The sequence below is a fragment of the Arthrobacter sp. 05L417 genome (assembly GCF_056397865.1).
This window is the reverse complement of record NZ_JBFTOG010000035.1, coordinates 1-53,895: the sequence shown is the minus strand read 5'-3', so window position 1 is coordinate 53,895 and position 53,895 is coordinate 1. Positions and strand designations below refer to the sequence as shown.

Annotated in this window: 59 protein-coding genes (1 of these 59 only partly in view); 28 read left to right on the top strand and 31 right to left on the bottom strand. The window is 64.6% G+C overall.

The window, feature by feature from the left end; genetic code table 11:
- The 6 genes from AC1DJW_RS20605 to AC1DJW_RS20580 all read right to left on the bottom strand — a co-directional run.
- Positions 1 to 54: the 5' end (the start) of a carbohydrate ABC transporter permease gene (locus tag AC1DJW_RS20605; RefSeq protein ID WP_284754488.1), read on the bottom strand. 828 nt of this gene lie to the left of the window's left edge; only the first 54 of its 882 coding nucleotides appear in the window; the start codon lies at positions 52 to 54; its stop codon lies beyond the left edge, outside the window.
- Positions 55 to 100: 46 nt separating this feature from the next.
- A complete protein-coding gene (locus AC1DJW_RS20600) occupies positions 101 to 1,435 on the bottom strand; it encodes an ABC transporter substrate-binding protein (RefSeq protein WP_284754487.1) in 1,335 nt (444 codons plus the stop codon).
- A 47-nt stretch (positions 1,436 to 1,482) separates the two neighbouring features.
- On the bottom strand, positions 1,483 to 2,919 hold the full coding sequence (locus AC1DJW_RS20595) for a glycoside hydrolase (RefSeq protein ID WP_476902359.1): 1,437 nt from the start codon (positions 2,917 to 2,919) through the stop codon (positions 1,483 to 1,485).
- Positions 2,920 to 3,072: 153 nt separating this feature from the next.
- The gene (locus AC1DJW_RS20590) at positions 3,073 to 4,215 is read right to left on the bottom strand and encodes a GGDEF domain-containing protein (protein ID WP_284754485.1); all 1,143 of its coding nucleotides are present in this window, start codon (positions 4,213 to 4,215) and stop codon (positions 3,073 to 3,075) included.
- A 46-nt stretch (positions 4,216 to 4,261) separates the two neighbouring features.
- Complete coding sequence (locus AC1DJW_RS20585; protein WP_284754483.1) at positions 4,262 to 5,005, bottom strand: 3-hydroxybutyrate dehydrogenase; 744 nt, start codon at positions 5,003 to 5,005, stop codon at positions 4,262 to 4,264.
- Complete coding sequence (locus AC1DJW_RS20580) at positions 5,002 to 6,378, bottom strand: MFS transporter (protein WP_390282663.1); 1,377 nt, start codon at positions 6,376 to 6,378, stop codon at positions 5,002 to 5,004. The genes AC1DJW_RS20585 and AC1DJW_RS20580 overlap by 4 nt, the downstream gene beginning before the upstream one ends.
- Before the next feature lie 129 nt (positions 6,379 to 6,507).
- Here AC1DJW_RS20580 and AC1DJW_RS20575 point away from each other — a divergent pair, with 129 nt between their 5' ends.
- Positions 6,508 to 7,404, top strand: a complete 897-nt coding sequence (locus tag AC1DJW_RS20575; RefSeq protein ID WP_476902358.1) for a LysR family transcriptional regulator — start codon at positions 6,508 to 6,510, stop codon at positions 7,402 to 7,404.
- Positions 7,405 to 7,500: 96 nt separating this feature from the next.
- Here AC1DJW_RS20575 and AC1DJW_RS20570 read toward each other — a convergent pair whose 3' ends face one another.
- The 4 genes from AC1DJW_RS20570 to AC1DJW_RS20555 form a co-directional block, all read right to left on the bottom strand.
- Complete coding sequence (locus AC1DJW_RS20570; RefSeq protein WP_476902357.1) at positions 7,501 to 8,391, bottom strand: spermidine synthase; 891 nt, start codon at positions 8,389 to 8,391, stop codon at positions 7,501 to 7,503.
- 90 nt (positions 8,392 to 8,481) lie between these two features.
- Positions 8,482 to 8,985, bottom strand: a complete 504-nt coding sequence (locus AC1DJW_RS20565) for an N-acetyltransferase family protein (protein WP_476902356.1) — start codon at positions 8,983 to 8,985, stop codon at positions 8,482 to 8,484.
- A 15-nt stretch (positions 8,986 to 9,000) separates the two neighbouring features.
- Positions 9,001 to 9,684, bottom strand: a complete 684-nt coding sequence (locus AC1DJW_RS20560) for an O-methyltransferase (protein WP_459340886.1) — start codon at positions 9,682 to 9,684, stop codon at positions 9,001 to 9,003.
- Positions 9,685 to 9,727: 43 nt separating this feature from the next.
- Positions 9,728 to 10,051: a thiamine-binding protein gene (locus AC1DJW_RS20555; protein ID WP_269994142.1), complete on the bottom strand. Its 324-nt coding sequence runs from the start codon at positions 10,049 to 10,051 to the stop codon at positions 9,728 to 9,730.
- Between the two features lie 70 nt (positions 10,052 to 10,121).
- Between AC1DJW_RS20555 and AC1DJW_RS20550 the strand changes: the two genes are divergently transcribed.
- A complete protein-coding gene (locus tag AC1DJW_RS20550; protein ID WP_476902363.1) occupies positions 10,122 to 10,742 on the top strand; it encodes a TetR/AcrR family transcriptional regulator in 621 nt (206 codons plus the stop codon).
- A 55-nt stretch (positions 10,743 to 10,797) separates the two neighbouring features.
- Here the strand turns inward: AC1DJW_RS20550 and AC1DJW_RS20545 are convergent, their stop codons facing one another.
- From AC1DJW_RS20545 to AC1DJW_RS20535, 3 genes are read right to left on the bottom strand one after another with little or no spacing between them, the layout of a single operon-like run.
- Positions 10,798 to 11,109 (bottom strand): AzlD domain-containing protein, encoded by a 312-nt coding sequence (locus AC1DJW_RS20545; protein ID WP_284754472.1) that lies wholly within the window; start codon positions 11,107 to 11,109, stop codon positions 10,798 to 10,800.
- The gene (locus AC1DJW_RS20540; protein WP_476902355.1) at positions 11,106 to 11,858 is read right to left on the bottom strand and encodes an AzlC family ABC transporter permease; all 753 of its coding nucleotides are present in this window, start codon (positions 11,856 to 11,858) and stop codon (positions 11,106 to 11,108) included. The genes AC1DJW_RS20545 and AC1DJW_RS20540 overlap by 4 nt, the downstream gene beginning before the upstream one ends.
- Positions 11,855 to 12,349: a DoxX family protein gene (locus AC1DJW_RS20535; RefSeq protein WP_476902354.1), complete on the bottom strand. Its 495-nt coding sequence runs from the start codon at positions 12,347 to 12,349 to the stop codon at positions 11,855 to 11,857. The genes AC1DJW_RS20540 and AC1DJW_RS20535 overlap by 4 nt, the downstream gene beginning before the upstream one ends.
- Positions 12,350 to 12,534: 185 nt before the next feature.
- Here AC1DJW_RS20535 and AC1DJW_RS20530 point away from each other — a divergent pair, with 185 nt between their 5' ends.
- Positions 12,535 to 13,272: a fumarylacetoacetate hydrolase family protein gene (locus tag AC1DJW_RS20530; protein WP_476902353.1), complete on the top strand. Its 738-nt coding sequence runs from the start codon at positions 12,535 to 12,537 to the stop codon at positions 13,270 to 13,272.
- A 183-nt stretch (positions 13,273 to 13,455) separates the two neighbouring features.
- Here the strand turns inward: AC1DJW_RS20530 and AC1DJW_RS20525 are convergent, their stop codons facing one another.
- Positions 13,456 to 14,355: a glycerophosphodiester phosphodiesterase gene (locus AC1DJW_RS20525; protein ID WP_284754468.1), complete on the bottom strand. Its 900-nt coding sequence runs from the start codon at positions 14,353 to 14,355 to the stop codon at positions 13,456 to 13,458.
- Between the two features lie 50 nt (positions 14,356 to 14,405).
- On the opposite strand from AC1DJW_RS20525, the gene AC1DJW_RS20520 reads away from it, so the two are divergent.
- Entirely contained in the window at positions 14,406 to 15,767 is a 1,362-nt protein-coding gene (locus AC1DJW_RS20520; RefSeq protein ID WP_476902352.1) for a DUF445 domain-containing protein, read from the top strand.
- 22 nt (positions 15,768 to 15,789) lie between these two features.
- Here AC1DJW_RS20520 and AC1DJW_RS20515 read toward each other — a convergent pair whose 3' ends face one another.
- The 4 genes from AC1DJW_RS20515 to AC1DJW_RS20500 all read right to left on the bottom strand — a co-directional run bounded on the left by AC1DJW_RS20515 (position 15,790) and on the right by AC1DJW_RS20500 (position 18,988).
- Entirely contained in the window at positions 15,790 to 16,755 is a 966-nt protein-coding gene (locus AC1DJW_RS20515; protein ID WP_476902351.1) for a 5-oxoprolinase subunit C family protein, read from the bottom strand.
- On the bottom strand, positions 16,755 to 17,351 hold the full coding sequence (gene pxpB / locus AC1DJW_RS20510) for a 5-oxoprolinase subunit PxpB (RefSeq protein ID WP_476902350.1): 597 nt from the start codon (positions 17,349 to 17,351) through the stop codon (positions 16,755 to 16,757). The genes AC1DJW_RS20515 and pxpB overlap by 1 nt, the downstream gene beginning before the upstream one ends.
- A 100-nt stretch (positions 17,352 to 17,451) precedes the next feature.
- Complete coding sequence (locus tag AC1DJW_RS20505; RefSeq protein WP_284754464.1) at positions 17,452 to 18,201, bottom strand: LamB/YcsF family protein; 750 nt, start codon at positions 18,199 to 18,201, stop codon at positions 17,452 to 17,454.
- Positions 18,185 to 18,988, bottom strand: a complete 804-nt coding sequence (locus AC1DJW_RS20500) for a hypothetical protein (RefSeq protein ID WP_284754462.1) — start codon at positions 18,986 to 18,988, stop codon at positions 18,185 to 18,187. The genes AC1DJW_RS20505 and AC1DJW_RS20500 overlap by 17 nt, the downstream gene beginning before the upstream one ends.
- 133 nt (positions 18,989 to 19,121) lie before the next feature.
- Between AC1DJW_RS20500 and AC1DJW_RS20495 the strand changes: the two genes are divergently transcribed.
- The 5 genes from AC1DJW_RS20495 to AC1DJW_RS20475 all read left to right on the top strand — a co-directional run bounded on the left by AC1DJW_RS20495 (position 19,122) and on the right by AC1DJW_RS20475 (position 23,098).
- Positions 19,122 to 19,268 carry a hypothetical protein gene (locus AC1DJW_RS20495; protein WP_234754026.1) on the top strand — a complete coding sequence of 49 codons (147 nt, stop codon included), beginning with the start codon at positions 19,122 to 19,124 and terminating at the stop codon, positions 19,266 to 19,268.
- A gap of 33 nt (positions 19,269 to 19,301) precedes the next feature.
- Positions 19,302 to 20,015 carry a DNA alkylation repair protein gene (locus AC1DJW_RS20490; RefSeq protein WP_284754460.1) on the top strand — a complete coding sequence of 238 codons (714 nt, stop codon included), beginning with the start codon at positions 19,302 to 19,304 and terminating at the stop codon, positions 20,013 to 20,015.
- 37 nt (positions 20,016 to 20,052) lie between these two features.
- Complete coding sequence (locus tag AC1DJW_RS20485) at positions 20,053 to 21,327, top strand: macrolide family glycosyltransferase (protein WP_476902349.1); 1,275 nt, start codon at positions 20,053 to 20,055, stop codon at positions 21,325 to 21,327.
- Positions 21,328 to 21,416: 89 nt separating this feature from the next.
- Positions 21,417 to 22,658 (top strand): UPF0158 family protein, encoded by a 1,242-nt coding sequence (locus AC1DJW_RS20480; RefSeq protein WP_476902348.1) that lies wholly within the window; start codon positions 21,417 to 21,419, stop codon positions 22,656 to 22,658.
- 29 nt (positions 22,659 to 22,687) lie between these two features.
- Positions 22,688 to 23,098, top strand: coding sequence for a DUF6855 family protein (locus AC1DJW_RS20475; protein ID WP_284754456.1), 411 nt, complete (start codon positions 22,688 to 22,690; stop codon positions 23,096 to 23,098).
- Between the two features lie 8 nt (positions 23,099 to 23,106).
- Here the strand turns inward: AC1DJW_RS20475 and AC1DJW_RS20470 are convergent, their stop codons facing one another.
- Positions 23,107 to 23,640, bottom strand: a complete 534-nt coding sequence (locus AC1DJW_RS20470; protein ID WP_284754455.1) for a MarR family transcriptional regulator — start codon at positions 23,638 to 23,640, stop codon at positions 23,107 to 23,109.
- A gap of 107 nt (positions 23,641 to 23,747) precedes the next feature.
- Between AC1DJW_RS20470 and AC1DJW_RS20465 the strand changes: the two genes are divergently transcribed.
- Positions 23,748 to 24,971: an FAD-dependent oxidoreductase gene (locus AC1DJW_RS20465; protein ID WP_476902347.1), complete on the top strand. Its 1,224-nt coding sequence runs from the start codon at positions 23,748 to 23,750 to the stop codon at positions 24,969 to 24,971.
- Positions 24,972 to 25,010: 39 nt separating this feature from the next.
- Here the strand turns inward: AC1DJW_RS20465 and AC1DJW_RS20460 are convergent, their stop codons facing one another.
- From AC1DJW_RS20460 to AC1DJW_RS20440, 5 genes are all read right to left on the bottom strand, one after another.
- Positions 25,011 to 25,784 (bottom strand): hypothetical protein, encoded by a 774-nt coding sequence (locus tag AC1DJW_RS20460; protein ID WP_284754453.1) that lies wholly within the window; start codon positions 25,782 to 25,784, stop codon positions 25,011 to 25,013.
- Between the two features lie 205 nt (positions 25,785 to 25,989).
- Entirely contained in the window at positions 25,990 to 28,380 is a 2,391-nt protein-coding gene (locus tag AC1DJW_RS20455) for a glycoside hydrolase family 65 protein (RefSeq protein WP_476902346.1), read from the bottom strand.
- Positions 28,381 to 28,420: 40 nt separating this feature from the next.
- Entirely contained in the window at positions 28,421 to 29,158 is a 738-nt protein-coding gene (locus AC1DJW_RS20450; RefSeq protein WP_284754451.1) for an HAD family hydrolase, read from the bottom strand.
- Positions 29,159 to 29,174: 16 nt separating this feature from the next.
- Positions 29,175 to 30,185: a LacI family DNA-binding transcriptional regulator gene (locus AC1DJW_RS20445; protein ID WP_476902345.1), complete on the bottom strand. Its 1,011-nt coding sequence runs from the start codon at positions 30,183 to 30,185 to the stop codon at positions 29,175 to 29,177.
- Positions 30,186 to 30,339: 154 nt separating this feature from the next.
- The gene (locus AC1DJW_RS20440) at positions 30,340 to 30,957 is read right to left on the bottom strand and encodes an alpha/beta hydrolase (RefSeq protein ID WP_476902344.1); all 618 of its coding nucleotides are present in this window, start codon (positions 30,955 to 30,957) and stop codon (positions 30,340 to 30,342) included.
- Positions 30,958 to 31,035: 78 nt separating this feature from the next.
- Between AC1DJW_RS20440 and AC1DJW_RS20435 the strand changes: the two genes are divergently transcribed.
- Positions 31,036 to 31,467 (top strand): SRPBCC domain-containing protein, encoded by a 432-nt coding sequence (locus tag AC1DJW_RS20435; RefSeq protein ID WP_390282635.1) that lies wholly within the window; start codon positions 31,036 to 31,038, stop codon positions 31,465 to 31,467.
- Between the two features lie 9 nt (positions 31,468 to 31,476).
- Here the strand turns inward: AC1DJW_RS20435 and AC1DJW_RS20430 are convergent, their stop codons facing one another.
- Positions 31,477 to 32,214 (bottom strand): GAF and ANTAR domain-containing protein, encoded by a 738-nt coding sequence (locus AC1DJW_RS20430; RefSeq protein WP_284754446.1) that lies wholly within the window; start codon positions 32,212 to 32,214, stop codon positions 31,477 to 31,479.
- 714 nt (positions 32,215 to 32,928) lie between these two features.
- Between AC1DJW_RS20430 and AC1DJW_RS20425 the strand changes: the two genes are divergently transcribed.
- The 6 genes from AC1DJW_RS20425 to AC1DJW_RS20400 all read left to right on the top strand — a co-directional run bounded on the left by AC1DJW_RS20425 (position 32,929) and on the right by AC1DJW_RS20400 (position 39,219).
- A complete protein-coding gene (locus AC1DJW_RS20425; RefSeq protein WP_476902343.1) occupies positions 32,929 to 33,120 on the top strand; it encodes a hypothetical protein in 192 nt (63 codons plus the stop codon).
- A gap of 186 nt (positions 33,121 to 33,306) precedes the next feature.
- Entirely contained in the window at positions 33,307 to 34,119 is an 813-nt protein-coding gene (locus AC1DJW_RS20420) for a DeoR/GlpR family DNA-binding transcription regulator (protein WP_476902362.1), read from the top strand.
- Positions 34,116 to 35,123, top strand: coding sequence for a 1-phosphofructokinase family hexose kinase (locus AC1DJW_RS20415; RefSeq protein ID WP_284754443.1), 1,008 nt, complete (start codon positions 34,116 to 34,118; stop codon positions 35,121 to 35,123). Before AC1DJW_RS20420 ends, AC1DJW_RS20415 begins: the two co-directional genes overlap by 4 nt.
- Positions 35,124 to 35,125: 2 nt before the next feature.
- Complete coding sequence (locus AC1DJW_RS20410; RefSeq protein WP_390282633.1) at positions 35,126 to 37,162, top strand: PTS fructose transporter subunit IIABC; 2,037 nt, start codon at positions 35,126 to 35,128, stop codon at positions 37,160 to 37,162.
- A gap of 35 nt (positions 37,163 to 37,197) precedes the next feature.
- On the top strand, positions 37,198 to 38,907 hold the full coding sequence (ptsP, locus tag AC1DJW_RS20405) for a phosphoenolpyruvate--protein phosphotransferase (protein ID WP_476902342.1): 1,710 nt from the start codon (positions 37,198 to 37,200) through the stop codon (positions 38,905 to 38,907).
- 33 nt (positions 38,908 to 38,940) lie between these two features.
- Entirely contained in the window at positions 38,941 to 39,219 is a 279-nt protein-coding gene (locus tag AC1DJW_RS20400) for an HPr family phosphocarrier protein (protein ID WP_059388405.1), read from the top strand.
- 126 nt (positions 39,220 to 39,345) lie between these two features.
- Here AC1DJW_RS20400 and AC1DJW_RS20395 read toward each other — a convergent pair whose 3' ends face one another.
- A complete protein-coding gene (locus tag AC1DJW_RS20395; protein WP_476902341.1) occupies positions 39,346 to 40,299 on the bottom strand; it encodes a DNA topoisomerase IB in 954 nt (317 codons plus the stop codon).
- Positions 40,300 to 40,333: 34 nt separating this feature from the next.
- A complete protein-coding gene (locus tag AC1DJW_RS20390) occupies positions 40,334 to 40,813 on the bottom strand; it encodes a Dps family protein (protein ID WP_284754436.1) in 480 nt (159 codons plus the stop codon).
- A 329-nt stretch (positions 40,814 to 41,142) separates the two neighbouring features.
- Here AC1DJW_RS20390 and AC1DJW_RS20385 point away from each other — a divergent pair, with 329 nt between their 5' ends.
- The 4 genes from AC1DJW_RS20385 to AC1DJW_RS20370 all read left to right on the top strand — a co-directional run bounded on the left by AC1DJW_RS20385 (position 41,143) and on the right by AC1DJW_RS20370 (position 42,374).
- On the top strand, positions 41,143 to 41,313 hold the full coding sequence (locus AC1DJW_RS20385) for a DUF2207 domain-containing protein (RefSeq protein WP_139359614.1): 171 nt from the start codon (positions 41,143 to 41,145) through the stop codon (positions 41,311 to 41,313).
- Positions 41,314 to 41,408: 95 nt separating this feature from the next.
- Positions 41,409 to 41,585, top strand: coding sequence for a CsbD family protein (locus tag AC1DJW_RS20380; protein ID WP_234754057.1), 177 nt, complete (start codon positions 41,409 to 41,411; stop codon positions 41,583 to 41,585).
- 66 nt (positions 41,586 to 41,651) lie between these two features.
- A complete protein-coding gene (locus AC1DJW_RS20375; protein WP_459340904.1) occupies positions 41,652 to 42,080 on the top strand; it encodes a hypothetical protein in 429 nt (142 codons plus the stop codon).
- Between the two features lie 27 nt (positions 42,081 to 42,107).
- Positions 42,108 to 42,374, top strand: a complete 267-nt coding sequence (locus AC1DJW_RS20370; RefSeq protein WP_476902340.1) for a DUF7218 family protein — start codon at positions 42,108 to 42,110, stop codon at positions 42,372 to 42,374.
- Between the two features lie 51 nt (positions 42,375 to 42,425).
- Here the strand turns inward: AC1DJW_RS20370 and ku are convergent, their stop codons facing one another.
- The gene (gene ku / locus AC1DJW_RS20365; RefSeq protein WP_476902339.1) at positions 42,426 to 43,316 is read right to left on the bottom strand and encodes a non-homologous end joining protein Ku; all 891 of its coding nucleotides are present in this window, start codon (positions 43,314 to 43,316) and stop codon (positions 42,426 to 42,428) included.
- Positions 43,317 to 43,354: 38 nt separating this feature from the next.
- Here ku and AC1DJW_RS20360 point away from each other — a divergent pair, with 38 nt between their 5' ends.
- Positions 43,355 to 45,898: an ATP-dependent DNA ligase gene (locus tag AC1DJW_RS20360; protein ID WP_476902338.1), complete on the top strand. Its 2,544-nt coding sequence runs from the start codon at positions 43,355 to 43,357 to the stop codon at positions 45,896 to 45,898.
- Between the two features lie 86 nt (positions 45,899 to 45,984).
- On the opposite strand, the gene AC1DJW_RS20355 is transcribed toward AC1DJW_RS20360, so the two are convergent.
- Positions 45,985 to 46,245 carry a hypothetical protein gene (locus AC1DJW_RS20355; RefSeq protein WP_390282629.1) on the bottom strand — a complete coding sequence of 87 codons (261 nt, stop codon included), beginning with the start codon at positions 46,243 to 46,245 and terminating at the stop codon, positions 45,985 to 45,987.
- A gap of 72 nt (positions 46,246 to 46,317) precedes the next feature.
- Positions 46,318 to 46,545 (bottom strand): hypothetical protein, encoded by a 228-nt coding sequence (locus AC1DJW_RS20350; RefSeq protein WP_284754430.1) that lies wholly within the window; start codon positions 46,543 to 46,545, stop codon positions 46,318 to 46,320.
- A 367-nt stretch (positions 46,546 to 46,912) separates the two neighbouring features.
- Here AC1DJW_RS20350 and AC1DJW_RS20345 point away from each other — a divergent pair, with 367 nt between their 5' ends.
- Together AC1DJW_RS20345 and AC1DJW_RS20340 are read left to right on the top strand one after the other, a co-directional pair.
- Complete coding sequence (locus AC1DJW_RS20345; RefSeq protein ID WP_476902337.1) at positions 46,913 to 47,701, top strand: putative protein N(5)-glutamine methyltransferase; 789 nt, start codon at positions 46,913 to 46,915, stop codon at positions 47,699 to 47,701.
- A gap of 270 nt (positions 47,702 to 47,971) precedes the next feature.
- Entirely contained in the window at positions 47,972 to 49,558 is a 1,587-nt protein-coding gene (locus tag AC1DJW_RS20340) for an MFS transporter (protein WP_476902336.1), read from the top strand.
- 10 nt (positions 49,559 to 49,568) lie between these two features.
- Here the strand turns inward: AC1DJW_RS20340 and AC1DJW_RS20335 are convergent, their stop codons facing one another.
- On the bottom strand, positions 49,569 to 50,093 hold the full coding sequence (locus AC1DJW_RS20335) for a hypothetical protein (RefSeq protein ID WP_476902335.1): 525 nt from the start codon (positions 50,091 to 50,093) through the stop codon (positions 49,569 to 49,571).
- A gap of 168 nt (positions 50,094 to 50,261) precedes the next feature.
- Between AC1DJW_RS20335 and AC1DJW_RS20330 the strand changes: the two genes are divergently transcribed.
- The 4 genes from AC1DJW_RS20330 to AC1DJW_RS20315 form a co-directional block, all read left to right on the top strand.
- A complete protein-coding gene (locus AC1DJW_RS20330; protein ID WP_284754426.1) occupies positions 50,262 to 50,981 on the top strand; it encodes a response regulator transcription factor in 720 nt (239 codons plus the stop codon).
- Positions 50,978 to 52,345 carry a sensor histidine kinase gene (locus AC1DJW_RS20325; RefSeq protein ID WP_476902334.1) on the top strand — a complete coding sequence of 456 codons (1,368 nt, stop codon included), beginning with the start codon at positions 50,978 to 50,980 and terminating at the stop codon, positions 52,343 to 52,345. The genes AC1DJW_RS20330 and AC1DJW_RS20325 overlap by 4 nt, the downstream gene beginning before the upstream one ends.
- A 9-nt stretch (positions 52,346 to 52,354) precedes the next feature.
- On the top strand, positions 52,355 to 52,756 hold the full coding sequence (locus AC1DJW_RS20320; protein ID WP_390282621.1) for a VOC family protein: 402 nt from the start codon (positions 52,355 to 52,357) through the stop codon (positions 52,754 to 52,756).
- A gap of 105 nt (positions 52,757 to 52,861) precedes the next feature.
- Positions 52,862 to 53,895: DUF222 domain-containing protein (locus AC1DJW_RS20315; RefSeq protein WP_476902333.1), on the top strand; the 1,034-nt coding region annotated here is incomplete at its 3' end.

Below are 53,895 nucleotides of genomic sequence, written 5' to 3'. Positions count from 1 at the left end.
CAGCGGCGGGAGCAGGAAGACCAGGACTGAGAGTCGTGATCGATTGGGAAGCATGGGAGGGCCTTTCGGGTGGGGGGCCTGAGCCCCCCACCGCTGCGTGTTATTTGAAGAACTTAGGAGCGTTCTGTGCGATGGTGCTATCCATCGTGCTGGTGAACTCGGCCGGCTTGACGTTGCCCTGGGCCAAGAGCACGAGCTCTTGCTGCAGCCTGCTGTTGGTGGTCGGATCAAGCTGCGTGTCCCAAGGCATCGCGAGCTTCGATCCGAGATCCTTCGCCTGGTCGATTGCCTTCTTGTACAGCGGCGTGGCGTTGGCAGGAATCGTCGTCTGGACATTCGTGGTCGGCGAGAGGGCGCCCGTGGCCGCATATTCCGAGGGGTACTTGGCAAGTGCGAACTTCAGGAAGTCGCTCACGAGCGGGTCGAAGGTCTTCGAGTTGACCGCCATGCCGATCCCGGAGGTTGCCACGTACTCATTTGCGGCCGTGGCGGAGCTCGGCGTGGCCGGAAGCGTGAAGTAGTCGACGTCGTTACGCACCGTTGGGTTCAGCTTGTCGGTCGCGAGGCTGGACAGTTCCCAGGTGCCGATGTTGTACATGGCGGCCTTGCCGGAGGTGAACAGGTTCTGGGCGTCGGAGTAACCCTGGGACGAGAAGCCGTCCTGGAAGCAACCGGCTCCTCCGAGCTGGCTTATCCAGTTGACTGTCTTCTGGCCGGTGGCGTCGCTGAACTTCGCGTCACCCTTCTTGAGCTTCTGCACGAAGTCGGGTCCGGCGTCGCGGAAGGGCTGGTAGGAGACATAGCGCTCAAGCGGCCACTGGTCCTGGCCGTCAAGGGCGAGGGGCGTGATCCCGGCCTTGCGCAGGGCGGTGCACATCGCGGGGATGTCGTCGAGTGACTTCGGCACTGATACTCCAGCCTGCTGGAAGAGAGCCTTGTTGTACCAAAAGTACTCGAGCTCGAACTGGAACGGGATCATGTAGAGGGATCCGTCGTCGAAGCGTTGGTAATTCAGTGCGTTCGTCCGGTACGTGTCGTAGACACCGAGGTCCTTGAGCAGCTTCTCGGCATCGACCATCTTGCCTTGCTTGGCGAGTTGCTGGGCGAAGGGGGTCGCGTCCGTGTCGAACAGCTCGGGAAGCTTGTTCGCGGCGGCGAGGGTTTCGTACTTCTGGATGTACGAGGGCCGGTCGGGGGTCGTGATCAGGTTGAGGGAAAAGCCGGGATGGTTCTGGGCGTATTCATCAGCGATCTTTTTCATGATGTTGATGACCGCCCCGTCAGCCGGCCGGGACAGAAGCCACGAGATTTGCCGTGGTTTGATGTCTCCAGTTGGGTTGACGTTGGAGGCGCTGCCGGCACCTCCACCGCCGCAGGCGGAGAGGGCGAGGGCTGCGGCCGCTGCTACAGCGGCCGTTCGCATGAGTTTCTTCATGGGGGGACAATCTCCTTTGATTTGAACGGAGGCCTGGCGCTGGGTATTTAGTTGTCTGTGCGCTTACGTATCTCAAGTTCAGTGAGAGTGGTGGTGCCTTCACCGGCGAAAACGCCGATCCGGCCGTCCGGTAGCCCGTAGATCCGGGCGCTTAGGGCGACCTGCCGGTCGACGACGGCGACGCAAAGGTCCCCGTCAACGACAAGTTCGAGGATGTGCTCTCCGGGGACGAGCTCGCAGGGGCGTTCCAGCTCGATCTCGAAGGGGACATCCCCCGAGACGTGCCATTGTGCGTCGCCGGTTATTTCGCGGGGCCATCGGTCAAACACCATGCGTCCGCGCTTCGGTTCCAGGCGGATGATGTAGGACTCATCCCCGTCCGCGCTTGAGCGGAGCAGCAAGCCGCATTCGGTGGTATCGGGTTCTATCTGCAGCACCGCCCGGGCGTAGAACTGCTGCGGGAGGACCTCGTCGGACACAATCGCCGTGTACCCGTCGGGAGAATGCAGCGCCGCAGGAAGATCGCTGCCGAGGCTTACCGGGATGTCGTCCCAGAAGCTATCGACAAGTTCGTCGGCGAGGGAAAAGGCGAGGGTGCCGTCGTCGTTCTGCCGGGCCTCGAGGACGGACATCGTTCCCGCCCACTGCCAGGCGCCGTCGTCGTGGTTTTCCGCTTTGCTGGCGATCCAGCCGAAGAAGAACCGGCGGCCATCCCGCTCGGCCGTCTTCGAGGCATAGAAGGCGCGGCCGTCAACGGTGTCCCGCGCCGGCACGATCCAGGGCCCGTCGGGACTCTTCGCCATGCGGTAGCGGGTGGTGAACGACTCGGAGAATTCCGAATAGACCAGGTACCACCAGTCGCCCCAAGCGAAAACGTCGGGGCATTCGTGCGTGATGTAGCGGCGCGGATCCCAGAACGGCTCAGTGTGCTCCCAGCTCATCAAGTCCGCGGACACGCATTGGGCGATCACTCCGCGACGGCGGTCCGGACCGTCCACGTGCCGTGCGGCCAGCAGCATCCGCCACAAACCGCTTGCCTCGTCCTTGAAGACGAACGGATCGCGCCAGTCGCCGGATTCGTAGCCGACCGGGGCGCCGAAGGTCAGTTCCGGATGCTTGACCCACGTCAGCATTCCGTCCGTGCTCGTGGCGTGCATGACGAGTTGCAGCGGGGCCCCGTCGGAGCCGAGGTGCCGGGGATTCTGTCCCGTATAGAACAGGTGGTGAATTCCGGACTCGTCGCACACCACACTGCCGGTGTAGGCATTGAAGTCTGCCTCGACCTCCCTGCCATGATGCAGCGACACTCCATGGTCCTCGAACCGCGTGAGGTCCTTGGTGGTCACGAGGTTCCAGGATGTTCCCGGCTTCGGGTCGTTCCGCACCTCGTGCAGATAGAAAAGCCAAAACTCCCCGTCTTTCTGGAACGGGATCACGTCTCCGACCCATCCATCGGTGGGTTGGAAGAAGACTGAGTAAGTCATCGGCGTTGATGTCCATTTCTGCTAAAGCGTTTGATCACTGCAAGCGTAACCGAGGTCACACTTTTGATCAAGCGTTTAAGCAGATTGTTTTAAGGGCTTATCCCAGGGGTGCAGGATCGGCTCAGCGCTGCGCGAGTCAGCGCGCGACGGCGGTCAGGAAGTTGCGCAGACCGCGCGGTTCCGTCCAAGGGACTTGGCCTGGTAGAGGGCTTTGTCGGCGGCCGCGATCATGGGGGCCACCTCAGCGTTGGCGAGGGTGCTCGGGGCGATCCCATAACTCACCGTGGGGAAGGTGACGCCGTCCGGTGGTTCTGCCGAGGCCAAACGGCGGCTGATTTCGTTGGCAATGATTTCTGCGCTCTCCAGGTCGGCCCCTGGAAGCAGGATGGTGAATTCCTCTCCGCCATACCTCCCGACAAGGTCTGTGTGGCGGACTGAAGCCTGGCACGCGGCGGCGAAGGCCTGGATGGCGGTGTCGCCCGCCGCGTGGCCATGGCTGTCGTTGAGGGCCTTGAAATGGTCAAGGTCGGCGAGGATCAAGGTGGAGATCGACCCCGCAGAGTGCAGCCTGCTGATTTCCTGGGTTGCCAGCTCCATGAAGGCGGTGCGGTTGAGGAGCCCCGTCAGGCCGTCCCGGGTGGCGCGTTCGTTGAGCCCGTTGATGAGCTGCTCGTTGCTCAGCGCAGTCATGCTGAAGGACACGGTGACCAGAAGCACGATAGTGACCACGCTGGTGGTTGCGGAGCTGAGATAGGTGCCAAAGTCCGGGCCGTCGGGGCCTTCCAGAACGTAGGCGATCCCCCGGCAGAGGAAGAAGGACGCCAGTACCCCTGCGGCGAGCGCCAAGGAGCGGTGGGCGTGTGAAACGCTGGGCTTCAACCGCCAGAGTTCGACTGTTGCCAGACCCATGCCCAAGGACATCATGGCCAAATACACCAGGCCACCGGACCAAGCGTTGGTGGCTGGGTTCTCCAGCGAGGCGGCCACAGCGGTGGCAGCGGGCCCGGTGAGGAGCTGCCATCGCGGCGTCGGAAGCAAGCGCAGGGAACGCGAGCCTGCCCACACACTGAACGCCCCTGCCACCAGCAAAGCGTTGCCGAGGGGACCCGCCCAGATTTGCTGGGAAGTCCCGGTGAGCAGGTACGCCATGTTGCCTGAGAGCAAGAAAACGAGGGCGAGGCACCACCAGCCGCTGTACGCGGAGCGGGTCCGGCGGAACGATCCGAAAAACAGCAGGCAGAGCGTAGACGCGACAATGCCCAGAGCTATCTTCAAGCTGACCGGATCGAGACCCATATTCGCTCCCCTCGTGCGCACCAGCCTACGACATCGAGGGGGTAAGTTAGCGGGCGGACCAGCCCCCGTCCATCGTGTAGCTGGCCCCGGTGACCATGCCGGCGTCGTCGGACGCTATCCACGCTGCCAGCGACGCGACTTCCTCGGGCTCCACGAGGCGCTTCACCGCGGACTCCGTCAGCATGACCTTCGCCAGGACCTCGGATTCAGGGATGCCGTGCAGCAGCGCCTGGTCCGCGATCTGCTTCTCGACGAGGGGCGTGCGCACGTACCCCGGATTGATGCAGTTGGAGGTGACACCGCGCTGGCCGCCTTCAAGGGCCGTTACTTTGCTGAGCCCCTCGAGCCCGTGCTTGGCCGAGACGTACGCGCTCTTGAACGCCGACGCCCGCAGCCCGTGGACCGAAGAAATGTTGATGATCCGGCCGAATCCGTTGGCGTACATGTGCGGGAGTGCGGCCCGGATGAGCAGGAAAGGGGCCTCGAGCATGAGGGCCAGGATGCGGCGGAAGTCTGCCGGCTCGAACTCCTCGATGGGAGCGACCTTCTGGATGCCGGCATTGTTGACGAGGATGTCGCAATCCAGGCTGAGTCCGGCGAGCGCCTCGGTGTCGAGCAAGTCGACGGCCCAGGCGGTACCGCCCAGCTTGTCGGCGAGCGCCGCAGCTCCGGCGGCATCGACGTCGGCCACTACAACCTTCGCGCCCCGCGCGGCGAGGGCCGTGGCACATGCCGCCCCGATGCCGCCCGCCCCGCCGGTGACCAGGGCCTTGCGGCCCTCCAGGCTCATGCGCGGGCACCCATGGGGAGGCCGTGGCGAACGGCGTCGGCGTTGTCAACGTCTTCCAGCGCCACCCCGCGGGTCTCCTTGAGCGTCAAGACGACGACGGCGGTAATCGCGCAGGAGATCACCAGGTAGATTGCCGTGGGCATCCAGGATCCGGTGTCCTTGAGCCATTGGGTCGCCAGGAGCGGGGCCAGCGAACCGGCGAAGATCGAGGTGACCTGCGAGCCAAGGGAGACGCCCGAGTAGCGCATCCGGGTGGGGAAGAGCTCGGTCATGATGGCCGGCTGCCCTGCGTACATGAAGGCGTGCAGGCAGAGGCCGATAGTCACGGCGGCAACGATCACCACGGGATTCCTGGTGTCGAACATGGGGAAGGCGAAGAACGGCCAGGTGGCACCGCTTATGGCACCGATCAGGTAAACCGGCTTGCGCCCCCAAGTGTCTGCCAGCCGGCCGATCTGCGGGATGACGACGAAGTGGACAACGTGTGCGATCAGCAGGGCGAGCAGCAAGGACGAGGTGTCGTACTTGTCCACGCTCTTGAGGTACACGATGGAGAAGCTCACCACAAGGTAGTACATGATGTTCTCGGCGAGCCTCAGTCCCATGGCCTGCAAGATGCCCTTGGGGTACTTGCGGATGACTTCGCCGACGCCGTAGCTGATGGCTTGTTCCTTCTCCACCTGGGCCTTCGCCTCAAGGAAGATCGGGGCCTCGGTCACGTGGGTGCGGATGTAGTAGCCCACGAAGACGATCACGGCAGAGAGCCAGAAGGCCACACGCCATCCCCAGCCGAGGAAGGCCGCGCTGCTGAGGGTGGTGGACATGATGAACAGGACCAGCGTGGCGAGGAGGTTGCCGACGGGAACGGCGGCCTGCGGCCAGCTTGACCAGAATCCGCGGGATTCCTTGGGGCTGTGTTCCGCCACCAGCAGTACTGCGCCACCCCATTCGCCGCCCAGCGCGAAGCCCTGGATGAAGCGGAGTGCCACGAGCATGGCCGGCGCCCAGTAACCGAGGTCCGCGAAGCCGGGGAGGCAGCCCATGAGGAAGGTGGACACGCCGACAATCACGATGGTGAGCTGCAGGGTGGGTTTGCGGCCGAGCTTGTCGCCGATCTGGCCGAAGACGATCCCGCCCAGGGGCCGGGCCACGAAGCCCACCGCGTACGTCAGGAACGCCTGGATGATGCCATCAAGGTCGTTGCCCGTGGGAGGGAAGAAGTACTTGCCGAAAACCAGCGTTGCGGCGGTGGCGTAGAGGAAGAATTCGTACCATTCCACCACGGTGCCCACCATCGAGGCGGCAACGATCTTCTTGAGGCCTGCGCCTTTTCCGGTGGCGGCGCCTGCTGCGGAGCGTTGTCCTACGCTCATGTCCATCTCCTTAGTGTCCACACTGACACGTGCTGTGATCCACAACACGAAATGCTCCAATGAGTATTGCCGCACATTACGGGTGCATCAATGGCCAAAATGGCACCAAGTGTGTGCAGAATTGCAGATATGAATCCGAATCCCGACGACCTCCTGGTCCTCCTCGCGGTATCGCGCTCAGGAAAGTTCACGACGGCGGCCCAAGCCTTGGGGCTGAACCACACCACCGTTTCCCGCAGGATCGCCGCGCTTGAGAAGGCGCTCGGCGGCAGGGTCCTCGCGCGGGCGGCAGGTGGCTGGGAAGTCACGGAGCTCGGCGCCGAAGCCGTGGGCGTGGCAGAGCGGATCGAAGCGGCGGTGGGCACGCTGGGACCGGAAGACCACACGCCGGACCCCATTGCCGGCGTCGTGCGCATGACCGCAACTGACGGTTTCAGCGCATACATTGCAGCGCCCGCCGTGGCGCGCTTGCGGCGATCGCATCCGGGCCTCACCGTGGAGATCATCACCGTGACCCGCCGTGCGCTCCAGCAGCGTTCCGGCCTGGATCTGGAGGTGGTGGTGGGCGAACCCCAGGTGCACCGGGCCGAGGCCGTGCGGCTGGGCGAGTACATGCTGGGAATGTATGCCTCGCGCGAGTACTTGGCTTTCCACGGAGTACAGGGCACCGTGGAAGAGCTGACGCGGCATCAGTTGGTCTATTTCGTGGACTCCATGCTGCAAGTGGACGATCTCGACGCCCCTCGCCGGCTGGTCCCGTCCATGCGCGACGGATTGAGCTCCACTAACGTGTTCGTCCACGTGGAGGCCACCCGCGCCGGGGCCGGTATCGGCTTCCTGCCGTGCTTCATGGCGGACCGGCACCCGGACCTGGTGCGGCTGCTGCCCGCCGATTTCGCGGAGCTGCTCCCCTATTGGATGGTCCTACGGCCCGACTCGATGCGCCGCCCCGCCGTTGCCGCCGTCGTGCATGCGCTGCAAGAGGAGACGGCCGCCCACCGCGAGCTGCTGCTGGCACGCCGCTAAGGTTCCGACGCTCGCTCACATACAGACCCTCCCCGGCCCACGCTCGCTCACATACAAGCCCTCCCCGGCCCACGCTCGCTCACATACAAGTGATGGTCAGGCGGCTGGACGCGGGTCGTGCCGGATCTGGGCGCCGACGGCGAATGCCCGGACCTTGGCATCGTTCCAGATATGCGCGGGAACCGCCCCGCCGAGGAGCTTCCGGGCCAGTTGAGGGTCGTCGCCGAACGGCTCGTGGCTGCCGGCCATGATCATGTTTCCGTATCGCCTGCCCTTGAGCATCGCGGGGTCGGCGATGATCATGGTGTGCGCGAAAGTGTCTGCGATCGTCGCGGCGTCTTCGCGGGCGTTCTTGAGGTCCGGAGCGTCTCCGGAATTCACCACATAGAGCCCGCCCGAGGCCAGCACTTTCGACGCGTGATCGTTGAATTCTCGGGTTGTGAGCGCCCTCGGAGTGAAAGCCCCGGCAAAGACATCCCGGATGATGAGGTCCCGGGTGTCCGGAGTGAGGCTTTCCGTGACTTCCCTCGCTTCGCCCACCCGGATTCGCAGCAACGGAGCCTTCGGTAGATCGAACCAGCCGCGCACGTATTCGGCCAGCTTGCCGTCCAGCTCCACTACCACTTGGCGCGCGTCCGGGTAGGCGGCATGGAAGTACCGGGCCAGGGAACATGCTCCGCCGCCAAGATGCAAGGCACGAAGCTTCGGCCTGGACCCGGGGGGCCATTTGGATTCCACCAGCGCCGCAATCCAGCGCATGTACTCGAAGTCCAGGAACAACGGCTCTGCAACATCGATGTGCGAGCTCATGACGCCGTTGATCTTCAGGAGCCAGCCGTTGGAATTGTCGGGGTCGGCAACGAGTTCGCAGTCGCCGGTGTCGATGTAGTAAACGCCCTCCACGGGACCGTTCGGCTTCGTGCCCGCGGGCACCTCAATGACCCCGGCGGATTGCCCGGAGCCCCTGCCCTTGCCACGCTTCGCCACTACGGCCGCTCTCTTCCGGTCATGCTTCAACCCTAATTGACGCCGCAGCCTAGCGGTCAGCCCCCGACGGCGGCACGCACCATCCGGCGGTCAGCCCCCGACGGCGGCACGCACCATCCGAATCTCCGGCAGTTCGTGCCATTCGGGCGGCAAGAGCTGGCGCGTACCATCGGCCCGGAAGCCGTTCTTGCGGTAGAAAGCCTGGGCCCGGGGGTTGTCTTCAAGCACCCAAAGAAAGGCGGCAGAGTTGCCGATCACGGCGTCGACCAATGCCTGCCCCACGCCCAAACCGTGCACGCGACGCAAGGTATAGATCACCTGCAGTTGCAGCTCGCAAGGCCGGTCCTCCTCCGGGGCCTCGCGAGCGAAGGCGATGCCCACCAAGGCGCCGTCGGAATCATGGGCGAGCATCGGCTTGTACGAACCAGCCAAAGCTTCCCGCTGCCTCTCGATCCGCGTGTTGATGGTGGCCTCACGGAAGGCGAAGAACTCCGCGGGCAAGAGGTGCCCGTAGCTTTCCCGCCAGGCGGCCAAGTGCATCCGTGTCAGGGGTTCAGCGTCGTCCACCGTTGCCGGGCGGAGGGTAAATTCCATCCGCCCAGCCTAGCGTCACACCACCCGGGCTATCGCGAAGCCGTCCCATCCCTTGGATCCAACTGTTTGGATTGCCGTTGCGTCGAGGCGCGGATCCTTGCCCATCATCTCAAGCGCCCCCACGATGCCAGGAGCGTTCACCTCGTCCATGGAAGGATCCAGGATTGCTCCCTCCCAGATGACGTTGTCCATCACGATCACAGTGCCCGGCCTCCCGAGCCTGATCGCCCAGTCCAGGTAGTTGGAATCGTTCTCCTTGTCGGCATCGATGAAGACAAAGTCGAATGGACCGTCCCGCGTGGGATCTTCGGCCAGCGCCGCAAGGGTCTCCAGCGCCGGGCCGATCCGGATGTCTACTTTGTGGCCGATGCCGGCCATGTCCACGTTCGCCCGGGCGATTTCAGCGTGTTTCTGGAGGTATTCGCACGTGACCAGGCGGCCGTCGTCGGGCAGTCCCTGGGCCATCCAGATCGCGCTGAAGCCAGCCAAGGTACCGATTTCCAGCACGCGCCGCGCCCCGGACAGCTGCACCAGCATCTTGAGCAGCTTGCCGGCGTTGGGCGCCACCTCGATGGGCGGCATCCCGGCGTCGAGGGCGGACTGCACCGCGTGTTTGAGCGCGGCGTTCGGGCGGACGACGGCGGTGGACAGGTATTCCTCGACGGCCACCCAGCCGGGCTGGGCCTTGTGTTCAAACATGGCCCCAGTCTGGCACCGGGCACGGGGCGGAGGGAAGGACCGGCTACTCGCCTTGGACGATCGCCTTTTCGAGCCGCTCGACCTTGCCCGTGAGTTCCCCCGTGTAACCCGGCCGGATATCCGCCTTGATCACCAGGGAAACCCGGTTTCCATACTTGCCCACGGCCTCCGTGGCGCGCTTGACGACGTCGAACACCTCATCCCACTCCCCCTCGATCGTGGTGAACATCGAGTCCGTCTGGTTGGGGAGCCCGGACTCGCGGACGATCTTCACGGCCTCGGCAACGGCGTCGTGCACCGAGCCATCAACGGATACGGCGCCAGCAGCGGGCTGGCCGGACGGGGCAACTGAGAAGGCAAGCAACATGAATCCAGTCTTTCATGGGCAAGAATGTCACAAAAGTGATTGGAGGCCCTCCGTTGCTACTGTGAGCAGCATGGACCGGCCCTTGGAACGCAAGCCACTTAGAGCTGACGCTGCGCGTAATGTCGACAAAATCATCACGGCAGCGCGCCAGTGCTTCCGCGAACTGGGCCCTGAGGTACCCCTGCAGACGATCGCCGCCACTGCAGGTGTTGGCCCCGCTACCTTGTTCCGCAACTTCGCCGACAAGGAACAACTCGTCTTGGCCGCCCTGTCGCGGCAACTCAGGCTTCATGTGGACCCGGTCGTGGAAAATGCGCTCGCTGGCATGGATGCCGCCGACGGGCTCATCAACGTGATCGACGCTGTAGTGCAGGTCGCCAGCGAAGACGCGAACCTGCTGGGCGCTGTCGCCGGCCGCCGCGGACTCCTGGTGGGCATCACGGGCAGCTTGATCGATTCCATGGCTGAACTACTCACCCGCGGTCAGGGCCAGGGTTCGTTGCGTCGGGACATTTCCATTGAGGACATGGTGCGTCTCGTTGCCATGCTGATCGGCGCTGTGGACACCATGGAGCCGGGTTCCCGCGCCTGGGAACGGCCGGTTGCCTTGCTGGAGGACGCCATCCGCACCGAACGCCCGTCCCGCCCGCTGCCACAGCAGACCCCCATCCCCGGGATGACTTTTCAGTAACCAGCGCACGACGGCGTTGCGCGCCGCGGCGACGGGTCGAACCGCGCGCCGCGGTTCAGCGCCAGCCGAGCAGCCGCAGGCCGGCGGCTGCCGCTGATCCGACGATCACCACCACAAGGAACGGGGCACGGAGCCACAGCGCGATCGCCCCCGCAGCCAGCGCACCGAGCCGGGCATCGAAGGCGAGGGACTGTCCGGATGCCACCGCGTTGACGACGGTCAGGGACGCCAGGAGGCCGATGGTCATGGTGCCGGCCACGCGCATCATCCGGGGACTCCGCAGTAGCTTCGCCGGCACAAAATAGCCCGAAAGTTTCGTGAGGTACGCCAGTCCGCAGGCGATGAGGATCCAGGGCCAGAGGTTCATTCGGCGTTCCTTTCGCGGCTGGTAGCGTCGGCGCTTGAATGACCGTGCCGGTAGGGATCGACGTCGGGCTCCATGCCTTCGTCGCTGCGTCCATGGCTGAACCAGCCGATGGCGCCGGCCACGACGGCGGCCACGAGGATGGGCACGCCGGGCGGCACGAAAGGGACGGCAACGATGGTCGCCAGGGCAGCTGCTGCCGCAATCGCCCAGGGCTCACGGCCCTTGAGCCGCGGCCACAGCAGGCCCAGGAACGCCGCCACGGCGGCGCCGTCGAGCCCCCACTGTTTGGGGTCGCCCAAGGCATCGCCGGCCAAGGCGCCGACAGCCGTGAAGATGTTCCACAGCACGAAAATGCCGAGTCCGGCGGTCCAGAAGCCACGGCGCTGTTCGTCGGAATCGCTTTGTCCCGAGGCAGTGGCCGTGGATTCGTCGATGGTGATGTGGGCTTGCGGGTACTTGAGCCACCCGACGGGGCGCAGCAGCGCGTTCATCTGCATCCCGTAGATGCCATTGCGCAAGCCCAGCAGCGCGGCCGCCGTCATGGCCGCAATGCCGGAACCGCCGCCAGCCACGACGCCGATGAAGGCGAACTGCGAGCCGCCACTGAACATGAGCAGGCTGAACGCCATGGTCTGCCAGAAACTGAACCCGGAGGCCGAGGCCAATGCCCCGAACGAGATGCCGTAGAGGCCCGTTGCGATGCTGATGGAGACGCCCACCTTCACCGCCGGGGATTCGAGGAGTTTCATACGCCCCGTTTCGCTCCAGCCAAGCTCCATGCCCACAGGATCAAGGGAAGCTGCAAGGGCAGGCGCACGGTGTGAATCCGCCGCGAGGATCCGTTTCCGGCGGGAGAGTATGCACGGCGGAGCGCGTCCACGTGGCCAGCCAGGAATGCGGTGAACATCAGCGTGGTGCCGCGGGCCGCGGCCTTGCGCGTGCCGGGAACGAGGAGCCCGACGGCGGCAACCACCTCAAGGAGTCCGCTCACCGCGATCCATTCCTCCCGGGACATGACCGCCAAGGCGCCGTTCCGAGGCGCGCTTGGCTTGGCCTTGTCCTGGCCGACTTCGAGTTCGGCGTACCCGACCGCATCGTCATCGCGGCAGAGATAGTCCGGGACAACCGGAGCGAAGAACGTCGGTTGCTGGAAGTGCTTCCTGGCGCTCACGAGCAACAGTGCACTCATGGCCGCCGCGGAGATTGTCTGGGTTGTCCGGGCGGACCACGAAAAAGGCATGTATTCATGCAACCACAGCCCTGCCCGGCGCGGTAACCGGAGGGGTAGCCGGGCAGGGCGCACGCAATTCTTCATTGTTCAGAATGCTGTACTTAGTTCAGCATGATGTATGTTCTTCTTGAGACTGTGCCTGGCACCGTCCATCGCCCCCGTCCACTGCCCCAAGAAATTCAACGAGGAGTTCCATGCGCATCGCCCGACTACAGACGCCTTCCGGCCCGAAGCACGCAGTCCTGCGCAGCGGAAGCTGGGACCACATCGAGGACCCCTTTGCCGAGGTCCTTTCCTTCACCGGAGAATCCAGTTCCGCAGACGACGCCGCATTCCTCGCCCCGGTCCGGCCTTCCGTGGTGCTCGGAATCGGGCACAACCTGGGCAACAACAACCACGTGCTGCCCATCCAGGCCTGGCACAAGTCGGTCCACAGCATCGCCGGCCCTGGTGACGACATCGTGGCCGTGCGCAACGCAGGCACCGTGAACGTGGAAGGCGAGCTTGCCGCCGTCATCGGAAAACGGGCGGAGAAGCTCACCGCCGAGAACGCCCTGAGCCACGTCCTGGGCTACACCGTGGTCAACGACGTCACCAATGTGGACCAAAACCAGATCGACGAAAAGCTTTTCCAGGGCAAGTCCGGCACCAACTACACGCCGCTGGGACCGTGGATCGAAACGGAGGTCGAGGATCCGGACAACGTCAGCACCGAAGTAGCAGTCAACGGCCAGGTCAAGGCCCGGTCCGGTTCCTTCAACCTGCCATCCTCCATCGCGGATTGCCTTGTCTACGTCACCGAGTGGCTGACCCTGGAGCCGGGAGACATCATCATGACGGGAGCTCCCAATACCTTCGTTGCTGTCCGGCCTGGCGATCGCGTGGACATCACGCTGGGCGGCATCGGAACCCTCAGCAACACGGTCATCTGACTCGCAGTTGTTGTCGTTTTGGAGCCTCTAAACGACAACAACTGCGTGGGCCCACGCCGCCAGGGTTCCCTGGCCGTGGGGCCACACCGGCGAGGGCCCCGGCCTGAGCTTGCGAAGGCTGGGAGCCGGTGGGGACTTGCGAGGCGAGGGTGGCGGTGGGGACTAGTTGGGATGCCCGGGAGCCTAAAGCTGGGCGAGGACCTGCGCCGGCTTGTTCGTGGTGATCTCGTGAATGCCAAGGCCTTGGCACAAGGCAACATCGTTCTCCGAGTCAACGGTCCACACCCGGAAGCGGCGGCCTGATTCCAACCAGCGCTGGACGGTGCGAGCGTGCTTGCGGACGTAGTCGATGCCCGGCCCGGCTAGTCCAACCTCACAGTCGTCCAGGATCCGTTCGCCCTCTTGCTGGGCTGCCTTCATCACGTTGGCTACGGCTCCCCCGGTGATGGCACCCAGGCCAAGTTCATCGCGGATTTCTTCCACGGTGACGTCGTCCACGAGTTGGCAAATGTGCTCCGCGGGAACGAACTGGAGCAGGTGCTTGACGGAATCCGGGCTGAAACTCATGAAGGAAACCTGGATGTTGTCCAGCATGGACGTCTCCGCGTTCCACCCTTCGCTGCCCAGAAGCTCAAGCACGCGGTCTTCAAGCTTGAGCTGGTACGGGCTAGGGTGCTTGAGCTCAATGGCTAGGCCGATTGCCCTGCCGGCACCGCGCAGGATGTCCAGCAACTCCGGGAGGGTCAGGAGCTGGTCCGACTTTGCGCCGTACTGGTCCGGAATCCGCGCGCCCTTCCAGGAGGAGAAATCCAGCTGCCGCAGCTCCTCGAGCGTCTTCTCGGCGACCGGACCGGTGCCGTCCGAGGTACGGTCCAAGTTTGCGTCATGAAGCAGGACAACGTGCTGGTCCCGGGTCAGGTGGACATCGCACTCGACGCCGTCGGCGCCGTCGGCGATTGCCTTCAGGTATGCGGCACGCGTGTGCTCCGCAAAGGCGGCACTGGCTCCACGGTGGGCGTAGACCATGGGCCGCGTGTTCTGCTCCGTGCTTTGGTCTGGGCGACCGGGCTCGTCATTCGTCATGGGGACACGGTAGCCCACGCCCATGACAGCGACGGGGCTACGCTGGGCACATGCAGGTGAACTCTGAACAAATCCCGGTGACGGACAGCGATAGTGACCCGACGGCGGAAGCGACCCGGCACGCAGGTGCCCGGAACAGCTCCTCGGTTGCGGCCGGCGTCGGGCAACGAAACGGTGACGCCGAAAAGGCCGCTGCCCTGCGTCGGATGAAGTCGGTGGCGCTGGCGCTCCTGATTGTCATGGCGGTGGTTTTCACCGCCGCTTTCGCCCTGCAGAAACAGTATCCATGGCTGGAATACGTGCGGGCCGCTGCCGAGGGCGGGATGGTGGGAGCGCTGGCCGACTGGTTCGCCGTCACTGCCTTGTTCAAATACCCCATGGGCCTGAAGATCCCGCACACCGCCATCATTCCGCGGCGCAAGGACCAGATCGGCGCTTCGCTTGGGGAATTCGTGGAGACCAACTTCCTGTCCGAGCAGGTGGTCCAGGAGAAGCTCGCGAGCGTGGACATCGCCCGGAAAGCCGGCACGTGGCTCGCATCCCCCGGCGGCCCGGAGCGTATTGCAAAGGAAGGTTCAGCACTGATCCGCGGAGCGTTCACGGTCCTGAACGACGACGACGTCCAGGCAGTGATCGAGGGCATGGTCCGCAAGCACCTGCTCACTCCGCCGTGGGGGCCGCCTGTGGGCCGGATGGCCGAGCGGATCTTTGCCGAGGGCCACCACCACAAGCTCGTCGATCTGCTGGTTGACCGAGCGGCGGATTGGGTGGAAGCGAACCACTCCACGGTCAACCGGCTCGTGTCCGACCGTTCGCCCCTCTGGGTTCCGTCCTTCGTGGACGACATCGTGGGCGACAGGGTCTACAACGAAATCGCCAAGTTCGTCCGGGCTGTGCAACAGGATCCCGATCATCAAGTGCGCCAATCGATCGATACATATCTCGGTGATCTTGCCCAGGATCTTCAGCACGATCCTGCAATGATTGCCCGGGCCGAGGCAATCAAGACCCAGGTCCTCGGTGATCCCGAGGTCCGCGAACTCGCCTCCCGCACGTGGGGCACAATCAAGGACGCGCTGCTCACCGCCGTCGACGATCCCGGCAGCGAACTGACACAGCGTTTCAAGAGCGCCGTCCGGGACTTCGGTTCGCGGCTTGTCAGCGATGACGAGCTGGCGGGCAAGGTCAATGCCTGGATCGGAGACGCTGCCGGCTACCTCGTCAAAACGTACCGCTCCGACATCGCGGGGGTCATCACGGACACCGTGGCGCGTTGGGATGCCGAGGAAACCTCGCAAAAGATCGAGCTCCAGGTCGGTAAGGACCTGCAGTACATCCGCATCAACGGCACCGTGGTGGGATCGTTGGCCGGGCTCGCGATCTTCACCGTTGCGCACCTGCTGTTCGGCTGACGCAGTCCGGTGGAGGGGAACTTCAGCCGAGGAAACGGATCCGTTGGCCGGGGCGGGCTTGGCCCAACAAGTCCAGGTCCGTGCGACGCACCACCGCGATGACGGGGTAGCCACCCGTCACGGGATGATCCGCCAGGAATACCGTCGGAAGGCCCGACGGCGGCACTTGCAGCGCGCCGAGCACCATGCCTTCGCTGGGCAGTTCCTCGAGCCGGGTCTGGGTGAGCGGGCGGCCCACCAACCGGGCACCGATCCTGTTGGAATCGGGCGACAGGGTCCATTCCTGGCTGATAAGGCGGCGCCAGGAATCCTCGTCGAACCAGTCTGCACGGGGGCCGCGGTCCACTCGGGCTGTGATTGCGCGGCCAGGATCAGGAGCGCGGCGGATAGCAGGGAGGACATGCGCGTTGTTGAGGATCCCAATGCCCGCACCGGCCCCAGATCCGGCCCCATGCCCGGCCCCGTGCGTGGGAACAGAATCCGTTCCCGGAACCGAGCCTTTTCCGGGAACCAGGCCGTTGCCCGCGGAAACACGTCCGATTCCCAGCTGTTCACCCGATGTCAACGGCGCGGGACCCTCACCGGAGAGCATGTCCGTGCTGCTTGAACCGAGGAGCTTGGGCGCATCGACGCCGCCCTGCACCGCCAGGTAGTACCGGAGTCCGAACAGCGGAGCACCGAAGTCGAGCACCGCGCCCGGAGCCACCCGTACGGCTTGGTTGAGCGGAATCTCGGCACCATTGAGTGTCACGATTCCCTCGGCGCCCGCCACCGCGACGGTCGACGCCGTGACGAATCGCAGGCGAAGCCCGCCCAGCAATATCTCCAGCCCGGCCACCCCCGCGGGATTCCCGACCAGCAAATTGGCAAGCCGGAGCGATTGCCGGTCCAGGGCGCCGGAAGGACTGAGCCCCAAGGAAGCCCAGCCCTGCCTGCCAAGATCCTCCACCAAGGTGAGGGCGCCGGGGTTCACCACTACAATCCCCATCAGGCCTCCACGAACCGGACCAGGTCACCCGGCCGGATCAGCGCGGGCTCGGCTTTTGACGCGTCCCACAGTGCCGCCGTCGTGGTTCCGATCAATTGCCAACCGCCTGGTGAGGATCGCGGGTAGACGCCGCTGAACTCGCCTGCGAGGCCAACTGAACCAGCCGGCACGGCCGTGCGTGGGGTGTTCCGACGCGGAACGCGGAGCCGCTCATGGGTCGTGACCAGATACACGAAGCCGGGCGCAAAGCCGGAAAACGCGGCAGTCCACTCCGAGCTCGTGTGAAGCTTGACCAATTCGGTCTCGGTCATGCCGAGGAACTGTGCCGTTTCGGCAAGGTCGGGGCCACCGTAGGAGACCTCGATAATCACTTCGCGGCCCGAACTGGCAACGTCGAATGCCGGCTCCGCGGACTCCAGCCAGTGGCGGACCTCGGAGGGACTGATCGTCTCGGGATCGAAGGTGACAAGGACGGTTCGGGCGGCGGGCACGACGTCGATGATCCCCTCGGGCACTGAAACACCCGCCGAAGCGCCGGCCCCGGTCAGCCCGCGGTAGTACGCGACGACGGCGGTAAGTTCGGGCAGTTCAACCAAGAATGCGCTGTCGCCGCACGGCAAAAGGATCCGGGTGCCCGCGTCGCGCGGAGCCGGGCCGCCCGCGCCAGGAAAACCCGCGCCGCCCGAACCACGAACCTCAGGCGAAGGATTCAATCTCCACACCAGCTTCCTCAAGGCCAGCGCGCACCGCCGCAGCCAGCTCGACAGCACCCGGGGTGTCGCCATGGATGCACAAGGAGTCGGGCTTCACCCGCACCACCGTGCCGTCCACAGCCAGTACCTCGCCCCGCACGGCAAAGCGCACGGCCCGCTCGACTACCGCGGCGGCGTCGTGCACCACCGCACCCTCCTGCGAGCGCGGAACCAACGTGCCGTCCGGCATGTAGCCGCGGTCCACGAACGCCTCCCGGAATACCGGGTGTCCGGATTCTTCGGCGAGGCGCAGCAGCGCCGAGCCCGGCAGGCCAAGGACAGGTAGCCCGGGATCGTAGGCGTGAATGGCTGCCACCACGGCTTCGGCCTGCTCCACGTCGTGGACGATCCTGTTGTACAGGGCACCGTGGGGTTTGACGTAGTCCACGGAGGCGCCCACCGCATGGGCCATGCCATCCAGGGCACCGAGCTGGTAGAGGACGTCGCCGAAGAGCTCATCGAAGGACATATCCATCGATCGGCGCCCGAAGCCGTGCAGGTCCCGGTAGCCCACGTGGGCGCCCACCCGGACGTCGAGCTCGAAGGCGGCACGGCAGCTGTCCAGCATGGTCACCGGATCCCCGGCGTGGAAGCCGCACGCGACGTTTGCGCTGCTGACAATCCGGAACATTGAAGCGTCGTTCCCCATGGTCCAGGAGCCGAACGACTCCCCCGAATCAGCGTTGAGATCCACTATTTCCGCCTTCCAGCGCGTTCTGGTGGGCGGCTGGGAGCAGCTCGCCCGGGATGGTGTCCGGCATAGGACCGAATGCTTCTCTTGCCGAGGCCGCTACGGCACGTCCCATAACTCGGTTTCCGACTCCGCCCACCACGGCCCCCACGCCGAAAGGCAGGGCACGGCCGAGGAACGCGGCGCCTTGGCGCTTGACGAGCCGCTTGAGGAAGGCTCGCTGGATGGCATCGCGAATGACCCCGAATCCTCCGCCGGGCAGCTTTTTGGTGAGGGTCTTGCCCCAGGCCTGCGTGATTCCTTTGCCTTTGCCAAGCGATTGTCCACTCAGCGCACCCAGCAGGGCGGTGCCTTCCTCGCCGAGCATGATGGCCATGACCATGGTTCGCGCACGGTCCGGATCGGTGAGGCGGATGCCGTGGAGTTCGGCCAGGGAAGCGGCGTAAAGTGCGGTTCCCTCCAGGAACCCGATGGTGGCAAGCGCGGATAGGCCCAGCGACGCTGCGGTGCCGATGCCGGGCACGACGGCGGTTGCCCCGACGGCGGCACCCCCGCCTGTGACTGCGGCGAGGTAGTCCCGCTCCAGTTTGGCGGCCAGCTGCGCCGCCGTGGCCTGGGGATGTTTGCGCTGCAGGCGGCGCAGGTTTGCCAAGACAAGGGGACGTTGGACCTCGACGGCCCGAAGCAGCACATTGTGGACACCGGGCTTGGCTTTGCCGCTGGCGTCGAACATGGCATTGTGGGCGGTTTCCTGCGCAATCTTTACTGCCGGGTTGGGTCGCTTCGCCATTCTTCACCTCTGCATTCGGCCGTTGGATTCGTGCGGTAGTTCCTTGGCCTAGCCTAGGCCACACACCCCCTCCCCGGCGTAGACTTGAGTGCGTTCACGGGAACAGTCCAACGAAGGACAGGAAGTATCCGGAATGGAAAAAGCAGCAGAGTCCAACGACGTCCGGCACCACAGTGACGCCCCTGCCGAAGGGGAAACGGAGGGCTGGGTGTCCCACGATACCGGCCTTCATAGCCAGGAACCTGCCGAAGGGCCGGATACCGACGACGCCCCCGCATAGTAGCGTTCAGCCTGCGAAATCGGGGGCCCGAAAGTGGCTTCGCACGGGGTGCTCGTCCCTCCGGGGGACACTCAACCGGGGCAATTGTTGGCGCGCGTCCTCGACGAACTGCGCGCTTTGGAGAAGCACGACGCCGCGAGCTTCCGCACCGTCCGACGCAGGGTTTCCGCGGAAATCGCCACGATGGACGCCGCCGTCGTCTTCAGTCTCGCCGAAGGGCTTGTACAGGCTGGCTTTGACTGGGAGGGCTGGGAGTTCATCAATGCCCATCGGGCGGCTTTCGCTGAACTCACGCCAGCCCGGCTTGAACACTTGGGAGAAGGCATCGCTACTTGGGGCCAGGCCGATGCCTTCGCCACCGTCTTGGTGGGATCCGCGTGGCGCGAAGGGCTCATCTCGGACGCCGATGTCGACCGCTGGGCTCGGAACCCGGACCATTGGTGGCGGCGCATAGCGCTTGTCTCCACTACCGTGCTCAACACGAGATCACGATGGGGAACCGGCGATACGCAACGGACGCTCGCCGTCGTCGGCATCTTGATCAATGATCGCGACGACAGCGTGGTCAAGGCAGTCAGCTGGGCGTTGCGGTCCTTGGTGCCGTGGGATCCGCGCGCGGTCCGGACCTTCCTTGAAACGCATGAGACTGAGCTTGCCGCCCGAGTGAAGCGCGAGGTGCGGACCAAGTTGGAGACCGGGCTGAAATCGCGCCGACGCAGCGTTCATGGCACCGAACTTTCCAAATGACGCCTCCACTGTTCCGTGACCGATTCGGAGTGGCGCCATGCACGTAGCCTTTATCTGTCTGCCCGCAGCGGGCCATGTGAACCCGACGTTGCCCGTGGTCGCAGAGCTGGTTCGCCGGGGCCACCGGGTCACGTATGCGACGTCGGCGAAGTACGCAAAGGCCGTTGAGTCTGCCGGTGCCGTGTTCTTTCCCAGTGGAGAGGATCTAGCGACCTTCCTGCCACGCGAGCGGTCGGCGGAGGGCGGCGCGGGAGGCGGCGCCGCGGCTAATGGCGGCCCGGCACCGTCACCGATGGCGGGGATGTTCGCCGGAATGGCGTCCGGAATGATGGCCGGATTGCTTGAGCGGATTCTCAAAGGCGCAAGGGAGGAATTCCCGGCGTTGCTGGCCCGGCTAACCGAGGACCCGCCGGACGGGCTGGCCTACGACGCCATGACGCTCTCGGGGAAGATGGCTGCCGCGAAGCTGGCCTTGCCGGACATTGCGTTGCTTCCGAGCTATGCCACCAATGAACATTTCTCGATGCGGGATCTCATGCCCGGCCCGCCGCCGCCAGGCATGATCGAGGCCTGGAAACAGATCGGACAACGGATCCATGATTTCGCCGCCGAGCAGGGCGTGGGCCATCTGCAATTCATGGGAGGCCCACCCGCGTCGTTGAACATCTCCTTCATCCCGAGGGAATTCCAGCCCTCGGGGGAAACATTCGATGCCAGGTTCCACTTCGTGGGCCCATGCCTCGGCCTGCGGGGCAACGAGGAGGCCTGGCGGCCCCGGGCGAAGGACAGGCCGCTGTTGTTCGTCTCGCTGGGCACCACCCCGTTGAATGACCGGCCGGATTTCTTCAGGATGTGCTTGGAAGGATTTGCGGGCACCCACTGGCAGGTTGCCATGGCAATCGGAGAGCGCGTCGAGGAGTCCGAGCTGGGAGACATCCCGGAGAACTTTGAGGTACGGCCCTTCTTTCCGCAGCTCGAAGTCCTACCGCACGCCGACGCTTTCCTCTCCCACACCGGGATGAACTCGACCATGGAGGCGCTCTATTTCGGAGTGCCGCTGGTAGCTTTCCCGCTGCAACCCGAACAGGGAGCCAATGCACGCCGGGTGGAAGACCTGGGACTCGGGCGCCGTCTCCCCTTGGAGGGGCTCTCCCCCGAGCTGATCCGGGAAACTGTCATTGAAGTCAGCGGCGACAAGGCGATCCGGGGCAACCTCGAGGCGATGAGCGCCCGGGTGCGATCAGCGGGCGGGGCACCCGCAGCCGCCGACGCCATCGAGGAGTTTCTGGCTCGCCGATCGAGTGCTGTGTAGGCGGGCGAGCTTGCTCCTGGGTCGATCAGGTGCGCAGTAGCTTTAGCCATTGGCCGACTCCACGGCGCGGTTCGTGCCATCCTTGGGGCATGGCACGAACCTGGTTATCGGTGACGGTGGAACTGCTCGGCGGTCGTGGGGAGGAGCTCTGGCCGTGGCCCGGGCGCGTCTTCGCGGTCGGACCGTCGCATACCTTCATGGATCTCGCCAATGCCATCAATGATGCCTTCGCCCGGTGGGACCGCTCGCACCTGTCACTGTTTACCCTGGCCGATGGCCGGGTTATTACTGATGAAGAGACGGGAGCTGAGATGGCCGGATCGATCAGCGGCCCGATCATCGCGCCGATGGACATTGCTGCTCTCAAGGTCATCCGGACGCTGGAGCCGGGGGCTGAGTTTCAGTTTACGTTTGACCTCGGTGACGCTTGGATACACCGGTGCGTGGTCGGGGAGGTGAAGGTGGACCCGCTGGAAGTGTTGGGTGTCCGCCCTGGGGTCCCCTTGCCGTACTGGGGTTGGGGCAGTATCCCGGACCAGTACGGGCGCCGGTGGGCTAATGACGATGGGGAAAGTCGGGCGCCGGGGAAACCGAGCCAGCCGCACCCTATGTTGCTGCATGCGTGGCCCTTACAGGTGCAGGCGCCCCGGCTCGACCTGCCCGAACTGCGGGGAGCCATCGCCGCGGGAAATGCGTCTCGTTTCCTCGCAGTGGTGATGGGACACGATATCGATGACGTTCTGCAGCAGGTGGGGGCCGGGATACCAATGGCCCTGGAGCAGCGACGCCGGGAGGCCGAGTCGGTGGCACTGTCGGTTATCAACCGGCTGAGGTGGCGCGACGGCGCTGGTGACCAGCTATTGGCCGAGGACCTGCTGGCGTATCTGCGCGGTGTGCCGCCGACAGGCAGGGCCGTGCCTGTCGACCTCGACATGCTCAGTGTCGTGTTGGAAGGAGATCCCGGACTGTCAACCGGCGGTTACCTCGACCTGTCTACCGGGCAGGTGTACGACGACGCCGCCACCGACCCGATGATCGTCGGGGAGGACGCCGCCATCGATGTAGAGGAAGAACCGGAGCGTTGGCTTCGAATCGACCGCAGCGATTCCCGGGACGGCTGGCGCGACATGGCGGCCTTCGCGGAACGGCAGCACGATAAGGCCCTCCGGGAGCGTCTTGAGCACGCGATCGAGGGCAAAGGTGCCTTCGCCCGGTTCCGCGACATCGTCCACGGCGAGAACCTCAGCGAAGACTGGTACGCCTTCTCCACCGACCGCCAGATGGGCCGCTCCCGCGAGTTCCTCGCTGACAATGACATCCGCGTGGGCTGACGCGCCGCACGACTGGAAGGACACCGTACATGGCCGCTGGATCCAAGGAAGACCCCTGGAAGCTCACCACCCCGCCCGGCTCCTCCGACTACACGATGTACCGGGATGAAGCGGGTGACCCTCCCGCGATCGTTTGCCAAGTGGGTTCCACAACCCTCAAATACCATTTGAGCGCCATCGAGGATCTGCACGCGTGGCTACTCCAGCAGGGCGATTGGGTGCCGCTCGGGGCTGCCGACGAGAACAAACCGGCCGCCGAAGGCACTGTTGAGGCCTGGGGGCGCGACGACGGCAATCCGGTGGGCGGTTGGTACGGCCTGCGCAAGGGATACCGCGGCCGTTTCGGCATGTACATGCCGCCGCTCCTGGAAGCCCTTGGCCTCGCGGAACTCACCCACGAGAAACGAAACAACAGTATGCGGGGCATAGCGCCTAAGTAGCGAGCAGCTCAGGCGGGGTTCGACGACGGCGCGCGGCCGCCGTCGTCGTGCATGTCCCCGCCCGATGCAGCACCCAGCCGCCCCGCCGCGTCCTGCTGGATCCGCGCGGCTTTCGACGAATAGTCCGCGATGACCCGGAGTTCTTCGTCGCTGTAGCCCTCCAACAGGGTCGCAAGCCCGCCCATGAAGTCGATGAAATGGGGCATCGCGGCACTAACTTGGTCCCCTACCAGCTCGATCAGGACCTTCCGTTTGTCCCCTTCGTGCCGGACCCTGCGGGCCACGCCCTTGCTCTCAAGCCGTTGCATCAATCCCGTGACCGAGGCCGGAGCGAGCCCGGAATGTTCGCCGAATTCCCCCGCCGTCATGGGCCCGAAGCGCAGCAGGATATCGATCGCTTTGCCCTCCGTCGCAGACAGTCCGCGCAGCTCGGACAGCTTGGTGTGGAACATGACGGCCGCCGTCGAAAGCTCCCGTCCCGAGGCAAAGACCGCCTCAAGCAAGTCTTGGCGCCGCGCACTGACGCCCGGTTGGATCTCCATCCTACGAGGCTAGCAAATTATTTCGCCTCACCGAAAGGATTGACGGCCTCCAGCGCGAGTCATATATTTCTTTCAACCGAACGAAATAAATTGCAAAGGACCCCGCCATGTTGAACTGCCTTGTCATCGGATCCGGGATCGCCGGACTCGCCACGGCCATCTCATTGCAAAAAGCCGGCCATCACGCCACCGTCTTCGAGGCCTACAGCGTGCCTTCGGACGGCGTCGGCGGCTTCCTCACCGTGGCCGTCAATGGCTTCGATGCCTTGGAAACCCTCGAGCTCAAAGAAGCAGCTGCCAGTCTGGGCTTCAGCACCCCGCAAATGTCCATGTATCTGGGCAGCAGCGGAAAACACCTCATCGACTTTGACTACGGCGGATCCCTCCCAGACGGCACCACCGCCCGCACGATGACGCGTTCCGAGTTGTATGGCATGTTCCGCGAGGCGGCCAGCCACCGCGGGATCTGCATCGAGTACGGAAAGCGGCTCGCGACGGTGAAGGAAGCGCCCGACGGCGTCACGGCCGTTTTCGCGGACGGCACCTCCGCGGGTGGAGACCTGGTGGTGGGCGCCGACGGCCTCCACTCGGCCTTGCGCCCGCTGATCGACCCCTCATCCCCGGCTCCCCGCAATATCCCCCTGCTCAACACCGGCGGGATTGTCGACTCTGGGTTGGTCCCTGCCGGGCTGCTGGACGTCGAACCGGGACGCATGAAGATGGTCTTCGGCAAGCGCTGCTTCTATTGCTACATGCAGGATCCGGAGGGAAGGATCTGGTGGTTTGCCAACCCGCTGCAGCGGTCATCGGAGGATCCGGCCGCGCTGGACCACAGCGCCCGCAAGGCCTGGCTGACGCAGCTCGTGGCCGGGGACCGCACGCCCATGGCCAAGATCATCACCGCCACTGACGGCATCATCCGGCCGTACACGACCTCCGATTTTCCGAGCATCCCCAGTTGGCATCGAGGGAACCTGGTGCTGGTGGGAGACGCTGCCCACGCCGCATCGCCGTCGTCCGGGCAAGGCGCCTCCATGGCGATCGAAGACGCCGTCGCGCTCGGGCGATCGCTTCGGGGCATCTCGCCCGCGGACATCCCCGGCGCCCTGTCCCGCTACGAGAAGGAACGCCGGAGCCGGGCGGAATCGGTGGTCGAATGGGGCCGCCGGAACGCCGCCCCGAAGATCCGCGGCCAATTCAAGCGAGTCTTCGAAGACCTTGTGCTGAAGGCCGTCTTCCGTTCACTCGCCCGGAAGACGGCCGACAACTTCGACTGGGTCTATCGCCACCACATCGACTGGGATGCAGCGGAAACGGCCCGGGCGCGCTGAACTTCGCTCAAGCAAAGCGTCCCCTGCGCCATCCGGGAATCAGCCGTTGGGATAGGCCTGTGCGATCAGTTTCCCGCGGAGCACGGCGATCTGGGCGTACATGTCGTGCACCAGATAGAGATCACGACGTCGAGTCCACGGCTGTCCCGACTGCGGATCATAGGTGCCGGGCATGTCAATGCCTTGGGGAGCGAAAGCGTCCATCCCGCGGTCTTGGGTGGTCTGGACACAGCGCTTAATGTGGTCCCGGAATCCAACAATGCCGGCGATCCCCGAAGGCTGAGAGGCGCGCAGCTCCTTGACCTGGGCTGCAACACCGTCCGTGCTCAGATACACAATGGTCCCGTCCGCCGAAATGATCGGTTCAATCGAGGTCACCCCGCTCATGTGGTACTTGGACTCGAGGAACCTGGCGATTTCCCACTGGGCAAAGACGGGAACGTTGCGCCTCGCCCGCACCTTCGCAACCGTGTCGGCGAGTGCTTCGTTGACCGGGCCAGGCTCGTAGAGCACGCGGCTGGGATCCCCGCCTCCTGCCGGCCGTCGGTTGCCGAAACCATAGGCGATGATGAAATCAATGCTCTCGACCGGCTTGGTTGGCGGATGCCAGTTGAATCCGATGTCTTCAATGTGGGGCTCCACGACGGCGGCGGTGGCATGGTCGTCCAGTTCACCTTCCAAAGCGTCCAACATAGTGCGTGTCAGCTTGGCATCCTTTCCCTTCCCGGAAGAGTCCGCGAGGGCCGGAGTAGTGGTGAGCAGCGGTGCCGCCGCGGTCAGCAAGGCAGCGGAGGCGAATGTTCGTCGATCCATGGGAAGGGTCCTTTTCCAGAGAGGTCTCCGGAGACCGTATCGGCGTCCCATGAATCAAGAATGAACCGTTCCCGAATAACTTCGAAACCGTTGCTCCCCAACTGCCGTTTTGATGGTTCAAAACGGCAGTTGAGCCCACGCCGGCAGGGTTCCCTGGCCGAACTTGTGAGGCGAGGGGGCCGGTGGGGAGCAATCGATGGGCCAGTTAGACCCGCGCGCTTCCGATCACGGGGAGTCCCGCCGTCGGGAAGAGGCTCGGGAAGACCGACGGCGCGGGGACGGGCACCTCGTCGAGCGGCACGGTGACGGTCTCGACGCCGACGACGAGCCGCTCGCCGCGAACGCTGACCTCCAAAGGTGCCGTCCCGGCGTCGGGCGCTGAAGCGGGAGCGCCTGAATCCGCAACCAGCGCAAGGCTGATGGACCCCGGGCGCAACTCGACGGACAACAGCCGCCCGCGGATCTTGAGGCGGAAGGACAGGCTGTCCCACTCGGCCGGCAACCGCGGATCGAAGTGCGGGACCTGGCCTTGGTCCCGCATGCCCGCGAAACCGCACACCAAGGAACTCCAGATGCCGCCGGTGGACGCGATGTGCACGCCGTCGACCGTGTTGTTGTGCGTGTTGTCCAGGTCGATGAACAAGGCCTCGGTGAAGTGCTTGAGCGCGACGTCGGAGTACCCCACCTCGGCCGCCATGATGCCCTGCACACAGGCGGACAATGTGGAGTCGCCGGTGGTGATGGGATCGTAGAAGTCGAACGCGCGTTGCTTTTCCTCGGCCGTGAAGTCCTGCCACTGCAGGAACATCGCCAGTACCGTATCCGCTTGCTTGAGGACCTGGTGCCGGTAGATCACCAGGGGGTGGAAGTTAAGCAGCAGCGGGTACTTGGACTTGGGCGTGTTCCAGTCCCACGGCTCCAGGGTCATGAAGTCGTTGTCCTGGCTGTAGATCTGCATGTCCGGATCGTAGGGAAGGGACATGCGCGCGGCGGCCTGTTGCCACACCATCCGCTCGGTTTCCGGGACGTCCGGGTGTTCCAGTGCCGCAGCCGCTCGGAGGTTGAAGCGGGCCATGACGTTGGTGTAGAGGTTGTCGTTGACCACGGCCGTGTATTCATCCGGGCCCGTGACGCCGTGGATGTGAAACAAGCCGTCCTTGCCGAAGAAGCCCAGCGAAGCCCACATGCGGGCCGTCTCGATCAACAGATCGGCTCCCACCTCGGCACGGAAGCCGGCGTCGCCGCTGGCCCACTGGTAGCGGTTTGCGGCGAAGGAGATGGCGGCGGCGATGTGGAACTGCGCGGTGCCGGCGGCGTAGTACGCGCTGGCCTCGAGTCCGTTGATGGTGCGCCACGGGAACAGCGCACCGTCAACGCTCAGTTCCTTGGCCCGGATGCGGGCGTCGGGAAGCATGGCATGGCGCGATTCCAGCACCTGGCGGGCGGCGGCCGGGTTGGTGTAGGTCAGGTACGGCAGCAGGTACACCTCCTGGTCCCAGAAGTAGTGGCCCTCATAGCCGGAGCCACTGACGCCCTTGGCCGGGATGCCCGCGACGCCGGCACGCGCGGTGGCCTGGGCAAGCTGGAACAGGCTCCATCGCACGGCCTGCTGCTGTTCGGGCTGGCCACCAATGGTGATATCCGCGGTGGACCAGTAATCACGATAGTGGGCAGCACCTTCGGCCAGGAGCGCGTCGAACGGCACGAGTCCCAATTCGGCGTCGGACGCGAGGATCTCGCCGGGGTCCTCTGCGCTTGCATCGGCGCTGTTCACGACGTAGCTGACGCTCTTCTCCAAGCGGAAGGTCTCGCCCTCATTGACGGCCATGACGTAGCGAACCGTGGACTCGTCCTCCCCCACTACGGTTTCGAAAGGCTGGCCTTCGGCGGAAATCCAGTGATCCACGGCCATCCCGATGCGCTGGTGGGATTCGGCGGTTTCCCAAGCCATGCGCAGGGATCCATCGGAGCCCTGGAGGTGGAGCGGACGCAGCACCCGGCCGGCGTGGCGGCCGGAGCGGCGTGGGTCGTGGGCCGAGTGGTCCTCCACCGGCTGGTCCTGCCGATTGATCACCAAGGACGTGACGTCGGCCGACACCTGGCGGTCCGCGACGAGGCTCAGCTCGATGCCGAGGGAACCCCTGGAATCGATGCCGACGACGCGGCGCTCCACCGTTGTGACGATGGCGCCAGAACGGCACTCCCAAGTGACCGCGCATTCGTACACACCTGTGGCGAAGTCGATGCTGCGGCGGTAATTCTGCACTGCGGACTCGGCGAGGCTCAGCTGCTCGCCGTCGATGACGACGTTGAAGTTGTTGGCATCGGGAACATAGACGATCCTCTGTCCCGTGCGGGCGAAGCCATACGCATTCTCGGCGTGCTTGATGTCCCACGTTTCGTGGAAACCGTTGATGAACGTGCCGGGAAGTTCGCTGTCCGCCCCCGCCCAGTGGGCGCCGCGGATGCCCAGGTGGCCGTTGCCGAGGCTGAAGAGGGTTTCGAGCGTACCGGCGTCACCGGGAACGTGGATGCTCTCCACGAGCTTCCACGGTTCGCAGGGGAAGCGCAGCCGGTCGGAGCTGATGAGTGCCATGGACTGTTGGGTTCCTTCTGTTTCTCGTGAAACGGCTTGGTTAGAGGAGATCGTCGAGGTCGTCGACCACGAACGTTGCGCCGGCGTCGAGCAGGGTCTGGTGGCCGGCGCCCCGGTCCACCCCGATCACCGCGCGGAAGTTCCCGGCGCTGCCGGCCTGCACGCCGGACACTGCGTCCTCGACGACGACGCAGCCCTCGGCGGGGACGTCCAGCAGCTCGGCGGCGTACCGGAACGTGGCCGGATCCGGCTTGCCGGGGAGCCCGACGGCGGCCGCCACCTGGCCGTCGACCACCACCGGGAAGTAGCCATCCAGTCCGGCGGCCTTCAAGACGGCGGGCGCGTTGCGCGAGGAGGACACGACGGCGAGCTTGAGTCCCAGCTCCAATGCGGCATGGATGAAGCGGACGGAGCCTGCGTAGGGCTCGACGCCGCGCGAATCCACGATCTCGTTGAAGATCCGGTTCTTGCGGTTGCCCAGGCCCTGCACGCTGGTGTTGGCGGGATCGTCGTCGGTCGGCCCCTCCGGCAGCGTGATTCCACGGGAGGTGAGGAAATCCCGCACACCGTCGAAGCGCGGCTTGCCGTCGATGTGGTCGAAGTAGTCGCTCTCTTGGTATCCGTCCGGATGGCCGGTTTCGGCCAGGTAGCCGTCGAAGAGCTCCTGCCAAGCCTGCTCATGCACGACGGCGGTGGGCGTCAGCACGCCGTCGAGGTCGAAAAGGAGCGCGGCGGCGCCCGTCCAGGCAGACTTCTGGGTTGCGGGGGTGTTAGTCATGGTGTTGGGGGTCCGTTCAGCGCTGGCGGCGCGTGGTTTTGCGTTCAATGAGTTTCGTGTCAAGGAAATGGTTGGTGGGTTCATTGGGGGCGTCTGCATTCTGGAGCCGGTCAACCAGGAGGTTGGCCGCGAAGGCACCCTGGTCGGCAACTGGCTGCGCCACCGTGCTAAGGCCCAGGAACCAGCTCATAGGGTGGTCGTCGATTCCAATCACGGAGACATTCTTTGGTGCGGACAGCCCATGCTCTCGCAAGGCCATCAGGGCCCCGAACGCAGCCTCATCACAGTGCGCGAAGACTGCGGTGGGAAGGCTTCTGTGGGCAATGAGTTCGTTCATGGCTACACGGCCGCCGTCGATCGTGGAATCCGAGTTGATGACCAAGTCCGGATGAACGGTCAGGTGATGGTCTTTCAATGCCCGGCTGAATCCCTTGAGCCTGTCGCTGGCCGTCAACACCGAGTTCTCGTGGGTTTCGCGCCCGGAAAGCACCGCCAGATCCCAATGGCCCAGCCCCAACAAGTGGGAGGTGGCCTGCCAAGCTGCGAGTTCGTCGTCGATCCCTACGTTGTCCCACGGTACGGAAGTCATCCCCACGCTCGCAACTGCGAGGCCGGACGCGGCCAGGAGGGCAACCTCGGATTCGCTCAAATCGACGTTGAGGAGCAGTACGCCGTCCACGCGTTGGGACAAGCCAAGGAGGTCGCCGAAGATCTTCCGCTTGACGCTCGACTTGCCGCGCAGGCTGATCAGGACGGTGTCGAAACCGCTGTCTCCGAACACTTCCTCGGCCGCTTCGACGGCCTGGGCGAAGAACCAGGCAGTGGCGGTGGGGGCGATGATGGCGATGGAACCCGTACTTCCGCCGGCCAGCCGGGCTGCCGCGGAGGATGCCTTGTAGCCGAGCTTGGCGGCGGCGTCGGCCACTTTGGCTTGTGCTTTTTCGGACACGTTCGGCAGGTTCCGCAGGGCGCGTGAAACGGTGCAGATGGACAAGCCCGAGAGGACGGCAACGTCCTGGATTGTCACGCGGTGAGCCTTAACCATTCAACACGGCCTCAACCCTTTCATCTTCTGGATTTAGCGGCACATCCTTGCACCGCCGAAGACGAGTGTAAGCGCTTACAATTTTGGCAATCAAGAGTTGTTTTCCGGCACCCCCGAATGTGACGAGGGCCTCACCTCAACGGAGGACGTAAAACCGCAGAAACGCGCTCACATCCGCCATTTCCCGGGCCTCGATCCGGTGCCCCATGCCCGGGTAGGTCCTCGCAGTGAGAGCCATATTCTTGTTGAGCCATTCCTCGGTGTGCTCAATGGCATCCTTGAAGATCACCGGATCGGCTTTGTCCCTCCCCCAGAAGAACGGCGGCGGGGCGTCGAAGGACTCGCTGAGCGCCAGAAGGTCGTTTTCCAGCACGAATCCGGAGAGGCCCACAGTCGCTTTGAAGCCTTCCGGGCGGAGCCGCAGAAGCGTGCTGGCCATCGCCATGCCCTGTGAATAGCCCAGGAGGCTCACGCTGCTGTGGTTGCGTTTGACCGAGTCAATCCAGGCGAACACCTTGTTGGTGGCGGTGATGACGTCCGCAAAGTCGTTGGCGAGGAAGTAGTCCAGGAGGAACCAGCCGTAGTGGTCGCCGATCGGCATAGGTCCACGGAGCGCGGCGCAGGTGAATTCTTTGGGGAGCTGGGGAAAGAGATTCACCATTCGCTGCTCATCCGTGCCGTATCCGTGCATCATCACGAGGAGCGGCGTCCCTGCACGCTCATTCTCCGGCTTGGACCAGACGACAGTTTCCATGGGAAGAGCCTATGCGCCCCGGGCGTAGACTCTGTTGCGCCGGCGGCCGTACGCCGACCCATGAAAAAGGAGACTGATATGGCGGGCAACTTCATTGCGAGTTCAAGCATCATGATCCATGCAAGCGCCGATCGGGTGTGGTCGGTTATCACCGATCCCCAGTCCATCAAGGAGTTCATGTTCGGGACCGAGGTTGTCACCGATTGGACGGTTGGCGGACCCATCGCTTGGCGCGGGGTCTGGAAAGGCAAAGACTATGAGGACAAAGGTGTCATCCTCGAGTTCGAGCCCGGGAAGCGGCTGGTAAACACGCATTTCAGTCCGCTGTCAGGCCAAGCCGACGCCCCGGAAAACTATCACACCCTGACGTGGACATTGGAGCCTGAGGACGGGAAGACCAGGCTGACTTTGGCCCAGGACAACAACGCCAGCCCGGATGAAGCCGCGCATTCGAAGGGCATGTGGGACAGCCTCGTGGAAAGTGTCAAAAATATCTCGGAGCGCAGCTAGCGGAGTCGCTCAAGCCTCGAAGTGCGAGACCGGCGTTTCGTTCGTCAAGGACCGGAGAAGGGATTCCGCAACATCCCTCAGTTTCTGGTTCCTGCCGTTCGAGGCCTTGGTCAGAATCCCGAAGGCCTCCTCTTGGCTGCACCTGTTCTGGCCCATGATCACGCCAGTTGCCAGATCGATGGCGGTCCGGGAACGCATTGCCTGCTCGAGGTCCTCTGCACGTTGTTGCCTGGCGCCGATCCGAACCGCGAGCCGCAAAGCCTTTTCTGCTTGGCTCGCGAATTGCTCGCAGCTATGGATGGAGGCCTCGTCGAAGGCATCGCGTTGCGGGGCGAAAAGGTTGATCGCCGCCGTCGCACCCTCTTCCAGGGCCAAGGGGACGCAGAGCACGGCGAGGTGTCCACGTTCCGCGATGGTGGTGCAGTATTCAGGCCATCGTGCGTCCGCGGAAGTGTCCGAAACGAGCACGGAGTTCCCGGTTCTCATCGCTTCCAGGCACGGTCCATCTCCATAGGCTTGCTGTACTTCGTCAATGAGGCGCGCTTCGTGGCTGCTTCCGGCGACCGTCATCGATCGGCGTCTTCTGCTCAACGTAACCCCGCACAGGACGTCTTGGCCGCGCGCAGCGGATACCGACGAGGCCGTGAAAACCGCAAGGTCTTCGAGGAAGCCGCTGACGTCTTCACTGTCGATGACCAAATCCTGGAGTTGGCCCACCACCGAGGGGTTCAGGCCCATTTCGTCCATGGCTCAGTCTATGAGCAGCAGGGCGGAAATGGAGCGAAAAGAGCCTCCCAATACAACGTCCACCACTTGGACAAACGCTCCGCCGGTCTTGCGTACCGGGAATACAGAGTGCACAATTCTTCTACAGTCCGTGCAGAACTCCGGACAAGGCCGAGCCTTCGGCCCGTTTTCGCTCAAGCAGCCGGGCGCCCTGTCACTCAACGTGAAGGTGCTGCCTGATGAGCAAATGCCTGTTACCGGCGCGGAGCTAGTCGATGCCGGCCCTCTCCGAATCCGCGATCCCTCGCGAACCACATCAGCCCGGGACCGCTCCCCTTTGGTGTGCCGGTTGTGGAACAAACAAGCACCTGGTTATCGAATCCATCCAGGCCCGGGCTCCAAGGATTTCCCAACAGCTTGCCGTGTTCTACACGTGCACTTCCTGCGGGTTTTCCTATAGCCACGCAGCCACCGTCCAGCAGGCGGGGGCCATCCTGAATCGTCGGGGGATTCAGGATGGCCTCCTGGAGTTCGGAAGCCACTATTTCCATTGCGGCGAACCCCTCCGTGATGTGAAAACAGCACTGCGAAGTGCACCGCACATGGGCATGCCCCGATCGCGCAGTTCTCCCCCGGAAGTCCGCCTCCACACCAAGATCTTGAGATGCAGTTGTGGCTTCGAGTTGGAAATACCTGCTTAGCCAACGACTTGCAGCATTACCCGAAGGAAGCACCATGAAGCTTGAAAGTACGCAGCAGCGGCGACCCGAAGACGACTCGCGGCCAGGGCCCGATGAGCTGGGTCGGCAGAGGAACAAGCATCGGCAGGGAACGGATTCCATTTCCCAGTCCCGGGTACCTGACCCGCCGGATCCTGACAACCTCCCCATCGACTACCCCGGCCTGCCGGAGATGGAGTGGCCTTAGGACACCTTTCGTTCCGACGCTAGGTCCGCCGGCCCCACCCCCCAACCAAACCCAAACCAAGCCAATATCTTTGTTTATGTTGTTTTCTGTTGACAGACCAACACGAACAAAGATAGAGTCAAGCAATTCCACATCATGTGATCACAGTCACTGATGTACCAAAAGCTTGTACGCAATGGAGGGTATGTGTTCGCCGAGGAGCGCCAACAGCTGATCTCCGAGCTCGTCGCCGAGCGTGGACGGGTCAGCGTAACGGACCTTGCAGATCGATTCAGCATCACTACGGAGACGGTCCGCCGTGACCTCGCCGCCCTCGAATCCGCTGGCAACCTTCGCCGCGTCCACGGTGGGGCAGTCCCCTCGGACCGCCTCAGCACCCGCGAGGAAAGCGTGGTTGAGCGGGCCATCCAGCGCCAACCGGAGAAGGTCCGCATCGCCGAGGCCGCCCTTGCCCTCATCCCGGAGAATGGAGCCGGGAGCATCCTGGTCGATGCCGGCTCTACCACCGAGGCTCTCGCCCGCTTGCTCGACCAGCGCACCGCCCAGCGCATGGCGTCTTCCAACGGGAACACCCCGCGTGAAGAACTGGTGGTTATCACCCACGCCATCCCCATCGCCGGACGGCTCTCCGGCAACCCGCAGATCGCCCTCCAGATCCTGGGCGGCCGTGTCCGCGGTCTCACCCAGGCCGCCGTCGGCCAGTCCACGGTCGAGGCCGCTTCCCGGCTCCGTCCGGACATCGCCTTCGTCGGCGCAAACGGTATCCACGCCACGTTCGGGCTCAGCACCCCTGACCCCGAAGAAGCCGCCGTCAAGGCCGCCTTCGTCAAGTCCGCACGGCGCGTCGTCGTCCTCGCGGATTCCTCCAAGCTGGACGCGGAAACCCTGGTCCAGTTCGCTGCCCTAAAAGATGTGGACACCGTGATTACTGACCACGAACCCTCTGAAGAGCTCTCCGCCGCTTTGGCCGAGGCCGGCGTCGACGTGGTGATCGCATGATTGTCACCCTGACCGCCAACCCGAGCCTTGACCGCACGGTGGAGCTCCCGGCACCCTTGGCCCGCGGCGAGGTTCAACGCGCCATCGCCGTCCACCAGCACTCCGGCGGCAAGGGCGTCAATGTCTCCCGGGCGCTCGTCGCCTCGGGCCTGGACACCGTTGCTGTCCTGCCGGGCGGGGATTCCGATCCCGTCCTCGCTGGACTGCTCGACGACGGCGTCCCCTACGCAGCGCTTCCCATCAGCGCGCCGCTGCGCAGCAACGTGACGCTCACCGAACCGGACGGCGTCACCACCAAGATCAACGAACCCGGCCCGGAGTTGAGCCTGGACGAGCAGGAAGCCCTGATCGGGCTGCTGCTGGACCGCTCCCGTGGCGCGAGCTGGGTGGTACTCGCCGGATCGCTCCCACCAGGAGTACCGGCGGATTTCTACGCCACGGTCGCCCGTAGGCTCCGTTCACGGAACGACGATCCTGCAAACGGCGGTCCGCCGCTAATAGCGATTGACTCCTCCGGCGCCCCGCTGGTTGCCGCCATCAGTGGCGATTCACTCGGCAACATCAGCGGCAAGCCCGATCTCCTGAAGCCCAACGCGGAAGAACTGGCCGAACTGGCTGCCGCAGCCGGCCTCACAGACGTCCATACGGCTGACGAACTGGAAGCGGACCCCGGCCTTGCCGTCAGGGCCGCCGCCGCCGTCGTCGGCAGCGGTGTGGGCGCAGTACTCGCAACACTCGGTTCCAAGGGCGCCGTCCTGGTAACCGCCGACGGCGCGTGGCTCGCCACGCATCCGCCGATCCAAGCCGTCAGCACAGTCGGTGCCGGCGATTCATCCCTTGCTGGCTATCTGCTGGCCGCCACCAACGGCGGAACCTCGCAGGACTGCCTCCGTCAGGCTGTGGCCCATGGTGCCGCCGCTGCTTCGCTGCCGGGCTCCACTGTCCCGGCGGTCCACCAAACAACTCCCGACGCCGTAACCATCACGGCCCTTCAGAAGGACTAACAGTGACCCAGCTCATCACCCCCCAACTGGTCTCCCTTGACCAGAACCTCGGCGATTCTCCCGCCGATGTCATCCGCTTCCTGGCAGGCAAAGTTGCCGCAGCCGGTCGCGCCTCCGAGGTTGAAGGGCTCTTCGCGGACGCCTTCGCCCGCGAGCAGAAGACTGCCACGGGCGTACCCGGCGGCATCGCCATCCCGCACTGCCGCTCGATCGCAGTGACCGAGCCCGCCTTGGCGATGGCCCGGCTCTCGAACAAGGTGGACTTCGGTGCCAAGGATGGCCCCGCGGACATCATCTTCTTCATCGCTGCCCCGGAAGGAGCGGACCAGGAGCACCTGAAGTTGCTCTCCAAGCTGGCCCGTTCCCTCATCAAGAAGGACTTCACGGCGGCCCTGCGTGCGGCTGCCACCGAGCAGGACATCGTCGACTTGGTTGACGGCGCACTGGCAGACAAGCCGGCTGCGCATGCGGCAGGGTCGGTGGCACCCGAAGCCGAGGCCGCCCCGGCTTCGGCCCGTGCTTCTTCTGCCACGGCCCCGAAGCGCATCGTCGCTGTCACGGCGTGCCCCACCGGCATCGCCCACACCTACATGGCAGCCGATTCCCTCGTGGCTGCGGGCAAGGAAGCCGGCGTCGACCTGCAGGTTGAAACCCAGGGCTCGGGCGGATTTACCGCGTTGGACCCGGCTGTGATTGCCGCAGCTGACGCCGTGATCTTCGCGGTAGACGTCGATGTCCGCGGCAAGGAGCGATTCGCTGGCAAGCCCGTCATCAACGCGCCCGTGAAGCGGGGCATTGACGAACCGGCCAAGATGGTGCAAGAAGCCCTCGCCGCCGCTACCGACCCGCATGCTCACCGCGTCCCGCATTTCGGCGCCGAAGAGAGCGCCGAAAAGGCGTCCGAAGCTGCCAGCGAGCACCTCGGCACCAAGGTCAAGAAGGTCCTCCTGACCGGCGTCAGCTACATGATCCCGTTTGTCGCCGGTGGCGGCCTGCTCATTGCCTTGGGCTTCTTGCTGGCGGGCTACGACATTGCTTTGGGAACCAAGGCCAATGACATCCTGGCCCACAACACCTTGCTCGATCTTCCAAACGGTAACCTCGCCTTGTACTTGGGTACCGTTGCCTTCAAGATCGGTGGATTGTCCCTTGGCTTCCTGGTCCCCGCCTTGGCAGGTTACATTGCGTTCGGCATCGCGGACCGGCCCGGCATTGCCCCGGGCTTCGTGGCCGGTGCTGTTGCCGGCTTCATGGGCGCAGGCTTCCTGGGCGGCCTGGTTGGTGGTTTGCTCGCCGGCCTCACGGCGCACTGGATTGGCACGTTCAGCGTTCCGCGCTGGTTGCGCGGGCTCATGCCGGTCGTGATCATCCCGCTGCTGGCTTCGATCGTCGCCTCCGGCTTGATGTTCCTGGTTCTCGGCGGTCCTATCGCATGGCTGACCCTGCAGCTCAACACGTGGTTGACCGGCATGACCGGCGCGTCCGCCGTCGTCCTCGGCATCATCCTCGGCCTCATGATGTGCTTCGACCTCGGCGGCCCCGTCAACAAGGTTGCCTACTCCTTCGCCGTGGCCGGCCTGGGTGCCGGTAGCCTGGCCAACCCTGCCCCGCTCCAGATCATGGCTGCCGTCATGGCCGCCGGGATGGTGCCGCCGCTCGCTATGGCATTGGCAACCGTGCTCAACAAGAAGGGCTTCAGCCTCGCCGAGCGCGAGAACGGCAAGGCAGCCTGGTTGCTGGGCGCGTCCTTCATCTCCGAAGGCGCCATCCCATTCGCTGCCGCTGACCCGTTCCGCGTCATCCCCGCGAGCATGGTGGGTGGAGCCGTGACCGGGGCGCTGTGCATGGCCTTCGGGGTCACCTCCCAGGCACCCCATGGTGGCATCTTCGTCTTCTTCGCTATCGGAAACCTGGCAATGTTCATCATCTCGATCGCAGTCGGCGTGGTCATCACCGCCCTGGTCCTGCTCGCACTCAAGCGTTGGGCAGTCCGGAAGCCGGTAGAGGCCGAGCAGGCTCCTGTTCCGGTCGCAGCCTGAACAACCCGCCAATAAGCGAAGTAGAGGACTAATCCATGCAGACCTTTTCAGGTGTAGGCGTTGCCCCGGGGCGTGTTCTGGGGCCGGTGCGGCAGATGCCGAAGCCGGTGCAAGAGCCCCGTGAGAACGTCAATATTCCTGCGGACGTTACCGCCGAATCGCAGGGCCAGCGCATCAAGGATGCCGCCAAGGCCGTGCAGGCGGAACTCCGTGCCCGAGCCGCGACGGCGTCCGGCGAAGGCAAAGAGGTCCTGGAAGCAACAGCCCTGATGGCCGCCGATCCCATGCTGGTGAAATCGGCCATCAGGCTCCTCTCCCCCGAGGCCCCGGGCGGCGCACGCACCGCCGAGCGGGCCATCTGGGAGGCAGCAGCCACGGTTGCCGATTCGTTGAAGGCCCTCGGCGGCTACATGGCAGAGCGCGTGGCCGATGTCCTGGACGTCCGCGCCCGCATCGTCTCTGAACTGCGCGGACTGCCCGCGCCGGGAATCCCGGCGTCGGACGTTCCGTTCATCCTGGCCGCCGAGGACCTCGCCCCGGCAGACACCGCCACCCTGGACCCCGCCAAGGTGATCGCCCTGATCACCTCGAGCGGCGGCCCGCAGTCCCACACCGCCATCCTGGCCCGCGCCCTCGGCCTGCCCGCGATCGTCGCCGCCCCTGGTGTCGACGAGATCGGGGACGGCACCGAGGTCTACCTCGACGGTGCTGCCGGCACCATCATGGTTGACCCCGGCGAGGAACTTCGCCTTGCGGCCAAGGCTTGGGCCACCCAGGCGTCCACCGTCGCCGCCTTCAGCGGGAGCAACGTCATGGCCGACGGGTTCCGGGTTCCGCTGCTCGCCAACGTAGGTACGGGTGCCGACGCCGTCAAGGCCGCCGACGCCGGTGCCGAGGGCGTCGGTTTGCTGCGCACCGAATTCTGTTTCCTGGATCGCGACGACGAACCCACCGTCGAGGAGCAGATCGCCGCCTACGGCGCCGTCTTCGCGGCATTTCCGGGCAAGAAGGTGGTGGTCCGAACCCTCGACGCCGGCGCGGACAAGCCCCTCCCTTTCCTCACCAACGCGGACGAGCCCAACCCTGCGCTGGGCGTCCGCGGCTACCGCACCGACCTGACCTCCCCGGGCGTCCTCGAACGCCAGCTGGCGGCGATCGCCGCGGCAGAGGCTGCCAACCAGGCCGAAGTGTGGGTCATGGCTCCCATGATCTCCACGGCCGAGGAAGCAGCGCATTTCGCAGCCCTCTGCTCCGCCGCTGGTTTGAAGACCCCGGGTGTCATGGTTGAAGTCCCGTCGGCTGCCTTGACCGCAGCCTCCGTGCTGCGCGAAGTCAGCTTCGCCTCGCTCGGGACCAACGACCTCACCCAATACGCGATGGCCGCGGACCGCCAACTCGGCCCTCTCGCCACTCTCAACGACCCCTGGCAGCCGGCCGTGCTTCAGCTCGTGAAGCTGACCGCCGACGGCGCTGCTGCCGCCAGCTCGGGCGGCAACCCCCGACCCGTGGGAGTGTGCGGCGAGGCAGCCGCGGACCCCGCCCTCGCCGTCGTACTCGTTGGACTGGGCGTCGCGACGCTTTCCATGAGTGCACGCGCCCTGGCTGCCGTATCCGCTGTTCTGGCAACCGTCACCGTGGCACAAGCCCAGCAGCTCGCGACGGCGGCTCTGGCCGCCCCGAGTGCATCCGCCGCGCGCCAAGCCGTTCGCGCCCAGCTGCCTATCCTGGACGAGTTGGGTCTCTAGACTTTCCCCAAGCCCACAATCGAAGGAGCAACAATGTCCGAACGTACCGCCACCATCGCCAGCCGCGTCGGCCTGCACGCACGCCCGGCAGCCATCTTCGCCGAAGCCGCCGGCGAGTTGGACATCGAGGTCACCATCGCCCGCGAAGGCGAGCCCGCCGACGACGCCATGGACGCCGCCAGCATCTTGTCCCTCATGAGCCTCGGAGCTTCATTCGGCGACGTCGTTGTACTGCGCGCCGAGGGCGCCGGGGCCGACGAGGCCCTGGACCGCCTCGTGAAGATCCTCGAAACGGACCACGACGCCGAGTAACCCCACTGAGCATGCTCTCCCTTGGCACTGAGGGATGGACAAATTCCTACTATGTCCATCCCTCGCAGACAGCGGGGAGCATGCTCTTTTGTTTTTAAGGGCAAATTGTTTTTCAGGGCAAATTATTCAGGGTAATGACGCCAGATAGGCCGCAACATCCGACTCGCTGGCCCTGAGCTGTTCGAGATCGCCGGCCAGGAATCCCTCCACGAGGCGCGGATCGACGTACGCTGCCCTCGCCACTGTTGGCGTGTTGCCAAGTAGTTCGGCGGTTTGCTTGATGGCCTCGAGGACTCGCTGGCGGGCCGGCACTTTCGAAGCGGGGCCAGCGAGCGCCATACCGGCCGCCGCAGTGCCTTTCCAGGTGCGTAAGTCCTTGGCTGTGTAGTCGCCGCCTGTGATGTCACGAAGGTACTCGTTGACCATCACGGCATTCAGCGAGACCCGGCCGTCACCCTCCTGGAAGACCAGCAGGGGTTCCTTGCCGGGCCTACCTGCCAAGGGTCCCAGGAATCGGGCCAGCACAGGGTCCTCGATGATGGAATCCCAGGTTTGACCGCTTTTCCCCGGGAAATGCAGGGAAACCGCATCCCCGTTGACCTTCACGTGCTTGCACCTCAGCGTGGTGAGGCCGTATGAGCCGTTGCGTCGCGTGTAGCCATCGGATCCAACACGCAAGGCGCCGAGGTCCATGAGCCGCACGGCCGCGGCCAAAGTTTTGGTCTTCTCCGAAGATGACTCCCGCAGATGCCGGGAGACCATACGGCGCACCTGTGGCAGGAGGGTTCCGAGGCGCGCGGCCCGGGCGAACTTTTCAGTATCCTGGCGGGCCCGCCACTCCGGGTGGTAGATGTATTGGCTCCGGCCGGCGTCGTCCACTCCCATTGCCTGGATATGTCCGTTCTCGAACGGACATATCCAGACGTCGGCCCAGGCCGGGGGAATCGCCAGCGCGTCAAGGCGCTTGCGCTCCGCACCCGAGACAAGCGATCCGTCCGGGCGGTGGTAACTGAATCCGCGGCCGGACTTTCGTCGGGAAATGCCCGGGGTGCCGGGTTTGCTGCGGCCGAGCCGTGGCATACCCGTGGCGCCGTTCGCCTACGTTCCCGGGTTTCTAGGCTTCCTGCGGGTCTGCCACGGACGCACTGGCTGACATGGTCTCTGCGCTGACCATCCAGGCGAGCTGCTCCAAACGGGCAATAAACGCGTGGAGGAGATCCGCCGTCGTGGGGTCTTCTTTGTCTACTTCGTCATGGACATCACGCATGGTCTGGACCGTCCGCTCCAGGCGGTCGGTGATCAGCTTCACGGCGTCCTTGGTTTTGGTCAGCCCCGCAGGGAATTGCTCCAGCCTGGTTGAGGCGGCGATGGTGGTGCTCCGGCCATCGGGAAGGGCATGGAGCGCCCGCATCCGTTCGGCGGTTTCGTCGGCGAACTCCCGGGCGGCTGCGACGAGTTCGTCAAGCTGCAGGTGCAAGTCCCGGAAATTGGGGCCGACAATGTTCCAATGGGCCTGTTTTCCCTGGAGCTGGAGTTCAATGAGATCCGTCAGGACCAGCTGAAGATTATCTGCCAGAGTTTGCGATGCTTTCACGTTTTCTCCTCCTAGACGACCATCCGAAGCGGGCGCCGGAAACCGGCGCCCGACCTTCCGTTTAGCCTACGACTAAACCCAAAAATATTTGTAAGCGTACTTAGTACTTGATTTGATAAGGGTGCTTAGTAGTACCATGGAGGAAGTCGGTACCGGTTCGTACCGGATGAAAACCCCGAAAATCCGGGGCGGTATCGCTACAGCAAGACCTTGCAGGGGCCTGGGGGCCTGGCGGGGAACAACGGTTCGCAAGCGAACCAATAACCGAATACATCGCAAGGGACCCGGGCGCTTGCCGGCGGTCCCGCTGAAGTAAGGAATGTGTCATTGTGAACACTCTTCTGATCATTGCAGGCGTTGTGGCAATCGTTCTTCTGCTCGTCGGCGGATTCTCGCAGGCCGTGAGCTGGCTCCTCTGGGTCGGCGTGGTCCTCCTGATCGTCGCGGCCATCGGCTGGCTCCTCAGCTTCATGTCCGGCCGAAGGTCACACGGCGTTTGACCGACAACAGCGCGTAGGACGCCTGGCCCCATCGGCCGGGCCCAACACCGCTCGGCGGAATGAAGTAAATCCATTACCAGCAAAGGAGTACGTCCATGGGTGCAGATGACAAGATCCAGAACGCCGGAGAAAAGCTTGCAGGCAAATCCAAGGAAGCGGCTGGAAAGCTGACGGGTAACGAGAAGCTCGAAGCCGAAGGCAAGATGGATCAAAGCAAGAGCGACCTGAAATCGGCCGGCGAAAAGGTCAAGGACGCTTTCAAGAAGGACTAAATCCGCTCGAAGTGCGGCTTCCGCCTCGCGCGGGAGCCGCACTTCCCGGTTCAAGGAGTTAAGTCGATGCCGACTATCTCTGACCCGATTGTTCCCAATGGCGCGCCCCACCCCAGAGCGGAACGAATCTGGTGTGGCAATTGCCGCACTGCCGAGTACGTGATCCTCGACTCCATCGAGCCCCTCAAACCGCCGGTGGCAGAGCTCGTGGATGTCACTTACACCTGCGTGGAATGCGATAGGTTCTATGCCCATGCCGCGACATTCCAGGACGTCGCGGCCATCCTGAACCAGCGAGGCACGGTATCAGGCGTGCTTCAATTCGGCGGGGAATACATCCATTGCGGCGAACCCATGAAGATTTCAGGAACCGGATTCCACAGCGTGTATGCTCCGATGTCCACTGAGGACCCCGCTGTCGACCTTCTCGACGTGTACCTCGCGACAAAGGTGTTGCAGTGCCGCTGCGGGTTCCGGATGGAGCTTCCGTCCTAGCGAGGATCTTGACCGTAGGAGGAACGCATGCCCAACAAGAAGAATCCCAGCCTCAAGGATCCGGAACCCTACGAAACCCTCCGGGAGGATGGCGCCTCGAAGGAAAAGGCGGCCAGAATCTCGAATGCCGCAGCCAAGGAGGGCCGCAAGGAAATCGGCCACCGAGGAGGCAAGTCGGGCGACTACGAGGACTGGACCGTGCCCCAACTGAGGTCCCGGGCCAAAGAGCTGGGGCTCACAGGGTATTCAGGCAAGAAGAAAGCCGAGCTGATCTCGGCGTTGCGAAACCACTAGGCCATCCAAGGGGACATGTCCCCTTTTCGCGGGGCGCACGACGGCGGCGCGTCAGGCTTTCTTGACCCTCGCCCTGGGCTTGCTCGCCGCCTTTGTGGTGGCGCCGTCGTCGGACTCTTCGGTGGACGACGCAGCAGACGATCCGCTGGCCGCTTTGCCGCGCTTCTTATCGAGACTCCGTTTGAGGGCTTCCATGAGGTCGATGACCTCGGCGCCTTCCCCTTCGCTGGCTGCGACACCGAACGTCTCCTCGGTGTCGATGGAATCGCCCTTTTCGAGTTTGGCAGCGATGAGTTGGCGTAATTGAACTTGGTAGTTGTCGGTGTATTGCTCGGGCTCGAAGTCGCGCGCCATGGAGTCCACCAGTGCGGCGGACATCTCCAGTTCCTTGTCCGAGATCTTCACGTCCGTTTCCAGCGACGGGAAGTCGGCTTCGCGGACCTCGTCGTCCCAGAGCAGGGATTGCAGCATCAGCACGTCGCCGCGTACCCGCAGCGCGCCCAGCCTCGTCTTCTGCCGAAGGGCGTACTGCACAATCGCGACGCGCTCGGTGTCCTGCAGCGTGCGCAGAAGCAGCATGTAGGCCTTGGGCGACTTGGAATCCGGCTCGAGGTAGTAGGGCCGCTCGTACATGATGGGATCCAGTTGCTCGGCCGGAACGAACTCCACTACCTCGATTTCGCGGCTGTTCTCCGCGGGCAGCGACTTCAAATCGGCCGCGGAGAGCACCACGGTGCGGCCTTCCTCTTCGTAGGCCTTGTCGATATCCTCGTAATCCACAACAGAGGCGCAGATTTCGCACTTCCGTTGGTAACGGATGCGGCCTCCGTCCTTGTTGTGGACCTGGTGGAGACTGACATCGTGGTCCTCGGTGGCGCTGTAGAGCTTGACAGGTACGTTGACCAGCCCGAACGCGATAGAACCCTTCCATATGGCCCTCATGCACTAAGTGAACATCACAAGAAGGCGGAGGTGAAGAGGTGGCAACCAGCCAAAAGGAGCGCGTCAACGTTGAAGGCCATGAACTGACGCTCACCAACCTGGGCAAAATCATCTACCCGGAGACTGGCACCACCAAGGCCGAAGTGCTCGAATATTACGCCGCCGTGGCCCCGTTCCTGATCCCCGCTGCCGCGAACCGGCCCGCCACCCGGAAGCGCTGGGTGCACGGAGTAGGGACCACCTCGGATCCCGGGCCGATGTTCTTCCAGAAGAATCTGGACGACTCCACGCCGCCATGGGTTCCCAGGGTCACCATCCAGCATAGGGAACACAGCAACGTTTATCCGCTCGTCAACAACCTTGCCACGCTCACCTGGCTGGCCCAGATTGCCGCGTTGGAAATCCACGTGCCGCAATGGCAAGTGGACGCCGACGGGACCATGTTGCCGCCGGACCGCCTTGTCCTGGACCTCGATCCGGGTCCCGGCACAGGCCTTCCCGAATGCGCCGAAGTCGCCAAGTTGGCTCGCAGCATCCTGCAGGACATCGGACTTGATCCGGTTCCGGTGACGAGCGGCAGCAAGGGGATCCATCTTTACGCCGGCCTGGATGGCACCCGCAAATGGGAGCAGGTCTCCGCGTTCGCCCACGAATTGGCGCGCTCGCTCGAGGCCGACCATCCGGACCTTGTGGTCAGCGACATGAAAAAGACCCTGCGCAACGGCAAAGTCCTGGTGGACTGGAGCCAGAACAGCGGGAACAAGACCACCATCGTCCCGTACTCCCTCCGCGGTCGGGCCCACCCCATGGTCGCCGCCCCGAGGACGTGGCGGGAACTCGCCTCCCCCAAGCTCGAGCATCTCGACTTCACAGCCGTCATGAAGCGCGTCAAGGAGGGAAAGGACCCGTTCGCCGCGGTGGCGGCAGCCAAGAACGACGACGACGGCGGCTCACCCGGTGCGGCCGGCGTCAGCACCGCCGCAGTCGCAAGCACCGCCGTCGCGGCCACCGCCGTGAACCCGCGGCTGGCCAGCTACGTGGACAAGCGCGATCCGCAGCGGACGCCCGAACCGTTTCCCGCCGTCGGACACCAACCCGGTTCGCGTCCCCTCCAGGCCGACGCGGAACCCAATCCGCCCGGCGGAATCTTCGTCATCCAAGAGCATCACGCCCGACGTTTCCACCTGGATTTCCGGCTGGAACACAACGGTGTCCTGGCGTCCTGGGCCTTGCCGCGCGGCGTGCCGGACACCCCGGACAAGAACCACCTCGCGGTGCGGACGGAGGACCACCCCATGGAGTATGCGCAATTCGCGGGCATCATTCCGAAGGGCGAGTACGGTGCCGGGACGGTCAGCATCTGGGACAGCGGCGAGTTCGAGTGCGAAAAATGGCGCGACGGCAAGGAAGTCATCGCCACCCTCACCGGCAAACCCGGCGGCGGATTGCACGGCACCCGCCGTTTCGCTCTCATCCACACCGGGGAGTCGCCGTCGCAGTGGCTGATCCACCTGATGAAGGACAAACCGGGCCACCGGGCGGTGCTGTTGCCAGACTCCCGGCCGCAATCAATCGGGACCCCCAGCTACGCACCCATGCTCGCAACATCCGGAACAACCGCCGACGTCTCCTCCGGCGACTGGCTGTTTGAGCTCAAATGGGACGGTTTCCGGGCCATCGTTTCAGGTTCGGGCGGCAAGATCAGGTTGACCAGCCGCTCGGGGATCGACATGACACCTACGTATCCAGAACTGGCGGATCCGCGCTATTGGCCGGATCACGACTTCGTGGCAGACGGGGAAATCGTCGCACTCAGCAAGAACGGCCGGCCCAGCTTCGAGTTGCTCCAAAAGCGGATGAACCTCTTCAAACCCGGCGACGTCGAACGCGCCCGGGCCGCGGTCCCCGTGCACCTCATGGTGTTCGATCTCCTGTACGACGCCGGGTCCCACGGCAACGCCGAAAAAGGCAGTACCGAAAAAGGCGGCGCCGACCTCACCTCCCTGCCGCTCAGCGAGCGCCGGAACCGCTTGGCGGCGTTCCGTGCCAAGCTCCCGGCCAAGGGCTCCCCTATCCATGTATCGGAGGTTCTTGAGCATGACCTCGACGACATCCTGGCGAGCGCCGAGGAGCTTGGCCTGGAGGGGGTCATGGCCAAGCGCGCGGATAGCCGGTACCAGCCGGGGCGGCGCAGCAGGTCCTGGATCAAGCTCAAGTTGGAACGCACACAGGAAGTGGTGGTGGGTGGCTGGCGGCCCGGCGCCGGGGCGAGGGCGGGGACCATTGGCGCGTTGCTCGTGGGAATTCCCGACGGCGACAAGCTACGCTACGCGGGACGGGTAGGCACCGGGTTCAAGGACTGGCAACTGCGAGACATCCTGAAGCGCATGCAGGGGCTCGATCGCCCGGACTCACCTTTCCATGACATCCCGGCCGAGGACGCCGCCACCGCGCACTGGGTTTCGCCCGAACTCGTGGGAGAGGTGACGTTCGGCGATTGGACCGGCACCGAGCGGATGCGCCATCCCGTCTGGCGAGGATGGCGCCCCGACAAGTCCCCCGACGACGTCGAGCGCGCCTAGCTCCCCGACCAATCCAGCGAAACGGAAAATGCCCTGCGCCACCGGAATTCCGGTCTCGCAGGGCATTTTCCGTGTCGACGGTGTTCCTAAGAGGAGTGTGGCATCTGGGGTCGGCTGGTGCGGTGAACCGCGGTGACCGCTGCCTGTTGGCCCACGCGGCCGTGGCTGGCGCCGCGATCCTTGGGGTGCCTGGTCTTGCCGCTACCGTCTGGCCAAGCCTGTCCTTGCGTCGAACCCAGTGCCATGGCCACAGTTGCCGGGGCCGGCATGGGCGCCTTGTCCATGGACTCGACCAGATGGCTGGCCACCTCCGAGTTGATTTGTTGCTCAACATGCTTCGCAGCCATTGTTCTTCCTTTCTGCATTGAAACGAAGGGATTTTCCATACTAGGTGGGAGCTGTCCGCTTGTCTGCAGGTTCTACCAGCGGACTTTCTTCTCGGACTTGGCCAGCTTGCCACTCGCTTGAGTGGGCTTGTGTCCTTTTCCGGTGCTTTGCCAGCTGTTAGCTGCCCCGCCACGGGATTTGCTGGCTAGCATCTCCTTCTGCGCGTCAGTCAGTTTCGATCGGACACCGGCAGCCGGGGCGTCGGTTTCCTGCGCTACTGGTTCCTGCCCGGCGTCGGTTTCGGGTGTGTTCGGTGTCATGCAGTGGACTCCTTAAAGCTCTTGATTTGCCTGAGGAGGTATCGGGACGCGATGTCCGCTGCGAGACCCTGGGTCTAGTGAAAGCAACAGGAACGGCGCGGAGGCGAAGCCTCAACAGGCATGGATTTTTGTCGGATCAAAACTCAGCGGCATCGGCAAGGGTCGGCAGTGCCTTGACGGCAGCTGCGACGAACCAGGACCCGCTGGTCTATTCAAAAATCAGTGTTCCCATGCACCCACCCTAGACACTCCTGGCCGTGTTTGTGAACCCCGGCTTTTGTCGAAGCCGTTTCACGCATGGCCCCCACCTACGCTCTCGGCTAGCATGGCCCGGAGAGCACCCCTCGGTGTCCCGAAAGGCTCTCCCATGTCAGCACCCACGTTCCAGCCTTCCCATTCCGCCGTCACAGCACGGCTCCGTTCTGCCGGTTGCGTCTTCGCCGAAGACGAGGCCCGCCTCCTGATCGCCGCGGCGCGCGCTCCGGAGGACCTTGACCGCTTGGTCGAACAACGCGTCTCGGGATTACCCCTTGAATACCTCCTGGGCTGGGCCGAGTTCTGCGGCCAACACATTGCGGTGGATCCCGGAGTCTTCGTCCCCCGCCGCCGCACGGAGTACCTCGTCCAGGAGGCGGCCCGCGCCGCCAGGCCGGGCGCCGTCATCGTCGATCTTTGCTGCGGTTCGGGTGCCGTGGGCGCCGCTTTGGCTGCCGCGGTGGGCGGCATCGAGCTTCATGTGGCCGACGTCGACCCCGCTGCGGTCCGCTGCGCCCGCCGCAACATCGGGCCGGACAGCGGACAGGTGCATGAAGGCGATCTCTATTCGGCACTGCCGGAGACTCTTCGCGGCCGGGTCGACGTCCTGGTGGCCAACGCCCCCTACGTCCCTACTGACTCGATCGGGATGATGCCGCCGGAGGCCCGATTGCATGAACCGCGGGTGGCGCTCGACGGCGGCGCGGACGGTTTGGACGTGCAGCGCAGGATCGCAGAGGAGGCTCCGTCATGGCTGGCTCCCGGGGGTCGGCTGCTTATCGAAACGAGCGTCCGGCAGGCCCCGACGACGGCGGCCCTGTTCGGGCACGCGGGGCTGTCCGCGCGGGTGGTCCATTCCAAAGAATTCGATGCCACGGTGGTGCTCGGAAAACTACGGTAAACCCACCAAAAATGATCAGCAAACTGTGCGTTTCGAGGACCCTGACCAAAAATTTTGGTTCCGCAGTCCTGGAGCACGCCAAAATCCGCGTGATTCCGGGGCTTTAGGGGGCGCATGGATGTCAGACATTTGCGCCGAAAATGGGCCGGAATGGCCCCGGAATTCAGACTCCGACTCTCAGTTTCGACGAATCTCGCGTAAAATCGAAACCCTGCCCAGAGCGGAGCAGCTGTATGTCGCAAGCAAATGATCTCCCTAGGAGAAACCCAAATGCCCACAGACCGAAGCATCACCGACTCTTCAGCAGGCGCTAGGAACGCCGCTGCAACGAGCAAGACCGCACCACGCGGTGCCTCAAAATTGAAACTTCCAACACGCCGTCGACTCAAGGTATCCGACGTCAACGTCGTTGACCAGCCCATGCTGAAAAAAGCACTCGGCGGCACGATCGTCGGCAACACCATGGAATGGTACGACGTCGGCGTGTTCGGCTACCTCATCACCACGATGGGGCCGGTCTTCCTGCCCGAGGCCGACAAGTCCGTGCAGACCCTGTTCCTGCTGGGAACATTCGCCGCGACCTTCGTGGCACGCCCCCTCGGCGGCGTCGTCTTCGGCTGGCTGGGTGACAAGGTGGGCCGCCAAAAGGTGCTCGCCACAACACTCTTGCTGATGGCGGCGAGCACCTTCGCCGTCGGACTCCTGCCCGGATACGCACAAATCGGCATCTGGGCAGCCGCATTGCTCGTCATCCTGAAACTCATCCAGGGCTTCTCGACGGGCGGCGAGTACGCCGGCGCCACCACGTTCGTGAGCGAATACGCTCCCGACAAGCGCCGCGGCTTCTTCGCGAGCTTCCTGGACATGGGCTCGTACATCGGCTTCGCCCTTGGCGCGGCGCTCGTGTCCATCCTGCAGCTCACCATCGGCCAATCGGCCATGGAGGACTGGGGCTGGCGCTTGCCGTTCCTCATCGCGGGTCCGCTCGGCGTCATCGCCGTATACTTCCGTAGCAAGATCGAGGAATCACCCCAGTTCCAGGCCACCTTAGATGCCCAGGAAGCCCTCGCCGCGGACGCCGCAGCGGGCGACGCCGCAGTGGCCAAGGGCCCTATCGGCATCGTCAAGGCTTACTGGCGCCAGATCATCCTCGCCATGATCCTTGCCGCAGCCGCCAACACGGTGGGCTATATGCTGACTTCCTACATGCCCACGTACCTGACCGACTCCAAGGGCTACGACCCCGTTCACGGCACGCTCCTGACCATCCCCGTGTTGGTCGTTATGTCAGTCTGCATCCCGCTGACGGGCAAGCTCTCCGACCGGATCGGCCGCCGGCCCGTACTGTGGATCGGCGCGGTCAGCACCGTCGTGTTCGCCGTCCCGGCCTTCCTGCTGATCGGCATCGGCGACATTTGGTCCACGCTTGCCGGTTTGGCCCTGATCGCCTTCCCGGTCACGTTCTATATAGCCAACCTCGCCTCCGCGCTTCCGGCGCTGTTCCCGACGTCGAGCCGTTACGGGGGAATGGGCATCGCCTACAACTTCTCCGTAGCGATCTTCGGCGGCACCACGCCGTTCATTGTCGCCGCCTTGATCCAGGGCACCGGCAACGACATGATGCCTGCGTATTACCTCATGGGCACGTCCGTGGTTGGCGCGATCGCGATCTACTTCCTGCGTGAATCCGCGCAACGACCGCTCCCGGGCTCCATGCCGAGCGTGGACACCCAGGCCGAGGCTCACGAGCTCGTGGCAACCCAGGACACCAACCCGTTGATCGACCTGGACGAAATGCCGTTCGACGACGGCACGCCCGTAGCAGCGGAGCCGGACCGGGACCCCGTCCCGGCCTAGGGTTTGTCCTTTACGCCTTGCGGTCGGCTTTCTGCTCTTGCATCCGCTTTGCCTCTGCCTGGATCTTCGGGCCGTAGCCGCCGTTCAGTGCGGTGTCCCGGATGTGGGTGGCTTTCGCGACCCGGTCGCCGTCGGCCGCATCCTTCAGCGCTTTCAGGTCCGCCTGCAGCGCGGCTGGAAGCTTTGCGGCCAGCTTCGGGCGCTTGTCCAGGATGAACGTGGCGATCTTCGCGGCGCGCTGGCCGTAGTTGGGCTTGCTGCTGTCACCGTTTATGAAGAACCTCAGGCCGGCCGCGAGCGGATGCCGCCCGAGAGCCGTTTTGGCCGCGACGGAAGCCGTCGCGGCCAACGCCTCGGGCTGGGAGCTGGCTGCCGCCGTCGTGCTTGGTGCATTGGCCGAGGTGGCTGCGTTTGCGGCAAGCATCCCACCGCCCAGCAGGAGGCCTGCTGCCAAAACACCGACGACGGCGGTGCGGGCCTTGGTGCGCTTGCGGCCCTCAGCGGGGGTACTGGAGCTCGGGGTGGTCTTGTTCATGATCCGTGTCCTTTGTTCCGGCCGGCGGTCGATCCGCCAGCGCTCTTCACCACACTCTGGTCCGGCCGCATGAGCTGACTGTTCGGCCAATGTTCGAGGAATGTAAAACCGTCGCCACCGGCCGACAACGAGGCTCCAAGGGCTCCCTCCTTGCTGTTGAATGGACGCATGGAAGACAGCCGCGGATTGGTGCTGATTGCCGAGGATGAGCAGGCAATTGCCGATATCCAGCGCCTCTATCTGGGCCGCGCGGGTTTCGGGGTGCACGTTGAGCGGGACGGGATTTCCGCGCTGGCACAGATCAGGCGGCTCAGACCGGTCGCAGTGATTCTCGACGTCGGCCTGCCCGGTATGGACGGGATCGAGCTCTGCAGGCAACTGCGGCAAGCAGAGGACTGGACGCCGGTACTGTTCGTCACTGCCCGCGATGAGGAGGTGGACCGCGTCCTTGGCCTGGAATTGGGCGCGGACGACTATCTCACCAAGCCGTTTTCGCCCTCCGAACTGGTCGCCCGGGTGAAGGCGGTCCTGCGCCGGACCGAAGGAACCCCACGGTCCAGACCATTGGTGCTGGGCAGCGTCGAACTGGACCCGCTGAACCGGACAGTACGCGCAGGTGCCGAAGACCTCACGCTGACCGCCACCGAATTCGACCTCCTCGCGTATCTCATGGCCCAGCCCGGCAGGGTCTTTTCCCGTGAGCAACTCCTGTCCGCCGTGTGGGGGCAGGCCAGTTATGCCGCCGGACGGACCGTGGATGTGCACATCGCGCAACTCCGCGCGAAGCTCGGCGGGCACTCCCCTATCGCGACGAGCCGCGGCGTCGGCTATTCGGCCTCAGCTCCCCAAACATCCGGGCCCCGCCCCGGCGCCGGGGGAGCCACGTGAGGCGCTGGTTCGGCACACTGGCCGGGCGCACGACGGCGGTGATCGCCGCCGTCGCGACTGTCGCCGTCGTGCTCGCCGGCCTTCTGGCCGCGCAACTGGTCAACGCCACGGCGGTGGACGAAGCCAAGAAGTACCTCGCGGTCGAGGCCGATTCCTTGAGCAAGCAGTCAAGCCTTGGAAGCCTGCAGGACCTGCGCGCGGATCTGCTCACGCACGGCGCGAGGCTCGCGCAAATCAGCACCGACGGCCGCGTAACAGGCGGCGGGGCGAGGCTCGTGGATGCGAAGACCGTGGCGGATGTATTGGCCGGAAAGCCGGTATCCAGGACGGTGGACGGTCCGCAGAACACTGTGGTCCTCGAGGCCCGGCCCTTGGCGGCCGGCGGAGGCGTGGTGCTGGCGCAGCCCGTGTCCGAAATCCGCGCGGCCGCCGCTCCCCTGTTGAGCCGCATGCTGATTGCCCTCGCCGTCTGCCTCGTGTTCGCCATCGTGGCCGGCGGCCTGTTGGCGCAATGGCTGAGCCGCCCGCTGGTGCGCACGGCATACTCGGCCCATCGGCTCGCAGCCGGAGAACGATCCGTGACCGTGGCACCCGGCGGACCGGCCGAAGTGGTGGAGGTTTCACAGGCGCTGGAGGCCCTCGATGCAGCGCTCCGGACCAGCGAGGGCCGCCAACGCGAGTTCCTGCTCTCCATTTCGCATGAAATCCGGACACCCCTGACCGCGCTGCGCGGCTACGCCGAGGCGCTTGCCGATGGCGTGGTCAGCGGAGACGACGTGAGCGGGGTCGGACGGACGCTCGTTGTCGAAACCAACCGTCTGGACCGTTTTGTCCGCGATCTCCTGGAATTGGCACGGCTTGAGTCCGATGATTTCCGGGTGGAACTGCAGCCCGTGGACGCATCCCTGATCCTGCGCGAGAGTTGGCAGGCCTGGCAGGCGGTGTGCATCCAGAACGGCATAGTTGGACGGCTCGAACTGCCTCTTGGGCCGTTGCCGGTCAGCAGCGATGGCCAGCGGCTGCGCCAAGTGGTGGACGGTTTGCTGGAAAACGCCTTGCGCGTGACACCTGAAGGCTCTCCCGTTGTGCTCGCCGCGTACCTTTCCGGCAGCGCGCTCACTGTGGAAGTGCGGGACGGCGGGCCTGGCCTCACGGAGGCGGATGCTGCCGTCGCGTTTGAACGCGGCGCGCTCTTTGCCAGATACAGCGGACAAAGGCCTGTTGGAAGCGGGCTGGGTTTGTCCATCGCCGCAAGGATCGTGCAGCGGATGGGTGGCCGCATCAGTGTGCGCGCTGCGCCTGAGGGTGGCGCGGCATTTGTGGTGGAGTTGCCAGCCATTCCGGCGGACTCCCGGCAAAAGTAGACTCTGCGCATGGCTGATGTTCCAGTGGGTTCGCTGCACCACGTAGAGATCTGGGTGCCTCACATCGCGCGGGCGCAGGAAGAGTGGGGCTGGCTGCTGACCGAATTGGGCTACGAACAATTCCAGGAGTGGCCCGAGGGCTGCAGTTGGAAACTCGGAGGCACGTACATCGTGATCGAACAGTCCACGGCGCTCACGGGAAGCACTCACCGGCGGACGGAGCCCGGGCTCAACCACCTCGCCTTCCATGCGGGGACGAGGGAGAACGTGGACCGGCTCCGGGAGCTCGGCGCGGACTCAGGCTGGTACGAGATGTTCGAGAGCAAATATCCCCACGCCGGCGGGGCCGACCACTACGCCGCCTATCTGGTGAATACCGACGGATACGAGGTAGAGCTAGTGGCGGGGTAGCTTTCTCGGCGGGGAGGGGACCGACGTTCGGCCGATTTCCGGGTTTTTCGGCGGGCAGGTGTTCTTTGACCTATTAATGTCAGACCCCCCTGGAATGCTTTGGTTATGGCCGGGAACCGGGGAACACAGCTGATCGGCTCGAGCGCGCCGTCCGGCGGCGCGGGTCCGGATACTGCTGTCCCGTGCGTCCAAATAGAGGAAATACTCGGCGCCGTGAGCTCACTCCGGCCCGGCTCCGACAGCACCGAACTGATAAACCAGTTGCGTGCCCTGGAGGATTTGAAGTCCGCGGCCGCCGCTGCCCAGGCCCGGATCGCCGTCGCGTTCGATGCCGCCCAGCGCAGCGCCGACGCGGCGGCAGGTGTGCCCGCCGAGGAACACGGCCGCGGGGTCGGAGCTCAAATTGCGTTGGCCCGGCGGGAATCCCCGGCCCGCGGATCACGGCTGTTCGGCTTGGCGAAGGCGCTGGTGACCGAAATGCCGCACACCCTCGCCGCCCTGGACACCGGCCAGTTCACCGAATGGCGGGCGACCCTGCTCGTGAAGGAAACAGCCTGCCTGTCCGCCGAGGACCGCTGCGCGGTGGACGAGGAACTGGCCGCCGACACCGGAACCTTCGACGGGGTGGGGGACAAGGCCATCATCGCGGCGGCCCGGGCCGCGGCTTACCGGCGGGACCCCCGTTCCGTGACCCAGCGCGCCAGCCACGCCGCCACCGAACGCCACGTGAGCCTGCGGCCCGCGCCTGACACCATGACCTACCTGACCGCACTGCTTCCCGTCGCCCAGGGCGTGGCCGTTCACGCGGCCCTGACCCGGCACGCAGACACCCTCCGCAATACAGGGGACACACGCACCCGGGGACAGATCATGGCCGACGCCCTGGTCGAACGCACCACCGGCACCCCTGGCGGTATTTCACGGGTGGAAGTCCAGCTCGTCATGACCGACCGGACCCTTCTCCAGGGCGACAGCGAACCCGCCCGCCTGCCCGGCTACGGCATCGTCCCCGCCGCTTGGGCACGCACACTCCTCACCGGGAACCACGGCCAGGCCGGTCCCGGCCAACCCGCGAACCGGACCTTCAAGGTCTGGCTCCGGCGCCTTTACACCGCCCCCGGAACCGGAGAACTTGTCGC

What these genes read in the sequence shown, in the direction of transcription:
- AC1DJW_RS20600 (WP_284754487.1), bottom strand. Translation starts at nt 1,435, where the DNA reads ATGAAGAAACTCATGCGAACGGCCGCTGTAGCAGCGGCCGCAGCCCTC.
- AC1DJW_RS20595 (WP_476902359.1), bottom strand. Translation starts at nt 2,919, where the DNA reads ATGACTTACTCAGTCTTCTTCCAACCCACCGATGGATGGGTCGGAGAC.
- AC1DJW_RS20590 (WP_284754485.1), bottom strand. Translation starts at nt 4,215, where the DNA reads ATGGGTCTCGATCCGGTCAGCTTGAAGATAGCTCTGGGCATTGTCGCG.
- AC1DJW_RS20585 (WP_284754483.1), bottom strand. Translation starts at nt 5,005, where the DNA reads ATGAGCCTGGAGGGCCGCAAGGCCCTGGTCACCGGCGGGGCGGGCGGC.
- AC1DJW_RS20580 (WP_390282663.1), bottom strand. Translation starts at nt 6,378, where the DNA reads ATGAGCGTAGGACAACGCTCCGCAGCAGGCGCCGCCACCGGAAAAGGC.
- AC1DJW_RS20575 (WP_476902358.1), top strand. Translation starts at nt 6,508, where the DNA reads ATGAATCCGAATCCCGACGACCTCCTGGTCCTCCTCGCGGTATCGCGC.
- AC1DJW_RS20565 (WP_476902356.1), bottom strand. Translation starts at nt 8,985, where the DNA reads ATGGAATTTACCCTCCGCCCGGCAACGGTGGACGACGCTGAACCCCTG.
- AC1DJW_RS20560 (WP_459340886.1), bottom strand. Translation starts at nt 9,684, where the DNA reads ATGTTTGAACACAAGGCCCAGCCCGGCTGGGTGGCCGTCGAGGAATAC.
- AC1DJW_RS20555 (WP_269994142.1), bottom strand. Translation starts at nt 10,051, where the DNA reads ATGTTGCTTGCCTTCTCAGTTGCCCCGTCCGGCCAGCCCGCTGCTGGC.
- AC1DJW_RS20550 (WP_476902363.1), top strand. Translation starts at nt 10,122, where the DNA reads ATGGACCGGCCCTTGGAACGCAAGCCACTTAGAGCTGACGCTGCGCGT.
- AC1DJW_RS20545 (WP_284754472.1), bottom strand. Translation starts at nt 11,109, where the DNA reads ATGAACCTCTGGCCCTGGATCCTCATCGCCTGCGGACTGGCGTACCTC.
- AC1DJW_RS20540 (WP_476902355.1), bottom strand. Translation starts at nt 11,858, where the DNA reads ATGAAACTCCTCGAATCCCCGGCGGTGAAGGTGGGCGTCTCCATCAGC.
- AC1DJW_RS20535 (WP_476902354.1), bottom strand. Translation starts at nt 12,349, where the DNA reads ATGCCTTTTTCGTGGTCCGCCCGGACAACCCAGACAATCTCCGCGGCG.
- AC1DJW_RS20530 (WP_476902353.1), top strand. Translation starts at nt 12,535, where the DNA reads ATGCGCATCGCCCGACTACAGACGCCTTCCGGCCCGAAGCACGCAGTC.
- AC1DJW_RS20525 (WP_284754468.1), bottom strand. Translation starts at nt 14,355, where the DNA reads ATGACGAATGACGAGCCCGGTCGCCCAGACCAAAGCACGGAGCAGAAC.
- AC1DJW_RS20520 (WP_476902352.1), top strand. Translation starts at nt 14,406, where the DNA reads ATGCAGGTGAACTCTGAACAAATCCCGGTGACGGACAGCGATAGTGAC.
- AC1DJW_RS20515 (WP_476902351.1), bottom strand. Translation starts at nt 16,755, where the DNA reads ATGGGGATTGTAGTGGTGAACCCCGGCGCCCTCACCTTGGTGGAGGAT.
- AC1DJW_RS20500 (WP_284754462.1), bottom strand. Translation starts at nt 18,988, where the DNA reads ATGGCGAAGCGACCCAACCCGGCAGTAAAGATTGCGCAGGAAACCGCC.
- AC1DJW_RS20495 (WP_234754026.1), top strand. Translation starts at nt 19,122, where the DNA reads ATGGAAAAAGCAGCAGAGTCCAACGACGTCCGGCACCACAGTGACGCC.
- AC1DJW_RS20485 (WP_476902349.1), top strand. Translation starts at nt 20,053, where the DNA reads ATGCACGTAGCCTTTATCTGTCTGCCCGCAGCGGGCCATGTGAACCCG.
- AC1DJW_RS20480 (WP_476902348.1), top strand. Translation starts at nt 21,417, where the DNA reads ATGGCACGAACCTGGTTATCGGTGACGGTGGAACTGCTCGGCGGTCGT.
- AC1DJW_RS20475 (WP_284754456.1), top strand. Translation starts at nt 22,688, where the DNA reads ATGGCCGCTGGATCCAAGGAAGACCCCTGGAAGCTCACCACCCCGCCC.
- AC1DJW_RS20470 (WP_284754455.1), bottom strand. Translation starts at nt 23,640, where the DNA reads ATGGAGATCCAACCGGGCGTCAGTGCGCGGCGCCAAGACTTGCTTGAG.
- AC1DJW_RS20465 (WP_476902347.1), top strand. Translation starts at nt 23,748, where the DNA reads ATGTTGAACTGCCTTGTCATCGGATCCGGGATCGCCGGACTCGCCACG.
- AC1DJW_RS20460 (WP_284754453.1), bottom strand. Translation starts at nt 25,784, where the DNA reads ATGGATCGACGAACATTCGCCTCCGCTGCCTTGCTGACCGCGGCGGCA.
- AC1DJW_RS20455 (WP_476902346.1), bottom strand. Translation starts at nt 28,380, where the DNA reads ATGGCACTCATCAGCTCCGACCGGCTGCGCTTCCCCTGCGAACCGTGG.
- AC1DJW_RS20450 (WP_284754451.1), bottom strand. Translation starts at nt 29,158, where the DNA reads ATGACTAACACCCCCGCAACCCAGAAGTCTGCCTGGACGGGCGCCGCC.
- AC1DJW_RS20440 (WP_476902344.1), bottom strand. Translation starts at nt 30,957, where the DNA reads ATGGAAACTGTCGTCTGGTCCAAGCCGGAGAATGAGCGTGCAGGGACG.
- AC1DJW_RS20435 (WP_390282635.1), top strand. Translation starts at nt 31,036, where the DNA reads ATGGCGGGCAACTTCATTGCGAGTTCAAGCATCATGATCCATGCAAGC.
- AC1DJW_RS20430 (WP_284754446.1), bottom strand. Translation starts at nt 32,214, where the DNA reads ATGGACGAAATGGGCCTGAACCCCTCGGTGGTGGGCCAACTCCAGGAT.
- AC1DJW_RS20425 (WP_476902343.1), top strand. Translation starts at nt 32,929, where the DNA reads ATGAAGCTTGAAAGTACGCAGCAGCGGCGACCCGAAGACGACTCGCGG.
- AC1DJW_RS20415 (WP_284754443.1), top strand. Translation starts at nt 34,116, where the DNA reads ATGATTGTCACCCTGACCGCCAACCCGAGCCTTGACCGCACGGTGGAG.
- ptsP (WP_476902342.1), top strand. Translation starts at nt 37,198, where the DNA reads ATGCAGACCTTTTCAGGTGTAGGCGTTGCCCCGGGGCGTGTTCTGGGG.
- AC1DJW_RS20400 (WP_059388405.1), top strand. Translation starts at nt 38,941, where the DNA reads ATGTCCGAACGTACCGCCACCATCGCCAGCCGCGTCGGCCTGCACGCA.
- AC1DJW_RS20395 (WP_476902341.1), bottom strand. Translation starts at nt 40,299, where the DNA reads ATGCCACGGCTCGGCCGCAGCAAACCCGGCACCCCGGGCATTTCCCGA.
- AC1DJW_RS20380 (WP_234754057.1), top strand. Translation starts at nt 41,409, where the DNA reads ATGGGTGCAGATGACAAGATCCAGAACGCCGGAGAAAAGCTTGCAGGC.
- AC1DJW_RS20375 (WP_459340904.1), top strand. Translation starts at nt 41,652, where the DNA reads ATGCCGACTATCTCTGACCCGATTGTTCCCAATGGCGCGCCCCACCCC.
- AC1DJW_RS20370 (WP_476902340.1), top strand. Translation starts at nt 42,108, where the DNA reads ATGCCCAACAAGAAGAATCCCAGCCTCAAGGATCCGGAACCCTACGAA.
- ku (WP_476902339.1), bottom strand. Translation starts at nt 43,316, where the DNA reads ATGAGGGCCATATGGAAGGGTTCTATCGCGTTCGGGCTGGTCAACGTA.
- AC1DJW_RS20355 (WP_390282629.1), bottom strand. Translation starts at nt 46,245, where the DNA reads ATGGCTGCGAAGCATGTTGAGCAACAAATCAACTCGGAGGTGGCCAGC.
- AC1DJW_RS20350 (WP_284754430.1), bottom strand. Translation starts at nt 46,545, where the DNA reads ATGACACCGAACACACCCGAAACCGACGCCGGGCAGGAACCAGTAGCG.
- AC1DJW_RS20345 (WP_476902337.1), top strand. Translation starts at nt 46,913, where the DNA reads ATGTCAGCACCCACGTTCCAGCCTTCCCATTCCGCCGTCACAGCACGG.
- AC1DJW_RS20340 (WP_476902336.1), top strand. Translation starts at nt 47,972, where the DNA reads ATGCCCACAGACCGAAGCATCACCGACTCTTCAGCAGGCGCTAGGAAC.
- AC1DJW_RS20335 (WP_476902335.1), bottom strand. Translation starts at nt 50,093, where the DNA reads ATGAACAAGACCACCCCGAGCTCCAGTACCCCCGCTGAGGGCCGCAAG.
- AC1DJW_RS20330 (WP_284754426.1), top strand. Translation starts at nt 50,262, where the DNA reads ATGGAAGACAGCCGCGGATTGGTGCTGATTGCCGAGGATGAGCAGGCA.
- AC1DJW_RS20320 (WP_390282621.1), top strand. Translation starts at nt 52,355, where the DNA reads ATGGCTGATGTTCCAGTGGGTTCGCTGCACCACGTAGAGATCTGGGTG.